Consider the following 57671-nt stretch of genomic DNA (forward strand, 5'->3'; position numbering starts at 1 on the left):
CCCGCGGTGCCCGCGGTGCCCGCAGCGCTGCTCGACCGTTCCGTGCGCGTGGTACCTGTAGTGCCGTCGGCGCCGTTCGTCCGTTCCGCGCCCGCCATGCCCGCCGTACCGGTCATGCCTTCGGGGCCGCTCGGCCGTTCCGCGCCCGCCATGCCTGCGGCGCCCGCCGGGCCCGGAGTGCCGGTTGTCCGTTCCGTGTCGGCCTTCGCCACCGCTTCGGCCCCCGTGTCCGCTGCCATCCGGCCCTCCTCGTCCGCAACCCGCACCCGCAAACCCGCACCCGCAACCCGTTGTCCGCCGTCAGGCTGTGCGTCGTCCCGCGCCCGCATGCCCGCCGCCGCGCGCCGCAGGCGGGCGGGGCCCGGGCCGCACGGATCCGCCCGGCGCGCCGCAGGCGATCCGCACGCTAGTGGGTATCTGCCCGCCCGCCGGGCACCCTCCGCACCCGCCGGCCCGTAAAGAATCTGACACTGCATCAGAAAATCTCTTCCCTCGCATGCCGGGCTGCGGCATCCTGCCGCCCATGGAGACGGAGCTGAGCAAGAAACTGGGAGTCGAGCACGCCATCTTCGGCTTCACGCCCTTCCCGGCGGTCGCCGCCGCCATCACCCGCGCGGGTGGCTTCGGCGTGCTCGGAGCGGTCCGCTACACCGCTCCCGACGACCTCAAACGCGACCTCGACTGGATGCAGGCGCACACCGACGGCAAGCCCTACGGCCTCGACGTCGTCATGCCCGCCAAGAAGGCCGTCGACGGCATCAGCGAAGCCGACATCGAGGCCATGATCCCGGCCGGGCACCGCGCCTTCGTCCGCGACACCCTCGCCAAGCACCACGTGCCCGAGCTCGCCGAAGGCGAGGCCTCCGGCTGGCGGATCACCGGCTGGATGGAGCAGGTCGCCCGCAACCAGCTCGACGTCGCCTTCGACTACCCCATCAAACTCCTGGCGAACGCCCTCGGTTCCCCGCCCGCCGACGTCATCGCCCGCGCCCACGACCACGGCGTCCTCGTCGCCGCCCTCGCCGGCAGCGCCAAGCACGCCCGCCGCCACGCGGAAGCCGGCATCGACATCGTCGTCGCCCAGGGTTACGAGGCCGGCGGTCACACCGGCGACATCGCCACCATGGTCCTCGTCCCGGAGATCGCCGAAGCCGTCGCCCCGCTCCCGGTCCTCGCGGCCGGCGGCATCGGCAGCGGCGAGCAGATCGCCGCCGGACTGGCCCTCGGCGCCCAGGGCGCCTGGCTCGGCTCCCTCTGGCTCACCACCACCGAGGCCGACCTCCATTCGCGCGCCCTCACCGAGAAGCTGCTCGCCGCGGGCTCCGGCGACACCGTCCGCTCCCGCGCCCTCACCGGCAAGCCCGCCCGCCAGCTGCGCACCGAGTGGACCGACGCCTGGGACGACCCGGAGGGGCCGGGCGCGCTCCCCATGCCCCTCCAGGGCCTGCTCGTCGCGGAGGCCGTCTCCCGGATCCAGAAGTACGAGGTCCACCCGCTGCTCGGCACCCCCGTCGGCCAGATCGTCGGCCGGATGAACAGCGAACGCAGCGTCCAAGCCGTCTTCGACGACCTCACCAGCGGCTTCGAGCGCGCCATCGACCGCATCAACCGCATCGCCGGCCGGGCCTGAGAGGTGTGATCAGCATGAGTGACCAGCCCGAATGGGGGTCCCCCCGGACGAAGTCTGGGGGAGGTTTCTGGGCCCAGGCGGCCGCCGACCCCGAGCGCACCGTCCTCGTCACCCCCGAGGGCGAGGAGTGGAGCGCCGGCCGGCTGCACGCCGACGTCAACCGCCTCGTCCACGGCCTGCGCGCCGCCGGTCTACGGCAGGGGGACGTCTTCGCCGTCGTCCTCCCGAACGGCGTGGAGTTCCTCACCGCCTACCTCGCCGCCTCCCAGGCCGGCTTCTACCTCGTCCCCGTCAACCACCACCTCGTCGGCCCCGAGATCGCCTGGATCGTCTCCGACTCCGAGGCCAAGGTGCTCATCGCCCACGAACGGTTCGCCAACGCCGCCACCGCCGCGGCCGACGAGGCCGCCCTTCCCGCGAGCCACCGCTACGCCGTCGGAGCAGTCCCGGGCTTCCGCCCGTACGGGGACCTCCTCGCCGGCCGGCCCGGCACGGTCCCCGGGGAGCGCACCCTCGGCTGGGTCATGAACTACACCTCCGGCACCACCGGGCGCCCGCGCGGGATCCGCCGACCGCTGCCCGGCAAGCTCCCCGAGGAGACGTATCTCGGCGGCTTCCTCGGCATCTTCGGCATCCGCCCCTTCGAGGGGAACGTCCACCTGGTCTGCTCGCCGCTCTACCACACGGCCGTCCTCCAGTTCGCGGGCGCCGCCCTGCACATCGGGCACCCCCTGGTCCTGATGGACAAGTGGACCCCGCAGGAGATGCTGCGCCTGATCGAGGGGCACTCCTGCACCCACACCCACATGGTCCCCACGCAGTTCCACCGGCTCCTCGCCCTCCCGCAGGAGACGAAGGACGCGTACGACGTCTCCTCGATGCGGCACGCCATCCACGGCGCCGCGCCCTGCCCCGACCACGTCAAACGGGCGATGATCGACTGGTGGGGCGGCTGCGTGGAGGAGTACTACGCGGCGAGCGAGGGCGGCGGGGCCTTCGCGACCGCCGAGGACTGGCTGAAGAAGCCGGGAACCGTCGGCAAGGCCTGGCCGATCAGCGAACTCGCCATCTTCGACGACGACGGCAACCGGCTGCCGCCCGGGGAACTGGGCACCGTCTACATCAAGATGAACACCGGCGGCTTCAGCTACCACAAGGACGAGGGCAAGACGAAGAAGAACCGCATCGGCGACTTCTTCACCGTCGGCGACCTCGGCCTGATGGACGAGGAGGGATACCTCTTCCTCCGCGACCGCAAGATCGACATGATCATCTCCGGCGGGGTCAACATCTACCCGGCCGAGATCGAGTCGGCCCTGCTCACCCACCCGGCCGTGGCGGACGCCGCCGCCTTCGGCATTCCGCACGCCGACTGGGGCGAGGAGGTCAAGGCGGTCGTCGAGCCGGCCGAGGGCTTCGCCGCGGGCGACGCGCTCGCCGCGGAGATCCTGCACCACTGCGAACGGCAGCTCGCCGGCTACAAGCGCCCCAAGACGGTCGACTTCATCGAGACGATGCCGCGCGACCCGAACGGCAAGCTCTACAAGCGGAGGCTGCGCGACCCGTACTGGGAGGGCCACGACCGCGCCATGTGAGCGGGCGTCACGAAGGCGTGCCCGCCACGCCCGGCGCGTGCGTGAGAAGGGCCACGTCAGGGCGGTGAGGGCGAGGCTCGGGCCGCATCGGAGGGACACTTCTGGCAAGTTGGCTGATATGAGTACGGCTACCCGCAGATCAGCCCTGACCGACTGGACCCTCGTCGTCCCCCTGGTGGCGCTCGTCGCGCTCGTCCTGAGCTGGGGACGCGACCTGCCCGCGCTCGGGGTGGTGCTGGTCGCGCTGTGCCTCGCGGGGGCGGTGCTGGCGGCCGTCCACCACGCCGAGGTCGTCGCCCACCGGGTCGGGGAGCCCTTCGGCTCCCTCGTGCTCGCCGTCGCGGTCACCGTCATCGAAGTCGCCCTCATCGTCACCCTGATGGCCGATGGCGGGGGCAAGACCGCCTCGCTCGCCCGGGACACGGTCTTCGCCGCCGTCATGATCACCTGTAACGGCATCGTCGGTCTGTCCCTGTTCGTCAGGGCCCTGCGCAACCGGGTCGCGGTCTTCAACCCCGAGGGCTCCGGCGCGGCCCTCGCCACCGTCGCGACCCTCGCCGTCCTCAGCCTGGTGCTGCCCACCTTCACCACGAGCAAGCCCGGCCCGGAGTTCTCCAGCGCCCAGCTGACCTTCGCCGCCGTCGCCTCGCTCGCCCTGTACGGCCTGTTCGTCGCCGTCCAGACCGTCCGCCACCGGGACTACTTCCTGCCGGTGGAGACCGAGCCGCCGGCCGACAGGCCCGACGGCCCCGGTGACGACGAGGACCACGCCGCCCCGCCCGCCGCCCGCGCCGCCCTGATCAGCGCCGGCCTGCTGCTCGTCGCGCTCGTCGCGGTGGTCGGCGATGCCAAGGCCGTCTCCCCGACCATCGAGAAGGGCGTCGCCGACGCCGGCCTGCCCAACGCCGTCGTCGGTGTGATCATCGCCCTGCTCGTCCTGCTGCCCGAGACCCTGGCCGCCGTCCGCGCCGCCCGCCGCGGCCGGGTCCAGACCAGCCTCAACCTGGCCTACGGCTCCGCCATCGCCAGCATCGGCCTGACCATTCCCGCCATCGCCCTGGCCTCGATCTGGCTCTCCGGCCCGCTCCTGCTGGGCCTCGGTCCGGTCCACATGGTGCTGCTCGCCCTGACCGTCGTCGTCAGCGCCCTCACCATCGCCCCCGGCCGCGCCACGCTGCTCCAGGGCGGCGTGCACATCGTGCTGCTGGCCGCGTACCTCTTCCTGGCCGTCAGCCCCTGAGGGCCGGCGGCCAGGAGGAGGAGGAGGAGGAGGTCAGCGCCGCTCGCGGGCCCAGACCACCGTCAGCTGCGGCGAGGCGAGGATGTCCCGCTCGCAGAAGCGCGCCGTGACCCAGCGTTCCCGGGAGAACAGCCGCGTCTGGTCCGCGGAGTGCGGCGAGCCCGGGTTCGAGGACTGGCCGTACGTCAGCAGCGTGCGCGCCACCGGGCAGGGGCCGCGGTCCCAGCCGACCGCCTGGATGTGGCTGGAGCCGTGCGCGACCTCCGCGTAGCCGCCGGCCGCCGCGTTCCACGGAGCCTCGATCTTGTTCCAGACGCCGAGCGCCTCCGTACCGCCGCCCACCGGCAGCTTCTCCCCGCCCCGCACCACGAACTGGTGCTCGCCCAGCGGGGCGTCCAGCGCGATCCCGGCCGCCCTCAGCTCGGCCACCGCGTCGGCGAGCGCCCGTCCGAAGCCGGGCGCCGCCTGGTTGAGCGTACGAGGAGTGCGTACGGGATCGGCCGCCGAGAACGGCACCAGCCACAGGTCCTTGGCCGCGGTGGAAGCCGTCAGCCGACGCCAGAACCGGTCGAAGAGCAGGGCGCCGCGGCTGGCGCTGTCGGCCGTACGGTCCCAGCGCGCCAGGACCGGGCAGGCGGCCGAGACGTCGACCGCGCTCCCGTCGCTGCCCGTCGCCGTACCGCCGGGCAGCGCCGCGCAGGCCTTCGCCGCGTCCGCCGCCGCCAGATCACCGGCCGGGACCCGGTTGGCGAACTGCTGCTCCTCCAGGTCGGCCACCGTCAGCCGGCCCTTCGCGGCCATCGCCGACACGTCCTCGACCGCGCCGCGGGTGCGCAGCGAACGCGGGGTGGCGACACTGCCCCAGACCCGCTCGTAGCCGGTCAGCGGACGGTCGGCATGGGCCAGCCAGGCGCTGTCGTTGGAGTTCTCGGCGTACGGGGCGTCGCGCAGCGTCGGTGCCTTCCCCGGGCCGAAGACGCCCGGCTGCACCGCGTCCGGATCCGAGCCGAGCGCGCAGTCCGTCCGCGAGCCGTCCAGCACGGCCAGTCCCGAGGCCGGGTACGTGGCCCGGCCCAGCGGGGTGGAACAGCGGGCCGCGAGCTCGTCGGTGATCCGCGGGAGCACCTGGGACTGCGTGAAGAGGGTCCCGCCCGCGGAGTCGGCGGCCACCGTGTTGACCCAGGGCAGGCCCTGGGTGCGGGCCAGGGCGTCCTGGATCCCGGAGACCGAGCGCGCCCGGCCCATGGCGAGGGCGGTGTCGGAGCCGCGCAGGTTCGCGGCGTTGGGGTCGTTCAGCGCGTACGCCGTGGCGGCCGTCCAGGGCAGCGGCAGGCCCGGGCCGAGGTTCGAGACCACCGGTCCGTAGCGCGTCCACCACTGGGTCCGGGTGACCGGATCGCCGCCGGACACCGGGACGGTGACGGTCCGCCGGGTCATCCTCTCCGGTGTGCCGTCGACCAGGTAGGCGGTCGCGTCGGCCGGGTCGAGCGTGAGCTGGTGCAGGCTGACGGGGGTGCCCGTGGCCACCGTGTGGCTCCAGGCGACCTTCTCGTTGAAACCGATGTTGACCACGGCGGTGCCGAGGAGGGAGCCGCCCGAGACGTTCAGCTTGCCGGGGATGGTCTGCTGCGACTGCCAGAAGCGGCGCCCGCCCTGCCACGGGTAGTGCGGGTTCCCGAGGAGCAGCCCGCTGCCGTTCGCCGTGGTGGAACCGGCGAAGGCGACCGCGTTGGAGCCCATGTCGTACCGGCTGGTGTCGAAGAACGCCCGCGCGGCCTCGGCCGCCGTCGCCGGATCGGGCGCGGAGGCCGGGCCGAGGGCCATCGCCGACGAGCCCGGCGCAGTGGCGGCGGGTGGCCGGCCGGCGGGCGGTTGGGCCGCGGGTGGCCGGCCGGCGGGCGGTTGGGCGGTCGTGATGCCGTCGATGCCGCGCCCCTGGCCGCCGAGGACGGAGACCGCGAAGCCGCGGGCGGCCACGTCGGTGGCGGTGACCGGGCGGACCCAACGGGCGCCCGCGCAGGCGGGGTCGTCGATCCTGTTCTGGGCGAGCCAGGCGTTGTACCCGGCGGCCCAGCCGCGCATCAGCTCCTTGAGGTCCTTGGTGGGGCCGGCCGGGGCGGGGGTCGCCAGCAGCTTCTCCACCGTGCCGGACTCGCGGACGCCCTTGAAGTACAGGTCGCTGGAGAGGTTCCGGGTGGCGGAGGAGAGGGATCCGTCGGGTGCGGCGTCGGGCCCGAACCAGCGCGAACGCTCACCGGCGACGGTCACGAACCCGTCGGCGAGGACACAGACCTGGTCGGCCGCCTGGGCCCAGCCGGTGCCGAAGCCGAGCTGGGCGTAGTCGCGGGCGAGGATGTGCGGGATGCCGTTCTCGGTGTACCGGATGACGGCGGACAGTCCGCCGCCGGCCGGTATCCGGTCACCGGGCGCCGCGGAGGCCTGCGGCGCCGCGGCCGTCGCGGCGAGCAGCGCGGCGCCGGTGAGGGCGACACGGCGGAGAATCGGACGGGTGCTGAGGTGCAAGGTGCCTCCCAAGTAGCCTGCGAGTGGGCATGGTTGCCGGCGGGACAGGCGGTGCGTCCGTGCCCCCCACACTCATGCAGGCAGTCCGATGATCTGTCAACATCCCGTTTGGTATCCCGGTCATTGACCTTCGGCGTGCGGGAGGACGAGGATCACGCCATGAGGGCAGAGCGAGCGGTGCGGGAAGAGCGAGCGGTGCGGGACGAGACGGTCGACGGGCTGGTGCGCGCCAGCGCGCTACGGGTCCCCGACCGCCTCGCCGTCCGCTACCGGGACCGCAGCTGGACGTACGCGGAACTGGACGCGGCCGTCACCACCGGCGCCGCCGTCCTGCGGGAGCGGTACGGCCTGGCCGCGGGCGAGCGCGTCGCCACCTTCGCCCACAACTGCGACGCCTACCTCCTCGCCTTCCTGGCCTGCGCCCGGGCCGGACTCACGCACGTCCCGGTGAACCAGAACCTCACGGGCGAGGACCTCGCGCACATCCTGGACAACTCCGGGAGTGCCCTGGTCCTCGCCGATCCGGACCTGGCGGGGCGGGTCCCCGACGGGTATCCCGTACGGGCGCTGCGTGACGCTCCCGGCTCGTTCCTCGCGGAACTGGCCGAGCCGTCGGCCGTCGCACCCGCGGACGCGGAGGAGTACGCGAGGGTGGACGCGGACCCGGGTCGGGTGGCGCAGCTGCTCTACACCTCGGGGACCACCGCCCTGCCCAAGGGCGCGATGATGACCCACCGGGCCCTCGCCCACGAGTACGAGAGCGCGATCGAGGCACTGGACCTGGCAGAGGAGGACCGGCCGGTGCACTCGCTGCCGCTGTACCACTCGGCGCAGATGCACGTCTTCCTGCTGCCGTACCTCGCGGTGGGCGCGCGCAACACCATCCTGGACGCGCCGGTCGCGGAGCAGGTCTTCGACCTCGTGGAGGCGGGGGAGGCGGACAGCCTCTTCGCCCCGCCGACCGTGTGGATCGGCCTGGCCAACCACCCGCAGTTCGCGGCGCGCGAGCTGGGCGCGCTGCGCAAGGCGTACTACGGGGCCTCGATCATGCCGGTCCCGGTCCTGGAGCGGCTGCGGGCTCGGCTGCCCGGCCTCGGCTTCTACAACTGCTTCGGGCAGAGCGAGATCGGGCCGCTGGCCACCGTGCTCGGGCCGGACGAGCACGAGGGGCGGATGGACTCCTGCGGGCGGCCGGTCCGCCACGTCGAGGCGAAGGTCGTCGACGAGGACGGCAAGGACGTGCCGGACGGCACGGCGGGCGAGGTGGTCTACCGCTCGCCGCAGCTGTGCCTCGGCTACTGGGACGACCCGGCGGCCACGGAGAAGGCCTTCCGGGACGGCTGGTTCCGCTCGGGCGACCTCGCGGTGCGCGACGCGCAGGGTTACTTCACCGTCGTGGACCGGGTGAAGGACGTCATCAACTCGGGCGGGGTGCTCGTCGCCTCACGCCAGGTGGAGGACGTGCTCTACACCCATCCGGGAGTGGCCGAGGCGGCCGTGGTCGGGCTGCCGGACGAACGCTGGATCGAGGCGGTCACGGCGGTGGTGGTCCCGCGCGGGGAGGTGACGGAGGCGGAGCTGATGACGTACGCGCGGGAGAAGCTCGCCCACTTCAAGGCCCCGAAGCGGATCCTCTTCGTGGACGCCCTTCCGCGCAACGCCAGCGGCAAGATCCTCAAGCGCGAACTCCGCGACCGCTTCGGAGCCCCCTCGCCCACCTAGCGCCAGAGCACGCCACGTGCGCCCTGTGCACGACCTCGCGGGGCTGCGGCACTAGTGCGCGACCGCTTCGGAGCCCCCTCGCCCACCTAGCGCCAGAGCACGCCACGTGCGCCCTGTGCACGACCTCGCGGGGCTGCGGCACTAGTGGGGGTGCGGGGTGTGAGGGGGGAGTGCCTCCGGGGGGAGGAGTCCGCTCTTGCGGAGGCGGCGGAGGGTGAGGTGTTCGTGGACGAGGCGGCCGACGAGGGCGCCGCCGTAGACCACGAAGCCGACGCCGACCAGCCAGGACTGGACGACCAGCAGGGTCCCGAAGGGGCCGTACGTCACCGCGTTGGACGCGATGAGAGGGGAGAACACCAGCTGTGAGAAGACCCGCAGCCCCAGCAGGCCGAGGCTGGTCGCCACCGCTCCCGGCACCAGGGCGCGCCAGCGGACCCGGCCGCCGAGCAACAGGCGCTGGGAGCCGATGAAGAACAGGCACGTGCCGAGGAGGTCGCCCACCGTACCGAGGATCGCGCCGATGCCGTCGTTCGAGGGTGCGGGGATCTCCACGAGCAGGGCGAGGTAGCAGACCAGCAGGGCGAGCCAGACGACGTGCCGCCACATGGTGTGCCAGCGGGCCGTCGGCAGGTCCCACACCTTCTCGTAGCCGGTCTGTACGGCCGAACCGAAGGTCAGGCCGAACACGGCGAGAGCGGCCAGACCGAACGCGGTGGTCCGCTCCAGCGCCAGGTCCGCGGCGCCGAACAGCATCTCGACCCGGGCCCGTGAGGACTGCGCCACCCCGAGGGCCTGGCCCAGCCACCGGCCGAAGCCGGAACCGCTGCCCGGTGCGGCGGCCGCCACGACCACCAGCAGCGGCACCAGGGTGAGGAACCCGAGGGCCGCGAAACCCATCGCCCGGTGCATCAGCTCCATCTCCCGGCCCCGGCTCCAGGCCAGCCCGATGTGGGAGCCCTGAAGCCGGTCGTGCAGCTGCCGGAAGAACGAGGTCACAGGTCATGCACTACCCGCGAGGGCGATCCGGCTCCCGGGAACGGCCCCGAATTGGGCCCGAAGAGGTGGTTTCAGCCGCCCGGCCGCGTGTCCGTCACCTCCCCCGCACCGCGGAGGTCCACCAGCCGCTTGATCTTCCCGACCGAGCGCTCCAGGGTCTCCGGATCGACCACCTCGACCCGGACGGAGACCCCGACCCCCTCCTTCACGGCCCGGACCACCTGGGCCGCCGCGGCCTCCCGCCCCTCCGCGTCCGTCTCCCGACGCGCCTCCACCCGTACGGTCAGGGCGTCCATCCGGCCCTCCCGGGTCAGACGCAGCTGGAAGTGCGGAGCCAGTCCGGCGGTCCGCAGGAGTACCTCCTCGATCTGGGTCGGGAACAGGTTCACCCCGCGCAGGATGATCATGTCGTCGCTGCGGCCCGTGATCTTCTCCATCCGACGGAACGCCGGCCGGGCCGTGCCGGGCAGCAGCCGCGTCAGATCGCGCGTGCGGTAACGGATGACGGGCATGGCCTCCTTGGTGAGCGAGGTGAACACCAGCTCGCCCTGCTCGCCCTCCGGCAGGACCGCGCCCGTCAGCGGATCGACCACCTCCGGGAAGAAGTGGTCCTCCCAGATGTGCAGGCCGTCCTTGTGCGACGCGAATTCCTGCGCCACGCCCGGCCCCATGACCTCGGACAGGCCGTAGATGTCGACCGCGTCCATGCCCAGCCGCTCCTCGATCTCCCGGCGCATCTCCTCGGTCCACGGCTCCGCTCCGAAGATGCCGGTGCGGAGCGAGGTGGCGCGGGGATCGATGCCCTGGCGCTCCATCTCGTCGAGCAGGGTCAGCATGTAGGACGGCGTCACCATGATGACCTCCGGCCGGAAGTCCTCGATGAGCCGGACCTGGCGGTCGGTCATCCCGCCCGAGGCGGGCACGACCGCACAGCCGAGGCGCTCCGCACCGTAGTGCGCGCCGAGACCGCCCGTGAAGAGCCCGTAGCCGTAGGCGATGTGGACGATCTGGCCGGGCCGGCCGCCCGCCGCACGTATGGACCGGGCGACGACATCCGCCCAGGTGGAAAGATCTCCGTCGGTGTACCCCACGACCGTGGGCCGCCCGGTGGTGCCGCTGGACGCGTGGATGCGCCGTACCTCGGACCGCGGCACCGCGAACATCCCGAAGGGGTACTGGTCGCGCAGGTCCGCCTTGGTGGTGAAGGGGAACAGTGCGAGATCGGCGAGCGAGCGGCAGTCGTCCGGATGGACGCCCGCCTTGTCGAAGGCCTGCCGGTAGAACGGCACGTTCTCGTAGGAGCGGTGCAGGGTCGCGCGCAGCCGGGTCAGCTGGAGGGCGGCCAGCTCGTCGCGACCGATCCGCTCGCCTTCGTCCTGGAGATCCGCGTGCACCGCCATGCCGTCACCTCATCCTGAGTCAACCGAACGATCATTCGGTAGATTGCCAGGAACGGGCAGGTCAAATCAATGACTCGAACGAGTGATCGTCTGTTCTGATGGCTCCCATGCCTACCTTCACCACCTACGACGGAACCGAACTCGCCTATCACCTGCAAGGCGAGGGCGAACCGCTGATCTGCCTACCGGGCGGGGCGATGCGGGCCTCCGCGTACCTCGGCGACCTCGGCGGACTGGCCGCCGGCCGCCGTCTCATCCTGCTCGACCTGCGCGGTACGGGCGACTCCGCGATACCGGCGGACGAGTCGACCTACCGCGTCGACCACCAGGTCGCCGACGTCGAGGCCCTCCGGACGCACCTCGGCCTGGAGCGCGTGGACCTCCTCGCGCACTCGGCCGGCGGCAACCTCGCCATGCTCTACGCGGCCGCGCACCCGCGGCGGCTGGGCCGGACCGTCCTGGTCACCCCCACCGCGTGGGCGGTGGACATCCCGGTCACTCCGGAGCAGCGGCTGGAGGGGGCCCGGCTGCGCGCGGGGACCGAGCCGTACGACACGGCCATCGAGGCCTACGAGCGCATCCTCGGGGGCGAAAGCCGCGGCGAGGCGGACTGGGACCTGGCCGCGCCGCTGTTCTACGGGCGCTGGGACGAGACGGCCCGGGCGCACTGCGCGGCGAACGGACTGCAGCAGAACGAGAAGGCCGCCGAGGCCTACGCGGGACCCGGCGCGTTCAACCCGCCCGCCACCCGGGAAGGCCTGCGGCGCGTCACGGGAGAGGTGCTGGTGCTGGCCGGGGAGCTGGACGGCAACCCCCGTCCGGCGCTGGCGGCCCGGCTCGCCGCGTTGTTCCCCGCGGGATCGCTCGACGTCCAGGCCGGGGCCGGGCACTTCCCGTGGCTCGACGACGCGGCCTGGTTCGCGGCGCGGGTGGAGCGTTTCCTGTCCGCGGGGGCCTGACCGGCCCGGCCGCCCCGTCCCCCATTCCGGCGGGGCTCTTCGCGTGTCGACGGGGGCGGGCAGGGAGGGTGGGGCGGACCGGGATCATCGGACCGGGTCCGCCCGCGCACCCTTATTTCACCGTGTCGGCCTCCGTCGCCACCGTCTTCGCCCAGCGGTAGTCCGCCTTGCCGCTCGGGGAGCGCTGGATGGCGGGGGCGATGACCAGCTGGCGGGGGATCTTGTAGCCCGCCAGGCGGGTGCGGCAGTGGCTCTGGATCTCGTCCAGGGTCGGCGCCGGGGAACCGGGGCGGACCTGGACCACCGCGGCCACGTGGCTGCCCCACGTCGGGTCCGGGACGCCCGCGACCAGGGCGTCGTACACGTCGGGGTGGGACTTCAGGGCCTGCTCCACCTCCTCCGGGTACACCTTCTCGCCGCCCGTGTTGATGCACTGGGAGCCGCGCCCGAGCACCGTGACGATGCCCTGCTCGTCGACCGTCGCCATGTCGCCGAGCAGCACCCAGCGCTCCGCGCCCTTCTGGAAGAAGGTCTCGGCGGTCTTGGCCGGGTCGTTGTAGTAGCCGAGCGGTACGTGCCCGCGCTGCGCGAGCCGCCCCGGCTCGCCCACCGCGACCGGCTCGTGCGTCACCGGGTCCACCACCTGCGTACGGTCGTTGACCACCAGCCGGAAGCCCTTCTCCGGGCCGGAGTCGTCCGCCGCCCGGCCGTTGGAGCCGGACTCGGACGACCCGAAGTTGTTCAGGAGCAGTACGTTCGGCACCAGCCGCTGGAACTCGGCGCGCACCGTCTCCGACATGATCGCGCCGGACGAGGACACGCTGAACAGCGAGGACAGGTCCGTGCCCCGGAGCGGGCCCTTCAGGGCGTCGATGAGCGGCCTGAGCATCGCGTCGCCGACCAGCGACACGCTCGACACCTTCTCCTTCTCGATCGTGCGGAGCACCTCCTCCGGCGCGTACTTGCGGTGGATGACCACCCGCTGGCCGTAGTTGAAGGCGATGAACGAGGTCAGCGTGGACGTGCCGTGCATCAGCGGGGGAGCGGGGAAGAAGGTGAGCCCGGCGCCCTTCGACGCGACGCGTTCGGCCAGCTCCTCCGGCCTCTTCACCGGCTCGCCCGACGGTTCACCGCCGAAGAGTCCCGCGAAGAAGAGGTCCTCGGCCCGCCACATGACGCCCTTGGGCATGCCGGTGGTGCCGCCCGTGTAGATGATGAAGAGGTCGTCGGGGGAGCGCGGCGGGAAGCCGCGCCCGGGCGAGCCGGCCGCCTCCGCGTCCGCGTACGCGATCGGGGTGATCGAGGGCTCCGGGGCGCCTTCGGGGGCCTCGCCGACACGGATCAGGTGCCGGAGCCGTGGCGTCTGCGGCAGCGCCGCCGCGACCCGCTCGGTGAACTCCCCCTCGAAGACGAGTGCGGCGAGATCGGCGTCGTTGTAGAGGTAGACCAGCTCCTCCTCCACGTAACGGTAGTTGACGTTCACCGGGACCAGCCGGGCCTTCAGGCAGGCCAGCACGGTCTGGAGGTACTCGATCCCGTTGTAGAGGTGCAGCCCCAAGTGCTCGCCGGGCTTCAGCCCGCTGTCGAGCAGGTGGTGCGCGATCCGGTTGGCCGCCGCGTCCAGCTCCGCGTACGTGAGGCGGCGCTCGGCGCCGGTCCCGGGGTGGTCCACGTAGACGAGGGCCTCACGGTCCGGGACCACGTCCACGACCGACTCGAACAGGTCGGCAAGGTTGTACTCCACCGTTCCTCCTGACCCCGAATGTTCACGACGTTCCCGACGACTGGCCCCGTGGCCGGCCTGCTCGGCGGTCATTAGAGCGCCGGAGCCGGCAACTGGGAAGGGCACCGCCCAAGAAATCTGACTGAGTGTCAGCAAACTATTGAACTGCACCCTCCCCTACTGCAACCTGTTCTAGGTCTTGAGACGGGAGGACGGCAATGGGTGGGACGGAACACCTGAGCGTGGAACGGCACGGCGCCACGCTGGTGCTCACCATGAACAGGCCCGAGGCGAAGAACGCGCTCTCGCTGCCGCTGCTGGTGGGGCTGTACGACGGCTGGCTGGAGGCGGACGCCGACGACACGATCCGCTCGGTCGTCCTGACCGGAGCCGGCGGGGACTTCTGCGCCGGCATGGACCTGAAGGCGCTGGCCGGGAAGGGGATGGCGGGCGACCAGTACCGGGACCGCCTCAAGGCCGATCCCGACCTGCACTGGAAGGCGATGCTCCGTCACCACCGCCCGCGCAAGCCGGTGATCGCGGCGGTGGAGGGGTACTGCGTGGCCGGCGGGACCGAGATCCTCCAGGGCACGGACATCCGGGTGGCGGGCGAGGGAGCCACCTTCGGGCTCTTCGAGGTCAAGCGGGGGCTGTTCCCGATCGGCGGCTCCACGGTGCGGCTGCCGCGCCAGATCCCGCGTACGCACGCCCTGGAGATGCTGCTGACCGGGCGCCCGTACTCCGCGCAGGAGGCGGCGCAGATCGGGCTCGTGGGGCGGGTCGTGCCGGACGGCACGGCGCTGGAGGCCGCGCTGGAGACCGCGGAGCGGATCAACGCGTGCGGCCCGCTGGCGGTGGAGGCGGTCAAGGCGTCGGTCTACGAGACCGCCGAGCTGACGGAGAGGGAGGGGTTGGCCTCGGAGTTGCTGCGGGGGTGGCCGATCTTCGACACCGCGGACGCGAAGGAGGGGGCGCGGGCCTTCGCGGAGAAGCGGCCCGCGGTGTACCGGCGGGAGTAGCCGCCGCGTCGTCGCCGCCGGGGGCGCTGCCCCCGCGCGCGCCGGGAGACTGCCCCCGTGCCCCCACGCCTCGAACGCCGGCGGGGCCGAAAGACCCGGGGCTCCGCCCCGGACCCCGCGCCTCGAAAGCCGGCGGGGCCGGACCTGTGCCCGGCCACCCCCCACTCGGACACCAACACATCGGAGAGCCACCATGACAGCTGCCTCCCCACCGGAGGTGCTCCGCGCGCCTCTCGTCGTCGAGTTCCCCTTCACCCGGTCCCTCGGACCCGTGCAGAGCGCCTTCCTCACCGGCCTGCGCGAAGGCGTCGTCCTCGGCGTGCGGACCTCCGCCGGAAAGGTGATGGTGCCGCCCGTCGAATACGACCCCGTCACCGCCGAGGAGATCCGCGAACTCGTCGAGGTCGCCGCCACCGGCACCGTCACCACCTGGGCCTGGAACGACCGGCCCCGCCGCGACCAGCCCCTGGACACCCCCTTCGCCTGGGTGCTGGTCAAGCTCGACGGCGCGGACACCGCCCTGCTCCACGCCCTCGACGCGCCCGCCCCCGAGGCCGTGCGCACCGGCATGCGGGTACGGGTCCGCTGGGCCGCCGAGCGCACCGGGGCCATCACCGACATCGCCTGCTTCGAACCGTACGAGGGCCCGGCGGGCGGCGGGGCCGCCCCGCACGACGGGGAGTTCGCCGACGCCGTCACCGGCATCGTCGCGCAGGCCCGACTGGACTACGTCTACAGCCCCGGCCGCGCCCAGACCGCGTACATCAACGCCCTCTCCGAGCAGAAGACCGTCGGCGAGCGGTGCCCCTCCTGCCACAAGGTGTACGTCCCCCCGCGCGGCGCCTGCCCCACCTGCGGGGTGGCCACCACCGACCACGTGGAGGTCGGCCCGGCGGGCACGGTCACCACCTACTGCATCGTCAACATCAAGGCCAGGAACCTCGACATCGAGGTCCCGTACGTCTACGCCCACATCGCCCTCGACGGCGCGGGCCTCGCCCTCCACGGCCGGATCGGCGGCATCCCGTACGACCAGGTGCGCATGGGCCTGCGGGTCGAGCCCGTGTGGACCGACGGCGGCCGCTACCCCGACCACTACCGCCCCACCGGCGAGCCGGACGCGGACTACGACGCGTACAAGGAGCTCATCTGATGGCCCGATACGCCCGTGAGGTCGCGGTGGTCGCCTTCGCGCAGAGCGACCACCTGCGCCGCACCGACGAACTCAGCGAAGTCGAGATGGTCATGCCGGTCCTCCACCAGGTGCTGGCCGCGACCGGCCTGAAGGCGGGGGAGATCGGCTTCACCTGCTCCGGCTCCAGCGACTACCTGGCCGGCCGGGCCTTCTCCTTCACCATGACCCTCGACGGGGTCGGCGCCTGGCCGCCGATCTCCGAGTCGCACGTCGAGATGGACGGCGCCTGGGCCCTCTACGAGGCCTGGGTCAAGATCCAGACCGGCGAGGCCGACACCGCGCTCGTCTACTCCTACGGAAAGTCCTCGCCCGGGTCCGTGCGCGATGTGCTGACCCGCCAGCTGGACCCGTACTACCTCGCTCCGCTCTGGCCCGACTCGGTGGCCCTCGCCGCCCTCCAGGCCCAGGCCCTCATCGACGCGGGCGAGACCGACGAGCCCGCCCTGGCCGCGATCGGAGCGCGCAGCCGGACCGCCGCCGAGACCAACCCGCACGCCCAGCTGCGCGGTCCGGTGCCGCAGGGCGACTACCAGGTGCGGCCGCTGCGCACCGGGGACTGCCCGCCCATCGGCGACGGCGTGGCCGCCGTGGTCCTCGCGGCCGGCGACCTCGCCCGCCAACTGTGCGCACGCCCGGCCTGGATCACCGGGATCGACCACCGGATCGAGGCCCACGGCCTGGGGCTGCGCGACCTCACCGACTCCCCGTCCACCCGGATCGCCGCCGAACACGCGGGCGTCTTCGAGGCACCCGTGGACACGGCGGAACTGCACGCCCCGTTCTCCTCCCAGGAGGTCGTGCTCCGCAAGGCGCTCGGGCTCGGGGACGGCGTCACCGTCAACCCCTCCGGAGGCGCGCTCGCCGCCAACCCGATCATGGCCGCCGGCCTGATCCGCATCGGCGAGGCGGCCGCCCGCATCCACCGCGGCGAGTCCGACCGGGCCGTCGCCCACGCCACCTCCGGCCCCTGCCTCCAGCAGAACCTGGTCGCCGTCCTGGAAGGGGACCGAGCATGAGCACCACGGGCAAGGAGCCGGTGGCCGTCGTCGGGATCGGCCAGACCAAGCACGTGGCCGCCCGCCACGACGTCTCCATCGCCGGACTGGTCCGCGAGGCGGCGGCGCGCGCCCTCGCCGACGCCGAGCTGACCTGGGCGGACATCGACGCGGTCGTCATCGGCAAGGCCCCCGACTTCTTCGAGGGGGTGATGATGCCGGAGCTGTACCTGGCGGACGCCCTCGGCGCGGTCGGCAAGCCGATGCTGCGCGTGCACACGGCCGGTTCGGTCGGCGGGTCCACCGCCCTGGTCGCATCCAACCTCGTCGCGGCGCGCGTCCACCGGACCGTGCTCACCCTCGCCTTCGAGAAGCAGTCCGAGTCGAACGCCATGTGGGGGCTCTCCCTCCCCGTCCCCTTCCAGCAGCCGCTGCTGGCCGGCGCGGGCGGGTTCTTCGCCCCGCACGTGCGCGCGTACATGCGGCGCACCGGCGCGCCCGACACGGTGGGCTCGCTCGTCGCCTACAAGGACCGGCGCAACGCGCTGAAGAACCCGTACGCGCACCTGCACGAGCACGACATCACCCTGGAGAAGGTCCAGGCCTCGCCGATGCTGTGGGACCCGATCCGGTACTCCGAGACCTGCCCCTCCTCGGACGGGGCCTGCGCGATGATCCTCACCGACAGGGCGGGCGCGGCCCGTTCGCCGAAGCCGGCCGCCTGGGTGCACGGCGGGGCGATGCGCAGCGAGCCCACCCTCTTCGCCGGCAAGGACTTCGTCTCGCCGCAGGCCGGCAAGGACTGCGCGGCCGACGTCTACCGGCAGGCGGGGATCACCGATCCGCGCCGGGAGGTCGACGCGGTGGAGATGTACGTGCCGTTCTCCTGGTACGAGCCGATGTGGCTGGAGAACCTCGGCTTCGCGGCGGAGGGCGAGGGCTGGAAGCTCACCGAGGCGGGAGTCACCGAACTCGACGGGGACCTCCCGGTGAACCCGTCCGGCGGCGTGCTCTCCACGAACCCCATCGGCGCCTCCGGCATGATCCGCTTCGCCGAAGCGGCCCTCCAAGTGCGCGGCCAGGCCGGGGAACACCAGGTTCCGGGCGCCCGGCGGGCCATGGGCCACGCGTACGGCGGCGGCTCCCAGTTCTTTGCGATGTGGCTGGTGGGGGCCGAGGAGCCCACCACCTGACGGCGGTCGGGCCGGCGGCGGAGGGGCCGGCCGGGGTACGGGACAGGCCACGGTGACTCACCGTGGCCTGTGCGCCACGCGCTGCGGTGGTTAACCTTGCCCCCGGACGACGTACCGGGAGGAGCACGCACGTGGCCGAGAGCATGATTTCGCAACCCCTCGCCGGCTGGGGCAAGCCGGACCTCGATCTCACCGAGGCCGACTGGCAGTCGAGCAGCCGGGGGGCGGGTGACGTCCAGATCGCCTTCGTGGAGGGCTTCATCGCGATGCGCAACAGCGAGCGGCCGGAGAGCCCCTCGCTGATCTTCACGCCGGACGAGTGGCACAAGTTCGTGCTGAACGCCCGGGGCGGCGAGTTCGACCTGACCTAGGCCGAGCTCGTACGTGCGGCACCACCGGGCGCGGAGCCGCCGCCCCGGTGGCCGCCCCACGTGCGGAGCAGCTCCGCGATCTCAGCCCTCCGCGGCAGCGACGCACCCCCGGCCGACGGCTCCCCATCGGGCATATCGGGAGGATGCGAAGGTTGGGGGCATGAGTGGAGAGAACGATCTGCGCAAGCTCCTGAGCGGCATGCGGCCCGAGTTGAACGAGGGGCGGTACGTGTTCTGCACCGTGCCCGAGGGCGCCGTGCCCTCCGGTACCGCGCCCGTCGCCACCGTGCGGGAACCCGAAGGGCTCACCCTGGTCCTGCGCCAGGAGGACGCCGACGCCGCCGGACTCGCCTACGACTACACCGCTGGCTGGATCACCCTGCGCATCCACTCCGCCCTCGACGCCGTCGGCCTCACCGCGGCCTTCGCCGCCGAACTCGGCGCACACGGCCTGAGCTGCAACGTCATCGCCGGCTACCACCACGACCACCTTTTCGTGGCCGAGGACCGGGCCGCCGAGGCGGTGGCCGTCCTGGAGGCGCTCGCGGCGCGTTCGGCACGGGACTGACGGGCCCAGGAAGGCCGCCGGAAGGTCGCCGGAAGGTCGCTTGTAAAGAAGATCGGATTCTTTCCGTACTGTGGGGCACCCCGTGCCGTGCGCGGGCGTACGCTGATCTCCTGAACAGGCCTGGGGGTACCAGCCATGACGGAGCGTCGGACCCGCAGGCGGCGTGCGATGGTCGAGCGCGAGGCCGAACTCGCGACCGTCGACGAGGCCCTTGACCAGCTCACCGGTCCCGGGCCGGACGCCGGAGGCGCGCTGCTCGCCTTCTCCGGCCCGGCCGGACTCGGCAAGACCACCCTGCTCGCCGAACTGTGCCGCCGCGCCCACGCCCGCTCCTGCACCGTCCTCGCCGCCCGCGGCGGGGAGCAGGAGCAGGGCCAGCCCTTCCATGTCGCCCGCCAGCTGATCCAGCCCCAGCTGGCCGGGACCTCCGAGCAGGAACTGCGCGCGGCCCTCGGGAGCTGGTACTCCATCGTCGGGCCGGCCCTCGGGCTGTGCGCCCCCGAACAGGGCGCCCCGCCCGACCCGCAGGGCCTGCGCGACGGGCTCGACTGGGTCCTCACCCACCTCGTCGTCAAGCGCGCCCCCGTCACCCTCGTCCTCGACGACGCCCACTGGGCCGACCCCGAGTCCCTCGGCTGGCTCGCCGCCTTCGCCCCGCGCGCCGAACACCTCCCGCTGCTCCTCGTCGTCGCCTACCGGCCCGACGAACTCCCCGCGGACGCCGAGGCCTTCCGCACGCTCCCGGGCCGAGCGGGACAGCGCCCACTGCCCCTCGCGCCGCTCACCCCGGCCGCCGTCGCCGCCCTCGTCCGCGAATGGCTCGGCGACCACGCCGACGACGCCTTCTGCCAGGAGGCCTGGGCCGTCACCTCCGGCAACCCCTTCGAGGCCGTCGAACTCGCCGCCAAGGTCCGAGAGAAGGGCCTGCCCCCGGTCGAGGCGACCGCCCCGCTGCTGAGCGACCTCGTCGCCGCCCAGCGCGGCAGCGGACTCGCCGCCCGCCTCGAACGCCTCGGCCCCTCCACCGTCCGCTTCGCCTGGGCCTGCGCCGTCCTCGGCACCGCGATCCCGCAGGACATCGCCGCCCGGGTGGCCGCCCTCGGCACCGAGGAGGCCGTGGACGCCACCCGGCGGCTGCGCGACGCGCGCGTCCTGTCCGCCGCCACGGAAGAGCCCGACGCGGGGCTGGAGTTCGTCCACCCGCTCATCGCCACCGGCATCTACCGGGCCATCCCCGACGCACTGCGCGTCGCCCTGCACGGCAAGGCCGCCGCGGCCGTCGTCGACGCCGGACTCGGCGCCTCCGCCGCCGCCCGCCACCTGCTGGAGACCCACCCGGAGAACGACCCGTGGGTGGTGCGGATCCTGCGCGAGGCGGCCGGCGAGAACCTCCGCGCGGGTGCCCCCGAGGCCGCCCGCCGCCAGCTCGCCCGGGCGCTGCGCGAGCCCCCGGACTTCGACGAGCGCGCGGCCGTGCTCTACGAACTGGGCTGTGCCTCCCTGCTCACCGAGCCCGCCACCACCGTCAACCACCTGCGCGCCGCACTCGCCGAGCCCTTCGACGACCCGGCGCTGCGCCAGGGCATCGTCATCCGGCTGGCCCAGGTGCTCGCGCACAGCGACCGTCTGGCCGAGGCCTCCGAGTCCCTGGCGCGGGAGATCCCGAACACCCAGGACGTTCGCGCCCGACTGCGCCTGCAGTCGGAGCAGTTCATGTGGGACGCCTTCAACGCCGCCGAGACCGACTCCCCGGCCCGCTCGCGGCGCCTGGCCCGGCTCGCCGACAGGCTGACCGGCCGCGACCTCACCGAGCGGTACGTCATCGGGCTGCGCGCCTGGGACGCCTGCCTGCGGGGAGAGCCGGTGGACGTGGTGCTGCACCACGCCGGACGGGTGCTGGAGCGGCCCTTCAGCTGGGCCCACGAGGACCGCGGCTTCGAGGTCCCGGTCCTCGTCGCGATGGCCCACATGTACGCCGACCGGCCGGGACGGGCCGAGGAGCTGTTCGAGGCGGGTACCGCCGAGTTCGAGCGGCAGGGCTGGCGCGGGGCGCACCTGTCCTTCGCCTACAGCCTGCGCGGCTACATCCGCTACCGGCGCGGGCGGCTCGTCGAGGCGGAGGAGCTGGCGGGGGCCGGGCTGCGGCTGGCCGAACGCGTGGGCCGGCGCACCCCCGTGCACTGGTACGCCATAGCCATCCTGCTCACCACGCTGCTCGCGCGGGGACGGGTCGACGAGGCCTGGGAGCTGGCACGGGAGCACGAGTACGGCAGGCCCTTCCCGGCGGCCGTGGTCTTCCCCGACTCCCAGACCGTCTACGCCGAACTGCTGCTGGCCCGCGGGCAGGTACGGGCGGCCGTCGCCGAGCTGGAGGAGGTCGACCGGCGGCTGACCCCGCGCGGCATCCAGAACCCGGCGTGGTGCCCGTGGCAGCTGCACCTGGCCCGGGCCGTCGCGGCGGACGATCCGCACCGGGCGCGCGCCCTGGCCGGCGACGCCGTCCGGCGGGCCCGTACCTTCGGCGCCCCTTCGGGCATCGGCCAGGCGCTGCGGGTGGCGGCCGAGGTCGCGGCCCCGGAGGACCGGGTCGGGCTGCTGGAAGAGGCGGTCGGCCTGCTCGCGCAGTCACCGGCGGGCTACGAACTGGCCCGCGCCCTGGCCGCGCTCGGCGCCGAACTGCGGGACGCGGACCTGCTGGCGCGGGCGGTGGTGACGGCCCGGGAGTGCGGGGCCGACGGGCTGGTGGCCCGGGCGACCGACGTCCTGCTCTGGCTGGGCGGCACGCTGCCGTGCGGGCCGGAGGCCAGGGACGCGGGGGGCGGGCTCACGCAGGAGGAGCTCCGGGCGGCGCGGTGGGCGGCGGGCCGGTCCGCCGCCCAGGACGGTCCCGGCCGCAGTCCCGGACCAGGCCCGCAATGGGCCCTGTCCGCGGCCTGCCGCAAGCTCGGCACCGACCTGGTGGGCCTGCCGGCCGCCCTGGAGGCCTACGCACCGTAGACCTCCAGGGCGTACGTCAGCGCGTAGGTTCGTGGCGTACACGCCGAACAGGTCGACGATCAGGTCAGCCGGTCCCCAGCACCAGGTTGGAGACGGTCTCGCCCTTCGTCCAGTTCAGGTGGGAGGAGTTCGGCGGGGTCGGCCGGATGCGCAGGGTGATCCTGCCGTCCGGGCCCACCGGCACGATCAGCGAGTGGGCGACCGCCTGGCCGGCCGTGAAGTTCACGTTCGACGTGATCGGCGCCTGCTGCCCGCCGGGGAAGACTGGTGGTCGGAGTCCCCGGGGGCGGTGATCGTGACGTTGAGGGCGACGGCCGTGATGCCCGTGGCCGGCAGCCCGGCTCAACATCACCGCGACTGGCGCGCCGCCTGGGCACGTCGCCGCCTTTGCGTCCGGCACCGAGCAGCCGACCACGTCCAACGGCCACTGCGGTCACCCCCTCGGGGATGCCGCTGTTGCCGCCGACCTTCGCCCGGGTGGTTCCGTATGGGGGGCGACGGGCTTCTCGCTCGCGACCCACGTGGAGAGAGCCATGCTGCGCGCACCGGCGCCGGTGGTGACCAGGCCGACGTAGTCGTCTGAAGCCGCGGCCGGCGTGCCCCCGGCGGCCGACGCGGGGGCGAGGGTCGGTCTTCCTCTGTTGTTGAACCTGTTCAGATAGTCTTGATCAGATGACAGGGTCGTCCGATGCGCCTCGCTCGGCCTCGTACCCGCCGCTGGGTGTGTCGCGCCGAGCAGGCCTCGGGCTGCCGGCTGCGCATGCGGGTGATCGAGCCGACCGTGGGTCCGAGGTCCTGCCCGAGCCCGGGTCCACCACCTCGGCCTCCGGCTCCACCGCCCCGGCGGACTTCGAGGCGCCGCGGCGTGCGCGAGACCCGGACGGCGCCGGGATCAGGGCCCCGGGCCGGAAAACCCGTGCGGCCACGTACCATGGCGGCATGTCCTTCCTCCGCCGCCACCGCGCCGCCACACCCGCCGGCCCGGACTTCGACGTCCTGGCCATGGACCCGGGGGACTGGCCGGGCAATCTCGGGGCCGGGCTGCTGCCCGCGCCCGACGGCAGCTGCCAGGGTGTCTTCCTCCGCTACGACCTGTTCGGCGGACGCGGCCCCGCGATGATCATCGGAAACCTCCCCGAGGGTTCCCCGGCCCGGGACCTCTCCGACGGTGAGGTCCCCTTCGAGGTGGCCCAGCTCCTCGACGCCCTGGAGAACGACGAGGACGTCGAGGTCACCGGCGTCGAGGACTGCCCCGTCATGCAGGGCGACAACCTCCTCATCGTCCGGAAGGTCAAGCTGTCGGAGTCCCGCATCTCCTGCGTCCAGTTCGACCGCAGCGACAACGTGCTGGTGACCATCGCCAGCTGGGACCGCCCGATCACCGACGACCTCTACGCCCTCCTGAAGCCGCTCCCCGCCGAGCTCTTCCAGCAGGGCTGATCCACAGGAGTCACGCGTCCGCGATGTCGTTCGCCGCCACGTAGCCGAACGTCATCGCGGGCCCGATCGTCGAACCGGCCCCCGCGTAGCTGTGGCCCATCACCGCCGCGCTCGCGTTGCCCGCCGCGTACAGGCCCCGGATCACCGAGCCGTCCGGCCGCAGCGCCCGGGCGCGCGCGTCCGTGACGATGCCGCCCTTCGTCCCGAGGTCCCCGGGCACGATCTTGAACGCGTAGAACGGCGGGGCCCAGATCGGCGCCAGGCACGAGTTGGGGTGCACGTTCGGGTCCGTGTAGTAGTGGTCGTACGCCGTGTCGCCCCGGTGGAAGTCGGCGTCGGTACCGCTCCACGCCTGCGCGTTGAACCGGTTGAGGGTCGCCCGCAGCGCCCCCGCCGGAACCCCGATCTGGCCGGCCAGCGCGTCCCACGTCCACGCCTTCTTCGCCGCGCCCGCCTGGTACCACGCATCGGGGAAGACGAGCGTCGGCAGGATGTCCTTGAACAGGTACTTGTTGCGGTAGTTCTGATCCACGATCAGCCACGCCGGTATGTGCGAACCGGTGGCGCCCCGGTCCTTCTCGTACATCACGTGCACCACATCGCTGTACGGCGCCGCCTCGTTGACGAACCGCGCCCCGTTCGCGTTCACGATCAGCCCGCCCGGCAGGGTCCGTTCGGCGAGGCAGAAGTACGGCTCCCCGGGCAGCGGGATCGACGGCCCCCACCACGCGTCCTCCATCAGGGCCAGCGCCGCCCCGGCCCGCTGACCCGCCCGGATCCCGTCGCCGGTGTTCTCCTTCGCGCCCACCGACCACTGCGTGCCGATCGGCTGCTGCTGGTACTGCGCCCGCATCGCCGCGTTGTGCTCGAAGCCGCCCGAGCCGACGACCACCCCGCGCCGGGCCCGTACGGTCCCCCGTACGCCCTCCTTCTCCACCACCACGCCGGTGACCGCGCCACCCTCCTGGACCAGGTCGACCAGCGGGCTGTTCAGCCACACCGGTACCCCGGCCCGCTGGAGCCCCGCGCGCAGCCCGGCCGCCAGGGACTGGCCCATCGTCAGCGGCTTCTCCCCGTGCAGCGCCGCCTTCGTGCCGCGCGCCAGGCACTCGGTGGACACCGCGAGGCCCTTGGCGCTCACCGCCGCGAGGTTCAGCCACTTGTAGTCCTGGCTGAACACCACCATTCCGGCGGGGACGGGCATGTACGCCGGATTCAGCCGGGCCAGCTCGGCGCCGAGGATGTTGCCGTCGAGCTGGCCCGGCTCGATGGACCGGCCGTTGGGCAGTCCTCCCGGCAGGTCGGGGTAGTAGTCGCTGTACCCCTCCATGAACCGGAACGTGAGCGGGCTGTTGGCCATCACGAAGTCCAGCATCCGCGGACCGTTGGAGAGGAAGGCGGCCTGGCGGTCGGCCGGCACGTCCGGTCCGACCACGGCCGCCAGGTACGTCGCCGCCTTCTGCGGGGTGTCGGGCACGCCGGCGCCCAGGATCACGGAGTTGTTCGGCAGCCAGATGCCGGCCCCGGAACGGGCGGCGGAACCGCCGAAGGTGGGGGCCTTCTCGACGACCAGCACGCTCAGCCCCCGCTTGGCGGCGGTGAGCGCGGCGGTCATCCCGGCGGCCCCGGACCCGACCACGACGACGTCGAACTCGCCGAGCGGGGAGCCGTCCTGGGCGGCGGCCCGTGCGACGGCCGACGGGAGCACGGTGGCGGCGAGCACCCCGGCCCCCGAACCGGCGAGGACCGTACGTCTCGACGGGAGGGTTCCGGGGGAGGTGCGTGAAGCGCTTGCGGACATGGGCAGGCTCCAGCGGTGTGGGGAGGACGGGAGTGGCGCCAGTATTTCTGATGCCAAGTCAGAAAAGGTCTTCGGGGGATCATGTGATGTCAAGGCATCCGGCGCACGGGCCCACTCCCGAGCCCTCAGCCCTCCGCCGCCGCCCGGGCGTCCAGTTCCCTCACGTGCCGCTTGAGGGCCACGGTGCGGTAGCTCTCCTCCACCCACTCGCACAGCACCTGCACGGAGGGCGCCCCCTTCTCCGCCAGCGGCACGGACACCCAGCCGGAGCGCCCCAGGCCGTATGCGGTGGGCTCCGCGCCCGGCGCGGTCATCGCGTGCCCGTGCAGCGCCTCGTCCTTGAGCTTGACGGACAGGCCGGGCTGCCCCGGCCCGTCGGTGTTGCCCAGGAAGACGAAGATCTTCTTGTTCACCTTCACCACGCAGTCCTCGGGACCCCAGGGATGGTCCTCCACGGCCTCCGGGAGGCCGAGGGCGAACTCCCGCACCGCCTCCCACTTGCGCACTCCGGACTTCATCAGCGCCTCCCGTCGATCGTCTCCCCACGCTAACGGAGCCCGACGGGACATCCGGGCACGATCGCACCGCGCGGCCGAGGAACCGCCCGCGCCGCCCCCGGGCGCTGCGCACCCGCGAACGAGCGAAGTCCCGTGGCGGTGGGGGCCACGGGACTTCGCGTACGAGGGGCGCCTCGGCCGAGCGGATCAGCGCGTGCCGACCGCCGCACGGACCGCCCTGCGCGCCATCCCGGCGTCGTCGTGCAGGCGGCGGAGCAGCAGCCGCTGCTCCTCGCCGGAGGACAGCGAGCCCGCCGGCAGCGGCTGCGTCGGGGCGGTCGCCAGCATCGAGCGCTGGACCGCCGTCTCGGACATCCGGATCTCCCGGGTCAGCACCAGCATCAGATTGACCAGGAAGGCGTCCCGTGCGGCCGGGCCCGCCGACTGGGCGAGCCGGCTGATCTGGGCGCGGGCGGCCGGGGCGTCGCCCAGGACCGTCCACAGCGTGGCCAGGTCGTAGCCCGGCAGGTACCAGCCCGCGTGTTCCCAGTCGAGCAGCACCGGCCCGGCCGGGGACAGCAGCAGGTTCGACAGCAGCGCGTCACCGTGGTTGAACTGCAGCGCCGTGCCCGACAGCTTCACGCCGTGCAGCAGCTTCTGCAGGTCGCCGAGGTCCCGGTCGGTCAGCAGCCCCAACTCGTAGTCGCGGGCGATCCGCCGCGCGTAGTTCATCGGGGTGCCGAACAGGTCGGCCGGCGGCCGCCACTGGTTGACCCGGCACACCGCGCCCAGGGCCGCCCGCAGGTCCACCCGCGGCGGCGGCTCCACCGGGTGCCGCTGCAGGGCCGCGACCCGGCCCGCCATCCGCTCGACCACCAGCGTGCAGTTCTCCGGGTCGGCGGCGATCAGCCGCGGCACCCGGACCGGCGGGCGGTGCCGGACGAAGGCCCGGTACGCCGCTATTTCGTGCCGGTAGCGCTCACGCCATTCCGGCGAGTGGTCCAGTAAAACCTTCGCGACGGCGGTCATCCGCCCTGTGGTGCCCACCAGGAGGACCGAGCGGCCGCTGCGCCGCAGCACCTGCACCGGCGTGAACTCCGGACAGATCCGCTGCACCGAGGCGAGCGCGGTGCGCAGTTGCGCCCCCTGCGGCCCCGAGAGGTCGATTCTGCCGCTGACGGGCTGTGACCCGGTACCCGGCATGCGCCGCGCCCGGACGGTGCCCTGCACCGGTGCCGACGGGCGGCCGGGTTCGAGGTAGGGGCCGCCGCCCGCCGGGAGCGTGCGGTGCGGCCGGACCGGTGCGGACACGGAGGACGTTGCTGCGTACATGGTGATACGGATCCCTTCGTGCGCCGACGAGTTGCGTACGCCGCCCCGCCGGATCCCGTGCTTCACCCTGGGGAGTTCCGCCGGTGACCGGGTCGGGGAGGCGCATTCCTACCTGACACCCGGCGCGAGGTGGCGAACCATCGGGCGTGCCCTGGCGAAGCCTGGCGAATAGTCGCTGGGCACCTGACGGGGGGCTACTGTCAACTCAGCCGAGAACCTGGGGGCTTGACGTGAGCAAAGGTCCAAACACCCGCTTGAACGACCTGTTCGGCCTGGCCGGCTGGTCGAAGGGCGAACTGGCGAGGATGGTCAATCGGCAGGCGGCGGCCATGGGCCACCCCCAGCTGGCCACCGACACCTCGCGGGTGCGGCGCTGGATCGACATGGGGGAGACCCCGCGCGAACCGGTGCCCACGGTACTGGCAGCACTGTTCACCGAGCGGCTCGGTCGTGTCGTGACCATCGAGGACCTCGGGTTCGTACGGCAGCGGCGCACCTCCAGACGGCAGCCGGAAGGGGCTCGTGAGAACCCCGACGGGATGCCTTGGGCGCCCGAACGCACAGCCGCGGTCCTCACCGAATTCACGGGAATGGACCTCATGCTCAACCGTCGCGGTCTGATGGGCGCGGGCGCCGTGCTCACCGCCGGCTCCGCCCTCAGCAACGCCATGTACGACTGGCTGCACACCGACCCCGCCCACGCGAAGGAGGCGCGGCACTTCGGGGAGGCCTTCCAGGCCGATCCCGCGGGATACGACCGCTACGAGGCGGCCCCGATCGGCTCCCAGGAGATCGAGGCCCTGGAGCGTTCCGTCGATGTGTTCCGCGCCTGGGACGCCTCCAGAGGGGGCGGTCTCCAGCGCAAGGCCGTCGTCGGCCAGCTCAACGAGGTCGGCGGGATGCTCGCCTACCACCACCCCGACCACCTCCAGCGGCGGCTCTGGGGGGTGGCGGCCAATCTGGCGGTGCTCGCGGGCTGGATGTCCCACGACGTGGGCCTGGAGCCGACGGCGCAGAAGTACTTCGTCATCGCGGCGCACGCGGCCCGCGAGGGGGGCGACCGGCCGCGCGCCGGCGAGGCGCTGTCCCGCGCCGCCCGTCAGATGGTCCACCTGGGCAAGCCGAACGAGGCCCTGGACCTGATGAAGCTCGCCCAGTCGGGTTCGGGCGAGCAGACCCTGCCGCGCACCCGCGCCATGCTGCACACCATCGAGGCCTGGGCGCAGGCCGCCATGGGCAAGGGCCAGGCCATGCGGCGCACCCTGGGCGAGGCGGAGGAGCTGTTCGTCTCCGACAAGGGCGACGTGCCGCCGCCGAGCTGGATGCAGCACTTCGACGAGGCCGACCTGCACGGCATGCAGGCCCTCGCCTACCGCACCCTCGCCGACCACGACGCCTCGGCGGCGCCGATCGCCGCCCGCCACGCCCGCGAGGCCCTGCGCCTGCGTGGTGAGGGCTACCAGCGCTCGCAGATCTTCGACTACATCTCCATGGCCTCCGCCTGCTTCATCGCCGACGAGCCGGAACAGGCCGACCGCTACGCGCGCCTCGCCCTGGTCTCGATGAACGAGACCTCCTCGCACCGGACCTGGGACCGGCTGCGCGAGATGTACCGGCTCACCGCCCAGTACTCCGGCCACGCGCGCATCGAGGACCTGCGCCAGGAGATCAAGTTGGCCCTCCCGGACAGCCCGGCGCCGCGCGCCACGGGGGTGTAGTCCCACGCCGACCGCCGCCCGCGACGAGTGCCACCCACACCGTGTACGGAGACGAGAAAGGCCGCGCCTTCCGGCGCGGCCCTGAAGCCCTTGCTGTCGGAGCCCGTCACCCGCCCACGCGGGCCACGAGCACGCAGGCGTCGTCCTCCCGCTCGCTCTCGCCGAACTCCTCGATGACGATCCGTACGCAGTCCTGCGCCGACCTCGCCGCCGAGAACCGCGGCGCGAGCGCCAGCAGCCGCTCGGTGCCGTCGGCCCGGCTGAACTCGATGCTGCGCGGGGTCAGTCCGTCCGTGTGCAGCACCAACAGGTCGCCGACTTCGAGCCGTTCCTCGGCCTGTCCGTACGAGGCTCCGGAGGTCGCGCCCAGCAGGACGCCCTCCGGCGGCAGCAGGGACCGGCCCGACCCGCGGCGGAACAGCAGCGGTGCCGGGTGGCCCGCCTGTGCCCAGGACAGCACCCGGCGCGCGGGATCGTAGCGGCAGCAGACGGCGGAGCCGAGCGCCGGTTGCACGGAGGTCTCCAGGAGTTGGTTGAGCCAGCCCATCAGCGGGCCGGGCTCGATCCCCGCCATGGCCATCCCGCGCAGGGCGCCCAGCATCATCGCCATGCCCGAGGTGGCGGTCACCCCGTGTCCGGTGAGGTCACCGACCGTCAGCATCGAGCGGCCGTCGGGGAGTTCGAGCGCGTCGTACCAGTCGCCGCCGATCAGCGCGCTGGTCGCCGACGGCAGGTAGTGGGCGGCCACGTCCAGCGTGCCCGCGTTGCTGTGCGGGAACCGCAGGGAGCCGCGCCACGGGGGGAGCACGGCTTCCTGCAGCTCGACCGCCAGCCGGTGCTCGGTCTGCGCGATCTCCCGCTGGCGCTGCAGCGAGTCACGGGACTCGCGCACCGCGCGCTGGCTCCGGCGCAGTTCACTCACGTCCCGCAGCACGGCCCACATGGAGGCCGTGCAGCCGTCGGAGTCGAGTACCGGCTCGCCCCTCATGTGCAGCGTCCGGACGCGGCCGTCGGCCCGGACGATGCGGAACTCGCCGTCGATCGGCTTGCCGTCCACCAGGCAGGCGGTGACCCACGCGGTGAGCAGCGGCTGGTCCTCGGAGAACAGGGTGGAGCCCAGTTCGTCGAGGGGGAGCGCGCCGGCCTCGGGCGAGCGCCCGAAGATCTGGAACAGCTCGTCGGACCAGCTGACTTCGTCCGTCAGCAGGTTCCACTCGGCGCTGCCGACGCGGGTCTGGGCCTCGGGTCCGGCCTCGGGCGCCGCCTGGGGGAGCTCGACGGTCTCGGGCGCCGGAGGCAGGCCCTCCTTGAGCTGGTCGAGGTGCTCGCGGAGGTCGTCGAGGTGGTGGACGGCGAGATCGCACAACGCGCGCTGCCAGCGGCCCTGGGCGTCGTCGTCGTCCACCACGGTGTCGCGGCGGACCGCGTCCACCTCTCCCCGCAGCCGCCGGGTCTGAGAGATCAGCGCGTCCACCGACCCCGGCTCTGGCGGCTGCGCGGAACGGTCCGCGAACAGGTGGGACGGCATGAGAACTCCGATACAGGCGCGGCACGGCCAAGTCTGAAGGAAGGACCGGTAACGACTGTTGCACAGGGCGCGACGGCGTGTAAGGCGTTTGGCAACATCCGCAACGTTCTTGCTTGTGGCATATGCCTGCGGCCTTCCGGGGGCTCGTTCGTGTGCGAACGAATCCGGTCAGCGCCCTTCGGCGGGGCGGGACCGGCACCTGCCGGAGGGCCGGAGCGGAGGTGTCGGCGGCGGCCGGAAACCGGCCCTCCGGCGGCCACCGCTCGATCGTACGGCCGAGGTGTACGAGCCCGTGCCCGCCGCCGTACTCGTACCGGGTCCGGATCAACGAGCCTCACCGGGATACCCCCGAAGGGATGACCCCCTGCCGCGAGTCGATGCGGAGCGCAGGCTTCCCACCGCATCGGCGGGTCGCTACTCTACGTGCCGGTAACGAACCGGGGGAGGTCCGCGCGGGCGGGCCCGCGCAGCGTGGGGACAGCGAACATGAGCGGGTACGACCACGCCGCCGGGCAGAGCCGCCGGTCCTTCCTCACCTACCTCGTGGCCGCGCCGACCCTCGCCCTCGTCACCCGCGCCGGCGCCGACGCGCTCGCCCCGCAGCCCGCCCACGCCGTGGTGCCGTCCCTGCCCGCCATCGCCGACGTGATCGACCTCGGCGACCTGTTCATCCTGGCCGGGGCCCCCACCTCCGCCCTGCTGGCGCTCGCGGTGGAGGCGGACGGCACCGTCCGCTTCCGGCTGCCCCGCGAGGAGGTCGGCCAGGGCCTCACCACCGCGGTGGCCATGCTGGTCGCCGAGGAACTCGACGCGCCCCTGGCCGACGTACGCGTGGAACTGGACGACGCCCGGCCCGAGCTGCTCTTCAACCAGCTCACCGGATCCTCCAACTCGATCCGCTCCCTCTACGGGCCGGTCCGCCAGTGCGCCGCCACCGCCCGGGCCCGCCTCGTCGCGGCCGCCGCCGACCGCTGGAACCTCTCCGCGGGGTCACTGACCACCGCGAACGGCGCCGTCCGCGCCCCCGACGGCCGCACCGCCGCCTACGGTTCCCTCGCCGCGGCCGCCGCCGACCCCCGCCTGGTCGTCCTCGGCGCCACCCCCAAGAAGACGGCGCAGCACACGCTCGTCGGCAGGCCCACCCGCCGCGTCGACGCCCGGGCCATGGTCACCGGCGCCCAGCAGTACACCCTCGACCTCGACGTGCCCGGCGCCAAGCCCTGCGTGGTGCGCCGCCCGCCCACACTCGGCGGCACCGTCCGCGCCGTCGCCAACCTCGCCGCCGTCCGGGCCATGCCCGGCGTCCTGCACGTGGTGACCGTCCCCACCGGGGTCGCCGTCGTCGCCGAGACCTTCGGGCAGGCCATCACCGCCAAGTCCGCCCTCCAGGTCACCTGGGGACCCGGTCCCGCCGACCAGCTGTCCGACACCCAGATCCGGGCCAAGCTGCGCGCCGCCACCCCGCCCCTGCTGGTGCCCCCGCTGCTGACCCCGTACGTGGACGCCGAGTTCGACTTCGCCTTCGTCAGCCACGCCCCTATGGAGACCAACTCCGCCATCGCCGACGTCCGCGACGACCGCGCCGAGATCTGGTCGGGCCTCAAGTCCCCGATCGTGGCGCGCGAGAGCATCGCCGCCGACCTCGGCCTGCCCCTGGACAAGGTGAAGGTGCACGTGGTCCAGGCCGGCGGCTCCTTCGGCCGGCGGCTCTTTTTCGACGCGGCCCTGGAAGCCGCCCGCGTCTCCAAGGCCTGCCGCCGCCCGGTCAGGCTGATGTGGACCCGCGTGGACGACACCCGGCACGGCCGGATGCGCCCCGCCACCCACCACAAGATCCGCGCCACCCACCTGCTGGGCGAGGTCCTCAGCTTCGAGCACCGGGTCGCCGCCGCCGAGACCGACTTCCGGCACGGGCTCGGCGAGATCATCACCGCCACCGCGGCGAGCCTGCCCCTGGGGATCGGCAACGCCACCCTCGCCCAGACCCTGTTCCTGACCACGGTGAAGTCCCCGTACCACTTCGGCCTCACCACCCAGGCGCTCACCGAGGTGCCCACCGGCATCCCCACCGGCTCCTGGCGCTCGGTCTACTCCGCCAACACCCGGGGCGCGGAGGAGATCGTCGTCGACGAACTGGCGGCGCGCACCGGCAGGGACCCGTACCGCTTCCGCCGCACCTTCCTGAAGACCGACGCCCAGCGCGCCGTACTCGACAAGGTCGCCACGGAAGGGGAGTGGGGGCGGCCGATGGCGGCGGGCTGCGCGCAGGGCATCGCCTTCCACGAGGAATACAAGTCCCGCACCGCGTGCCTCGTCGAGATCGACACCCGGGACCCGGAACACGTCCGGGTCACCAAGGCGGTCATCGCCGTGGACGTGGGCCTGCCGGTCAACCCGCGCGGGCTGGAGGCCCAGATGATCGGCGGTCTGACCGACGCCATCTCCACCACCCTGCGCGCCGGGCTGCACCTGGACAAGGGACTGCCGCTGGAAGGCAGTTACAGCCAGTTCCACTGGGCGCGGCAGCGGGACACCCCGCGTGAGGTACGGGTCTTCGTGCTGCCCGCGACCGGCGAGGAGCCGGGCGGGGCGGGCGAGCTCGGCGTGCCCGCCGCGGTCGGCGCGATCGCCAACGCCTGGGCCCGGGCCACCGGTGCCAAGCCGCGCAGCTTCCCCCTCGACTTCGACGTCGACTTCACCCCCTATCCCCGCTAGCCCCCGCCGGCCCCCCTCGCCGGTCCCGGATCCAGGAGTACGCCGTGCCCTCGCACACCTTCACCGTCAACGGGCAGAGCGTCACCGTGGACGCCCCCGACGATCTGCCCCTGCTGTGGGTGCTCCGCGACATGCTGGGAGTACGCGGCCCCAAGTACGGATGCGGTGTGGACGTCTGCAAGGCCTGCACCAGCCACCTCGACGGCGCCGAGGTCCGCCCGTGCGTGGTGCCCGTCTCCGCGTGCGCGGGCAAGTCGGTGACCACCATCGAGGGACTGGCGAACGGGGACGAACTGCACCCCGTCCAGGAGGCCTGGCTCGAACAGGACGTCGCCCAGTGCGGTTTCTGCCAGCCCGGCCAGATCATGGCCGCCGTCGCCCTGCTCAAGCGCACCGCCGAGCCCACGGACGAGGACATCGACGCCATCGCCAACATCTGCCGGTGCGGTACCTACTTCCGTATCCGCGAGGCCATCCGCAGCGCGGCCGCCAGGATGTGAGCGGCGGCGGACCCCGGTCTTCCCCCGTGGATGCCGGGATCCGGCCGCTCCTGGCCAAACCTACGCGTCCCGGCGGACGTTGCCAGGGTTCGCCCTGCCCAGTGAGCGGGCGAGACGGGTATCACAGCGCACAGTGAGCGGCGGGTGGTTGAATGCGCCGGTGCCCCGGCCCGACGACGTCCTCAAACTGCACCGGCTCGCCCACGCCGGAGGATCCGCCGCGCTGCTGGACTGGCTCTCCGCCCGCCTCGGCGGCTGGACCGGGGTCGTGGACGCCGGGCGGGGCCCCGGACCGGAGGCCGCCGTGCGGGGCGCCGCCGAGCTGAGCGCCCGCGGCGTACGGTCGGCCGTCCTGCACGCCCCCGGCTCCGCCACGCTGCTCTTCGCCCTGGACGGCGGGCGCGCGCTGGCCGCCGTACTGGACCGGCCGCACCCTCCCGAAGCCGCCACCCTGCTCGCGGACGCCGCCGTACCGCTGGCGCTCGTCCTGCGCGCCGAGGAGGCCGCGCGGCGGGAGGAGCGGGCCGCGCTCGCCGAGTCGCGGGCCCGCGAGGCGGTGCTGCACCTGCTGATGAACGGGCGGCTGTCCACCGCCCACCAGATCGCCGAGACGCTGGGACCCTCGCTGCCCGAGCCGATGCGGATGTACCTCGTCGAATGCCGCGCCGGCCGGCGCGCCGAAGTGGCGCGACGGTGCGAGGAGTTGACGGAGGGCCGCGCCTGGATCGTGCGCTGCCCCGTCTACGTACGCCACCTCATCGTGCTCGTCCCGGCCGGCCCGGCCGCATTGCCCGCCGGCCACGACCCCCTCGCCGAGGCGCTGCTGGCGGTGGCCCCGGACTGCACGGTCGGGGTCAGCGGGGAGCTGCGCCTGCGCGAGGCCCCGGCCGCCTACCAGCAGGCCTTCCACGCCCTGGCCGTGGCCCGGGAGCGGGGCGAGCGGCACGCCCGCTTCGGCCCCGGGCCCGAGCTGGTGCTCGCCGCGCACGAGGCCGGGGCCGGCTGGGCGCAGGCCCTGCTCGCGCCCCTGCACGCGTACGAGCCCCGGCGTCCCCAGGATCCCGGCGGACAGGAACTGCGCGCCACCGCCCACGCCTGGCTGAACTTCACCGCGCACGCCACGCGGCTGCTGAGGATCCACCGGAACACCCTCGCGGCCAGGCTCCGGCTGGTCGAGGCGCTGCTCGGGCTGGACCTCGCGCGCCTCGGCGACCAGGCGGCGCTCTCCCTGGCGCTGCGGCTGACCCCCGCGGCGTGGCGCGGGAACGCGACGGCCGCGGCGGCCGCCCCCGATCTTGACGCGGTGCTGCGCGATCCCCGCGTGACCGCATGGGCCGGCGCCCAGCTGGGCCCGCTGAGTGGCCCGGACGCCCCGCCGGGCGCCCGGGCCACGGTCCGCGCCTGGCTGGCGCACGACGCGCAACTCGCGGCGACCGCCACGGCGCTGGGCGTCTCCGTCCCGGGCGCCCGCAAGCGACTGGCCCGTATCGAGGTGCTGCTGGAGCGTTCCCTGCTCCAGTCCCCGAGCGCCCGCCACGACCTGTGGCTGGCTCACCGGGCGGAGGAGCTCGCTGGGTGACACAAGCCGCAAAAGGGATGAGTGGCGAAAAGAATCGACGATCATGCCCCAATGAGGCGAATCAATGCGAAACGCGTGCTCGTCGGTGAACCGCTCGACACCGCGCGCCTGGGCGAGACCCTGCTGCCCAAACGGCTCGCCCTGCCGATCTTCTGCAGCGACCCGCTCTCCTCCGTGGCGTACGCCACCGAGGAGATCCTGCTGATCCTGGCCCTCGGCGGCGTCGCACTGCTCCACCTCACCTGGTACGCGGCGGCCGCCATCGTCTTCCTGCTCCTGGTGGTCGTCGCCTCGTACCGGCAGACCTGCCACGCCTATCCCGGCGGGGGCGGCGCGTACGTCGTCAGCGCGGAGAACCTCGGCCAGAGCGCCGCGCTCACCGCCGCGAGCGCCCTGCTCGTCGACTACGTGATGACCGTCGCGGTCTCCGTCGTCTCCGGCGTCTCCGCCATCACCTCCGCGATTCCCTCGCTGAACGACCACGAAGTGGCCCTGTCCGTCGCCTTCGTGGTGCTGCTCACCCTGATGAACCTTCGCGGCGTACGGGAGTCGGGCCGGGTCTTCGCCATCCCCACCTACGGCTTCGTCCTCGTCATCTACCTGATGTTCGCCGTCGCCGCCGTACGCCTGGGGACCGGCGAGACCATCCGCGCCGAGTCCGCCCACCTGCCGATCACCGCCGAAGGTACCTACACCGGCATCGCCCTGGTCTTCCTCGCCATGCGCGCCTTCGCCTCCGGCTGCACCGCGCTCACCGGCGTCGAGGCGATCAGCAACGGCGTACCCGCCTTCCGCAAGCCCAAGGCGAAGAACGCGGCGACCACGCTCGCCGTCATGGGCGCGCTCTCGGCCACGATGTTCACGGGCATCACGGCCCTGGCCATGTCGTACCAGGTACACGTCGCGGCGGACCCCACCGAACTGGGCCTGCCGCCCGGCACCGCGACCTCCACCGCCCTCGCCCAGATCGGCCGCGCCACCTTCGGCGACTGGCACTTCCTCTTCTACCTGCTCCAGGCCGTCACCGCCGGCGTCCTGATCCTCGCGGCGAACACCGCCTTCAACGGCTTCCCGATGCTCGCCTCGATCCTGGCCCGGGACCGGTACGCGCCCCGCCAGCTCGCCAACCGCGGCGACCGGCTCGTCTACTCGAACGGCGTCGTCCTCCTCGCCCTCGCCGCGATCGCCCTCATCGTCGCCTTCGACGCCCAGCTGACCCGCCTCATCCAGCTCTACATCATCGGCGTCTTCGTCTCCTTCACCCTCTCCCAGGCCGGCATGGTCCGGCACTGGGGCAAGGAGCTCGCCTCACCCGCCACCCCGCGCGAAGAGCGCGTCCACATCCACCGCAGGCGCGCCATCAACGCGGTCGGCGCCTCCCTGACCGCGCTGGTCCTGGTCATCGTCCTGCTCACCAAGTTCACGCACGGGGCCTGGCTCGTCGTCATCGCCATGCCGCTGCTCTTCCTCGGCATGAAGGGCGTCCGCCGCCACTACGAGCAGGTCGCCCGGCAGGTCGCCGTGGCCCCCCACGTCAGACCGCGCAAGCCGGCCCGCCACCACGTCCTCGTGCTCGTCGCCGCCGTGCAGGCCCCGACGCTCAAGGCCATCGGCTACGCGCAGGGGCTGCGCCCCGACACCCTGACGGCGGTCACCGTCGCCGCGGACGAGGAGGAGGCGGCCCGGCTGCGGGAGGCCTGGGCCGCGCACGATCCGGGGCTCCCGCTGAAGATCCTGCACTCGCCCTACCGCGAGGTGGTGGGCCCGATCATGACCCACGTCCAGGAACTGGCCGCGGACGACGGCACGGACGTGCTGTCCGTGGTGATCCCGGAGTACGTCGTCGGACACTGGTGGGAACAGCCCCTGCACAACCAGAACGCCCTGCGGTTGAAGGCGCGGCTGCTGTTCACGCCGGGCGTCGCGGTGATCGACGTGCCGTACCTGCTGGAGTCGGCGAAGTCCGCCCGGCCCGCGGCGCAGGAGGGGTAGGCGCCTCCCCGGCGGCCGGCCGGACCGCGGTGGGCGGCCGGCCCGCCGTGCGCGGGGCCGCCGCCTGCGGGCCCGCCGCGTGCGCGCCCGCCGCGTGCGCGCCCGCGGCGTGCTGGACCACCGCCGCGTGCGCCAGCGCCAGTTCCACCACGTGCCGCGGGTCGGCGAGGGAGCGGCCGGTGAGCTGCTCCAGGCGGCGCAGTCGGTTGGAGACGGTGTTGCGGTGGCAGTACAGCCGCTGCGCCGCGTACGTGGTCGAGCCCTGGCAGGCGAGCCAGGTCCCGAGGGTGGTCAGCAGGGTCCGCCGGTCCTCGGCCGGCAGCGCGAGCACCGGGCCCAGCACCACCTGCCGCAGCCGGCCCGCGAGTTCGGCCTGGCCGGCGACCAGCGCGGCCGGCAGCCGTTCGTCCAGCAGCGCCGTGCGCGGACCGCCGGACTCGGGAGCCGTGCGCAGCGCCAGGACCGCCAGCCGGTGCGCTCCCGCCAGTTCCGCCGCCGCCCCGACGACCGGGCTGACCCCGGCGCGCAGCCCGAGCGGCGCGAGCACCTCCCGTACGGACTCCAGGGGATGGTGGCCCAGCTCCACCAGGCCGATCTCCCCGTCGCCGCGGATCCGCCACAGCACGCGCGGCGCGGAGCCCCCGGCCTTGGCGGCGGCCGGGCCTACGGAAGGGCTCTCTCCGCCGGAACCCACCACGACCACCGCGAAGCGGCCCCGCTCCGGCAGGCCCAGCCGCGCCGCGGCCTCCGATGCCGTCGGCCCCCCGTCGGGCGCCGCCCCGTCGAGCAGCACGTCCAGCAGGGCGGCCCGGCGCTCCCGCTCGCGGTCGGCGCGCACGGCCTCGGTGCGGTGGTACGACTCGGTGAGGGCGTCCGTCATCTGGTCCAGGACGTCCCATAACGCGGGCGCGCCCGGCAGCAGCCGGGGCAGCGCCGCCCGGTCGTGCGCCGCCACGGCCTCGGTGAGGGTCTGCCAGAGCAGCCGGCCGCCGCGGCGGTGGATGCGCAGCAGGGAGGCGAGCGGCAGCCCCTGCTCGGCCCGCAGCGCACCGGTGGCCCGGGCGTCGGCCAGGTCGGCGGGCAGCCCCCGCGACCTGCGGACCAGGCCCTCGACGGCCTGGCGGAGGTGGTGGTGGATCCGCTCGCGCAGCTCGGCCCGGCCGAGCAGGGCGGCGTAGGCGGGATCCTCGGTCAGCGTCCGGTCGGCGAGCCGGTCCGCCGCGACGGCGAGCCGGCGGGACAGGTCCTCGCGTATCTCCTCGATGATCCGCTCCATGACGGGCAGCCTGACACGGGGGAGGGGACGGTGGGGAGGGCCCGGCGACGGCACATCCGCTACCGTGTGCGAATCACTGCACTTGCAGTGATCACCGATGTGCCTCACGCGATGTGCCGCACCCACCCCCAGGGACCGCCCATGCGCCAGAATCCGCAGCGCCGCGCCGCACTGCTCGACGCCGCCATCGAAGTCCTGGCGCGCGAGGGCTCGCGCGGCCTGACGCTGCGCGCGGTCGACGCCGAGGCCGGGGTGCCCACGGGAACCGCCTCGAACTACTTCGCCAACCGGGCCCAGTTGCTCGTGCAGATCCTGCACCGCACCCGGGAACGGCTGACCCCGGAGCCGCAGGACCTGGCCGGCCCGCCGGACACCAAGGTGCTGCTGGCCCGGCTGCTGGAGCGGATGCGGCGCGAGCGCAGCGTGCACATCGCGATGCTGGAGCTGCGGCTGGAGGGCACCCGGCGCCCCGAACTCCAGGCGGAACTGGCCGGCTTCCAGGGTGCGGAGCTGGAGGCGAACATCGCCTGGCACCTGGGGGTGGGCCTGCCGGGGGACCGGCAGGGCGTGGTCCTGCTGTACCTCGCGATGCTGGGCCTGATCGTGGACGACCTGACCGCGCCCGCGATGCTGGAGGCCCACCCGGTGGAGGGGCTCATCGAGACGATGGTCGAGCGTCTCCTCCCGCAGGGGTCCGCGGACTGACTATCGTGCCGGTGAGCGAGCACCGGCAGCGCGGGGGAGACCGTGGGGAGTGCAGGGATGGCGCACATGACCGAGGGCGGAGCCGGGGCGGTCGGCGGGATCCAGTGGCTGGCCGACTGGGACGGCTGGTTCGTCGGCCTGACCTTCGCCCGGGGCATAGGGCCCGACGAACTCGCCGCGCGGCTCGGCGCGCTCCCCGGGGTCCGGCCCGGGCCGCTGGGCGCGCTGGACGCCTGGAGCATGGTCACGGAGACGGTCGACGGGGACGGCGTGGCCCGCGTCGGCCGGTGGGGCGACTGGTCCTTCGCCGTGGAGCACGGCCTGCCGGCCGGCGCGGAACGCCTCGCCGAGGTCTCCCGCGGGGGCGTCGAGGCCGTCCACCTCGATCCGCAGCCCGACCACCCGCCCAAGCAGTTCGCGTACGCCCGCGACGGCGAGCTGGTGTGCTGCTTCGGTCTCGGCGAGGAGTGCTGGCGGGGCGGCCATCAGCCGGACTTCCTGCTTCCGGAGCTGATCGCGGCCAAGATACTGGCCCCCGACGGCGGGTGCGTGCGCCCCGACGAGGAACCGTACGAGGAACGCGACCGCCACACCCTCGCCGTCCTGGAACACCGCTTCGCGCTGTCGCTGCCGCGCCGGCTGATCGAGGACACCCCGCTCCCGGCGTACGTGACGTGCACGCGCTAGCGGAACCCCGTGAATACCGGGCCGAACCGGCGCCGACCGGGAGGTATCCGGTGATCTTATGCTCAGGTTTACGCGAGTCAGCTGGTGTTGCGGCCGGTGAACGACTTTGATGGGCTTGCCAGGCCTCGTACCGAGCAGGGGGACTCATCATGAGTACCGACCACACTCAGAAGGACAGCGCACCCACTCTGATCGGTTCCGTGCAGCGCGCACTGCGCCTCGTGGAAGCGATGTACGCCGAAGGCGGGGCGACGGCCAAACGGCTCGCCCGGGTCACCGGGATCCCCCTGCCCACCGTTTACCACCTGCTCCGCACCCTCAGCCACGAGGGCTACGTCCAGCGCGAGGGCGGCTCTTTCCGCCTCGCGGACGATCTTCCGCTCGCTTCGTGATCAAATAGCGACGCGTTCCGGCCAAGGTCGCGCGTGCTTCATGGCATGTTCCAGCGGAAAATGCCAGAACGCCCTTTCGTACTGTGGAAGTTGAGTAAGTTCCCTCCTGTCGCGCCGTACGACCGTGCAAACAGCACGTCCGGCCGGGAGGGGAGCCCGCGTGCCCGGGATCGACGAATGCCTGCTCGAAGCCATGGCCCTGCCTGGTGCGCGGGGGGCCGCGCTGGTCGACTGGAGCAGCGGACTGGCCCTCGGCACCGCCGGGGAGTCGCCCGTGGGCGACCACGAGACCACCGCCGCCGAGACCGCCGAGCTGGCCCGGGCGGCCGCCGAGTACGAGTCCTTCGCCTCCGCGGCGCCGGGCGATGACACGGCGGGACCGCCCGTCGAGGACCTGATCGTCACGACCCGCACCGGCTACCACGTCCTGCGCTTCGTCGACACGAGCTTCGACAGCAGCGTCTTCCTGCACCTGTGGCTCGACCGCACCGAGGGCAACCTCGCGCTGGCCCGCCACAGACTCAGGGCCCTGGCCGAAGGGCTGGTGCTCAGATGACCACCCCGGCCCCGGCCGCGAACGGCTTCGCCGCCGTCTCCCCGCTCCTCACCCGGCTCGCCGCGGAGCGCGCCACCGGCGCCCTGCTCCGCGACCGCGGCACCCTCTTCCTGGAGGACGGCCGCATCGTGCACGCCGAGAGTCCGGCCACCCCCGGCCTCGACGTCCTGCTCACCACCGGCGGCGGCCTCGCCCCCGAGCGCTGGCGCGAGGCGGTCGACCGGGCCGGCGCCCGCCGCCAGGTCGCCCGCTTCCTCGTGGACAGCGGCGGGCTCGCCGGCGGGGAGCTGGAGATCTGCCACCTCGCCGCCATCTTCGACGCCGCGTTCTTCGCGCTGTCCCCGGGCAGCGGGCCCTCCCGGTTCCGCCGCGGCGCCACCCACTGGATCGGCTCGGTTCGCTCCGTGCCGGCCGCCGCCGTCGAACGCGAGACGCGCCGCCGCCGGGAGCTGCTCGACGCGGTCTGGCCCTACCCGCTGCTGGACACCGCCCCCGTGGTGCCCCGGGCGGCCGCGCCCGGACAGACGGTCAGCTCCCGGCAGCGGATCCTGCTGCGCGCGGCCGACGGCGTGCGCACCCCCGCGGACCTCGCGTGGGTGCTGGGGCGGCCCGCCTTCCACACGCTGCTCGACGTACGGCGCCTCGCGGCGGCCGGACTGGTCGAAACCCCGCACACACCGGCTCCGCCGCCGGTCGCGGTACCCCTGCCCGACTGGATGACCCAGGCCCAATCCCCGGACGTGGCGCTGCTCCGCCGGTTACGCGACGCACTGGAGGCAAGCCTGTGAGGCTCCCGCTGCGACCGGCCCTGCGCGCCGACCGCTCCGAGCGGAGGCAGCCCGAAAGGAGAAAGGCCGACATGAGTACGGTGCCCCCCGAGGCGGAGGCCGAGATACTCGCCGAGCTCCGCAGGCTGCGGGCCCGGGTACCCCAGCTCACCGGTGCGCTCGCCGCGAGCGCCGACGGCTTCGTCCTCGCCCAGGACAGCGCCGCCGCCGAGGCCGAATCCGTCGCGGCCCTGACAGCGGCCGCCCTCGGGGTGGCCCAGCGGCTGAGCGACTGCACCGGGCAGGGCGCGTTCCGCGAACTGCTGGTGCGCGGCGAGGACGGATACGTGGCCACCTACGCGGCGGGCACGGCGGCCGTCCTGACCCTGACCGCGGAGCCCCGCGTCAACGTCGGGCGCCTCCACCTGGAGGCGCGCCGCTCCAGCCTCCGGATAGCCGAGCTGATCGACCACACCCTCGGCCGGCGCGGCGCCGGCGTCCCGCCCCTGCCGCCGCTGCCCCCGGCGCTCCCCACCTGACCGAACCGGAACCTGCACCACCACGGCGCACGACCAGCCGAACCCCAGACGCACGACCAGACGAACGACACGGCACACGACACAACGAACGAGGAAAGAGGAACCCCTCATGGCAAACGTCGAGACCACCCTCAAGGAAGCCACCACCACCATCGAAGGCGCGCTCGGCGCGGCCCTGGTGGACTACGGCAGCGGCATGGCCCTCGGGACCGTCGGAGGCGGAAAGGACCTCGACCTCGCGGTCGCCGCCGCCGGCAACACCGACGTGGTCCGGGCCAAGGTCCGCACGATGGAGATGCTCGGCCTCAAGGACGAGATCGAGGACATCCTGATCACCCTCGGCAGCCAGTACCACCTGATCCGTCTGCTGAAGGGCCGCGGCACCTCGGGCTTCTTCCTCTACCTCGCCCTCGACAAGAAGCGCGCCAACCTCGCGATGGCCCGCCACCAGCTCAAGGCCATCGAAGCCGGCCTGGAGGTCTGACCAGGAACCGAGACGTCGAGGTGGCGGGCGGCTTAATCTTTGCCGTCCGCCCCGGCGATCAGCCGTGGTATGCCCGATAAGGGAGGAGTTCATGATTCTGCTACCTAGTAGGATGCTGTGAGCAGCTGATCATCGATAAAGCACAAAACGCTGGAGAACCCGCCACCCATGCCCCCGCGCCTGAGCATCGTCGTCCCCGTCTACAACGTCGAGCTCTACCTCGACGAGTGCCTGGAATCCATCGCCGCTCAGACGTTCGGCGACTTCGAGGCGATCCTCGTGGACGACGGGTCCACGGACACCAGCGCCGTCATAGCCAAGGCCTTCGCGGCCCGGGACAAGCGGTTCCGCGTCGTGATGCAGGAGAACGCGGGCCTCGGCGCCGCGCGCAACGTCGGCGCCCGTCACGCCCACCCGGACAGCGAGTACCTGGCGTTCGTCGACAGTGACGACACCATGCCGGACTACGCCTACCAGCGCATGATCGACGCCCTCGACGAGACGGGCTCGGACTTCGCCGGAGGCAACGTCAAGCGCTTCCGCTCCGTCGGCATGCAGCAGTCCTGGGGCCACCGGGCCGCGTTCGCCAAGACCCAGCTGAAGACCCACATCTCCAAGTTCCCGGCGCTGGTCACCGACCGCACCGCGTGGAACAAGGTCTACCGGCGCACCTTCTGGGACGAGCACGGCTTCCAGTACCCGGAGGGCATCCTCTACGAGGACGCCCCGGTCAGCATCCCCGCGCACTACTTCGCGTCCAGCGTCGACATCATCAGCGACTGCGTCTACCACTGGCGCGTCCGCGAGACCGGCGAGCGCTCGATCACCCAGCGCTCCACCGACCCGATCTCCCTGATCGACCGCGTGAAGTCCGTCCGCCTGGTCCGCGAGTCCCTCAAGGCCAAGCAGGGCGCCAAGTACGTCCGTTACCTGCGCGACTACGACTACAACGTGCTGAGCGAGGAACTCCCGCTCATCTACAAGTACGTCGCCGAGGGCGGCGCCGACTTCCGCGCCGCCTTCGTCAAGGAGGTCGGCGGCCTCGTCCGCGAGATCGGCACCGGCCCCTGGCCCGACCTGACCGTCGCCGACCGCCTCAAGGCCTACCTGGCCGGCGAAGGCCGCGTCGAGGACTTCATCGCGCTCCTGCACCACCAGCGCGACTACCACTACAGCGTGCCGGTCAAGGGCCTCGCCCGCCCGCAGGCGGACTACCCCTTCCTGCAGGGCCGCCCGCCGGTCCCCGCCAAGGTCCTGACCCTCGGCCCGCGCGAGCGCCGCGTCGTCAGCCGCCTGGAGCAGGCGGCCTGGGCCGACGGCAAGCTGCTGCTGCGCGGCTACGCCCTCCCCGGCCACCTCGGCGCGGAGAGCCGCCTCGGCTCGCGCAAGATGCTGGTCTTCCGCGAGGGGGGCAAGCGCCGCCGCTCCGTCGTCAGCACCCGTACGGTCGCCTCCCCGATGGCCACCGTCAAGGCCCCGCACCTCGCCCTGCGGCACGCCGACTGGGCCGGCTTCACCGCCGCCGTCGACCCCTCGATCTTCCAGTCGGGCGGCAAGTGGCGCGAGGGAATATGGACCACCTCCATCGCCGTCACCGGAGCCGGCGGCCTGCACCGCGCCCGCCTGCGCGGCGGCGAGCACGACACGGGCCAGAACCCGCCCCCGTACTGGGTGACCCCCGACGTCCGGATCGTCCCGGCCGTCTCCGGTGCCCTCACCATCCAGGTGGAGATCGCCCGCGCCCGCGCCCTGGACGTCCACCCCGCCGGTGACGACGCCGTCGAGATCACCGGTGAGCTGTCCGCCGAAGCCGGCGCCGCGTCCGCACTGCGGGCCGTCCACGTCACCACCGGCACCGTCCTCAGCTTCCCGCTGGAGACCGCCGCGGCCCGCTCCGGCCGCGTCCCGTTCACCGCGCGCGTCCCGCTGGCCGAGCTGGCCGCCGTACCGGACGCCGAGGTCGAGCCCGGCGAGTGGGCCCCCGAGCCCTGGAGCCTCTCCGTCCTCGGCGCCGACGGCACCGAGCACCGCCTGGTCCACGACGAGCGCGGCGGCTTCAACGGCCTCGTCCTGCCGCTGCCCGGCGAGGACGGCGACCGCGCCCTCTTCGCCAAGCGCGGCACCACCGGACACCTGACCCTCTCCGTGCAGCCCTCCCCGCCGCTCGTCGACGAGGTCACGGCCGAGGACGGCACCGTGACCCTGCGGGGTCGGTTCGTGGCGCCCGCCGACGAGCCGTACGAGCTCGTGCTGCACAACGCGCACGGCGTGGAGTTCAGCTACCCGGTCACCCGCGCCGGGGACACCTTCGAGACCACCTTCCAGCCGGTGCTTCCCGAGGCGTACGCCGGCCGGACCACGATCCCCGAGGGCCGCTGGTGGCCCACCCTGCGCCCGGCCGCCCAGGGCGGAACCACCGCGGGCCTGCTCGGCGTCGACCGCGGCGCCCCCGTGCAGATGGGGCCGGGCCTGCTCTTCGCCGGCCCGCACCCCTTCAGCACGCAGGGCCGCCGGATGCGGATCGAGACCCGCTTCCACGACCGCATGGTGCTGGTGGCCGACCCGCTGCTGAGCCCCCACGACCGCTCGAACTTCGCCCAGCGCGTCGCCCGGTTCGAGACCTACCCGGCGCAGCGCGCCCTGCCGGTCAAGGACATCGTGGTCTACGACACCTTCCAGGGGCACGGCGCCGGCGACTCGCCGCGCGCCATCCACGAGGAGCTCGTGCGCCGCGGGGAGAAGCTGGACCACGTCTGGCTGGTCCGCGACGGCCGCGCCGAGGTTCCGTCCACCGCCCGCGCCGTGCAGTACGGCAGCGTGGAGTGGTGGGAGGTGCTGGCCCGCGCCCGCTACGTCGTGACCAACGACAACGTGCCGCGGCTCTTCCAGCGCCGCCCCGGCCAGGTCGTCGTCCAGACCTGGCACGGCACGCCGATCAAGCAGATCGGGCACGACTTCGTGCACGACTACTACACGAGCCCGGAGATCCTGGAGGGGCTGGAGCACGACAGTGCCCAGTGGTCCCTGCTGGCCTCCCCGAGCTCCTACGCCACCCCGATCCTCAAGCGCGCCCTCGGCTACGACGGCGAGGTCATCGAGGCCGGCAGCCCGCGCACGGACGCGCTCGTACGGCCCGACGCCGAGCGGATCGCGGACGTCCGGCGGCGGCTGGGCCTGCCCGAGGGCAAGAAGGTCGTCCTCTACATGCCGACGTGGCGGGAGAACTGCGAGGGCTGGTCGGGCGGTTACAAGCTCGACCTGCGGATCGACCTGGAGGCGGCCCGCCGTGAGCTGGGTGAGGACCACGTGCTGCTGGTCCGCGGCCACCACCACGTCACCGAGCAGGTCCGCGACGGCGTCCGCGACGGCTTCGTCGTCGACGTGTCCCGCTGGCCCGACGCCGCCGACCTGCTGCTGGTCGCCGACGTGCTGATCTCGGACTACTCCTCCGCGATCTTCGACTTCGCGCTCACCGACAAGCCGATCCTGCTCTTCACGTACGACCTGGCGCACTACCGCGGCACGCTGCGCGGCTTCAACTTCGACCTGGAGGAGAAGGCGCCCGGCCCGCTGCTGGCGGACTCGGCGAGCCTGATCGAGGCCGTGCGCAACGCCGACGAGGTCGGGGCGCGGTACGCCGAGGCGCGGGCCGCGTTCCGCGCGGAGTTCTGCGACCTGGACGAGGGCAACGCCGCCGAGCGCGTCGTCGACCGCATGCTCGCCATGGGTGCGGCGCCCGCGAAGTAGGCCGTACGGGCGACTTCCCGGCTGAACGCGGACCGGCCCCGGGCCCACCGATGAATTTCGGGCCCGGGGCCGGTCTGTATGTGAGGAACGGTATCCACCGTGCACACACCGGCCTGGAGGCAGCGATGAGCGGCAACGGTTTCACCACGTGTCTGTGGTTCGACGGCGATGCGGAAGCGGCCGCCGAGTACTACGTGTCCGTGTTCAAGGACGGCAGGCTCGGCCGGATCGCCCGTTACACGAAGGCGAACCCCGATGAGGCGGGCTCGGTCATGACCGTCGAGTTCGAGATCAACGGGCAGCGGTTCGTCGGTCTCAACGGCGGACCGCAGTTCCCCTTCACCGAGGCGATCTCCTTCATGATCGACTGCGCCGACGAGGCCGAGGCGGACTACTACTACGACACGCTCACCAAGGACGGCGGGCAGGAATCCGCCTGCGGCTGGGTCAAGGACAGGTTCGGGGTGTCCTGGCAGGTCATCCCGCCCGGTGTCGTCGACCTGGTCAGCGACCCGGACCCGGAGCGCGCCGCCCGGGCCATGGCCGCCATGATGCAGATGAAGAAGCTGGACGTGGCGCAGATGCGTCGGGCGGCCGACGCCGGCTGAGCGTGCCGTCCCCCGTGCACGGTGCCCGGCCCGGTCCGGTCCGGCGCTGTCGGGCCGGGCCGGGCCACCGCGGTCCGGGTCGGCGAGGAGTCGACCGAACGTCCAGCGGGTGGGCGAGGTGGATCAGCCCGACGCGATCCGGGCCAGCAGCGCGGGCAGGGCGGTCCCGATCGGCTCGCGGATCACCTCGTCGGCCAGCGGGTCGTACGGGGTCTCCTCGGCGTTCACGATGATCAGTCGGGCCCCGGCCTCGGCGGCCATCCCGGCCAGTGACGCGGCCGGCTGCACCTGGAGGGTGGACCCGACGGCGATGAAGACCTGGCACCCCTTGGCCACGGCCATCGCCTGCCCCAGCACCTCGGGGTCGAGCCGCTGCCCGAACATCACGGTCGCCGCCTTCAGGATCCCGCCGCACGTCCGGCAGGCGGGATCCGGTTCCCCGGCGGCGACCCGGGCCAGCGCCTCGTCCATGCCCGAGCGGGCGTGACAGGCCGTGCACACCACCGACCGGGCGGTGCCGTGCAGCTCGAAGACCTTGCGCGCGGGCATCCCGGCGAGCTGGTGCAGCCCGTCCACGTTCTGGGTGACGACCCGGACCGGGGTGCCGCCGCGTTCCAGTGCGGCCACGGCCAGGTGCGCGGCGTTCGGCCGCGCCCCGAGGGCGGCGAGCTCGGCCCGCATCAGCCAGGACCGGCGCCGGATCTCCGGATCGGCCATGTAGTACTCGTACGTCACGAGCTTCTCGGCGTCCGGCTCCCGGCGCCACAGGCCCTGTGGCCCCCGGTAGTCCGGAATCCCGGAGTCCGTGGACATCCCGGCCCCACTGAACACTGCGACGAGCGGCTTCCCCATGCACCGACCCTACGTACCGGCGCCGAGGGCTCGCGACCGCATTTCCGCGAACCGGGCCGCGAGCCGCCCGCGAGCATGCCGGAGGGTCGTTTCTGCGGTGAATCCCGCCCCCCACAGGAGTGAGATCCGCGCGGCTCCCTCCCCGTGCACCGGCCAGCCGGGTACAAGACCGGACATGATGCTCAAGCCGCACAGCCTTGGTGCCCTGCTGCTGACCCTGCTCGCGCTGCCGGCACTGTCGTCCGTCCCCGCCCACGCGGCGCCGGTCGCGCACGTCGCAGCCGTCGCACCCGTCGCCAGTGCGGAGGGGCATACCGCCGATCAGATCGGCCGCTTCCTCGCCGCCTTCTACGGCGATCACGGCCCCTCCCCGCAAGACCGCGAGCAGTACGTCTCGCAGGTCCTCAAGGACAGACAGCTGGTGAGCGCGGACGCGGACGTCCTCCTCTGCGCCCAGAACGCACCGCAGAAGATCGGCATCGGCCCGGTCACCGTCGCCCAGGCGGCCGGTGTCGGCTGGGCCACCGTCACCACCCACTGGGCCGGCGGGGTCACCGATACCTTCACCGCGTACGTCCGCCTCGACTCCAGGCCCATCCGGCTGGACGACGTCATCTGCGCCGGCTGACGTCCGTACGGTGAGCCGCGCGGCCCTCCATAGGATGAGCGCATGCCGACGACGACCGCGACCGCCACCGTCCTCCACTGCTGCGACCCGATGAACGAGCGCCGGGCCGACGCCCACTTCACCGCGGAGGCCCGGCAGCTGCGCGCCGTCGGTGGCACGGTCCTGCTCGTGGACCACGACGCGCTGCTCGCCGGGGACTGCGAGCGGGCGGTGGCGCGGGTGCCCGAGGGGGCGGGGGCCCTCTGGTACCGGGGCTGGATGGTCCCCGCGCAGCGGTACGCCGAACTGGACGCGGCCCTGCGTCGGCGCGGCGCCGAGCTCGTCGTCACCCCCGAGGCGTACCGCAGGGCGCACGAACTCCCCGGCTGGTACCCGGCCTTCATCGGCCTCACCCCCGTCAGCGGCTGGCTGCCGACCGCCCCCGGCGAGGTCCCGGACATGGGGCGGCTCGCGGCCCTCGCCGCGGGCCTGCCGCCGGGCGCCGCCGTCGTCAAGGACTACGTGAAGTCCCGCAAGCACGAGTGGGACGAGGCGTGTTACGTGCCCGACCTCGGCGACCCGGCGGCGCTGCACCGTGTGGTCGCACGCTTCGTCGCCCTCCAGGACGAGTTCCTCGCGGGCGGGGTGGTGCTGAGGGCCTTCGAGACCTTCGTCGCGCCGCGTGCGGCGGCCGCGGAGGTGCGGGTGTGGTGGCGGGACGGGGCGCCCCGGCTGGTCACCGCACACCCCGACAGCCCGGTCGCCGAGGTGGCGGAGATCCCCGAGGCGGACCTCGAACCGGTCCGGGCGGCCGTCGGGGCACTGGACTGCCCCTTCGTGACCACTGATCTCGCGCTGCGCGCGGACGGGGTCTGGCGGGTCGTCGAAGTGGGGGACGGGCAGGTCAGCGATCTCCATCCGGAGGTCGATCCGGCCCTGCTCGTACGGCTCTTGACGGCCGATCAGGCGCTCCTGTGCCCACCGTCCGCATCTGGTACAACACCGGCATGACGGGATTCGAGATCACCGGCGCGAGCACCGCCGACATGGAACTGATGCGCGGCTGGGCCGATGAGGAGGGCTGGAACCCGGGGGACTCGGACCGGTTCGCCTTCGCGGTCGCCGACCCGGAGGGCTTCCTCGTCGGCCGGCTCGACGGCGAGCCGGTGGCCTGCATCTCCGCCGTCCGGTACGGCGCCGGCTTCGGTTTCATCGGCTTCTACATCGCCCGCCCCGCCTACCGCGGCCAGGGCTACGGCATCCGGCTGTGGGACGCGGGGATGGAGCGCCTCGCCGGCCGGCTCGTCGGACTGGACGGCGTCGTCGCCCAGCAGGACAACTACCGCAAGTCCGGCTTCCGCCACGCCTGGAACAACGTCCGCTACGAGGGCGTCCCCGAGGGGGCCGGTGGCGGCGACGGCGTCACCGGGGCGGGCGCCGGGGCCGGGATCACGATCGTGGACGCGGCCTCGCTGCCCTTCGGTCTGCTCGCCGCCTACGACCGGCGGTTCTTCCCGGAACCGCGCGCCGCCTTCTTGTCCGCCTGGACCGGGCTGCCCGGGCGGACGGCGCTCGCCGCCGTGCGTGACGGCCGGATCGAGGGCCTCGGCGTGATCCGCCCGTGCAGCGCCGCCCACCGGATCGGCCCGTTGTACGCGGCCGACCCGGCGGTGGCGGCAGCGCTGCTGCGGCGGCTCGCCCGGCACGCGCCCGGTGGTCTGGTCTCCGTGGACGTGCCGGACGCGAACGGCCGGGCCGCGGCGCTCGTCGCGGGGCTGGGCCTGGTCCCGGTCTTCGAGACCGCCCGGATGTACACCGGTCCGGCCCCCGACCTCGCACTGGGCGAGCTGTTCGGGGTGACCAGCCTCGAACTGGGCTGAGCGGAAGGGCGGTCAGTCCCGGCGCCCCTGAGTCACGTACGGCGCCCGGGGGCCGGACGGCGGTCGCACGGCGCCGCCCGGCCCTTCGCGCCGTGCGCGATCAGAAGTCGAACAGCACGCCGGTGGTGTTCCGGAAGCCGCACGGATTGGCGAAGGTGTACGTGTAGTTGAGCCGGCGGCCCTGCCACACCCCGTCGGCCGTCACCGTCATCGGGTTCCACTCCCTGGTACACACCGCGTCGGCGGCCGGGGCCGTGAGCGCGTCGAGGCGCGAACCGTTCGCGCGTAACTCGGCGCAGGCGGCGACCGGGTTCGGGTGCGTCCCGCCCGGCGTCGGCGAGCAGACGAGAGTCACCGCACGCAGCACCGTGCCGCTTCCGGCGTCCTGACCGGCCGTCACGCCGAGCACGAGCGCGGACGGCGCGTACAGGCTCTCCGTGCCGGTCGGCGCGGCCCCGGCCGTACCCGGCCAGGCCAGTGCGGTGAGCGCGGTGAGCGCCATGGCGGCGGAACCGAGCCCGAGACCCCTTGCGATGGACCGCATTGCGAACACTCCCTTGGGTTGGTGTTTCGGATAGCGGACAGAGTCTTGCCCACGCGGGCCGCGAACGCCCGTTCGCACCGCCATTTTTCGTCACCCATCGTGTACGGATGAGTGCAGCCCGCAGCCGTGCGAACGAGCTGACCTGTGCGGAAGCGACCCGCCGAATCGGCCGAACACCGACACGAAATCCCCCCGAAACCTTTGAATTTCCGGTGGGGACGACCCCTCACGGGGCCTGGAACCCCTCCGGGGGTAGGGCGGGCCCCACCCCCGGAACACCCTCCAGGCCCGCTGTGCCGAGCCGTCCGGAACGGTTGGGTCGAGGCATGGAAAACGACGCGATCCAACTCAGGGACGTCAGCCGGGTCCACGGCACCGGCGACCGGGCGGTCACCGCCCTCGACCAGGTCTCCCTCGCCTTCCCCCGAGGCACCTTCACCGCCGTCATGGGCCCCTCCGGCTCCGGCAAGTCCACCCTGTTGCAGTGCGCCGCCGGACTCGACCGCCCCACCTCCGGCATCGTCACCGTCGGCGGCACGGAACTCGGCGGCCTGAGCGAGACCCGGCTGACCCTGCTGCGCCGCGACCGCATCGGCTTCGTCTTCCAGGCCTTCAACCTGCTGCCCGCCCTGACCGCCGAGCAGAACGTGGCCCTGCCGCTGCGCCTCGCCGGCCGCCGCCCCGCCAAGGCCGAGGTCCGTGAGGTGCTGGCCCGGGTGGGCCTGGCCGACCGCGCCCGGCACCGGCCGGCGCAGATGTCCGGCGGCCAGCAGCAGCGCGTGGCCCTGGCCCGCGCCCTGATCACCCGCCCCGACGTGCTCTTCGGCGACGAACCCACCGGCGCCCTCGACTCGCAGACCGGCCGCGAGGTGCTCACCCTGCTCCGGGCCATGGTCGACACCGTTCGCCAGACGGTCGTCATGGTCACCCACGACCCGGTGGCCGCCGCCTACGCGGACCGCGTCGTCTTCCTCACCGACGGCCGCCTCGACGGCGAACTGACCGGCGCGAGCGCCCCGGACATCGCCGCCCACATGACGAACCTGGAGGCCGCACCGTGCTGAGCATCGCCCTGCGCACCGCGCGCACCCGCTGGGTCACCTTCGCCGGCAGCTTCCTCGCCCTGGCCCTCGGCGTCGGCCTGATCGCCACCATGGGCCTCGCGCTCGCCGCCACGCTGAACGCCCCGCCGCGCGAACCCGAACGATTCGCCCAGGCCCCCGTCGTGGTCAAGGGCAACGACGTCCTCCGCGTCCCCGGCCCGAACGGAGAGCGCACCAGCGCCCTCGCCCACCCCAAGGCCGTCGCACCCGACCTGGCACGACGGCTGGCCGCCCTCGGCCGCACCACGGAGGACCGGTCCTTCCCCGTCCGCGCCGAAGGCGCACCAGGGCAACTGGTCGGCCATCCCTGGTCGGTCGCCGCCTTCGCCCCGTACGCCCTCGACGCGGGCCGCGCCCCGCAGTCCGACGAGGAGGTCGTCACCACCGGCTGGGCCCGGCCCGGCACCCGGCTGACCACCGACCGCGGACCCGCCACCGTCGTCGGCACCGTCGCCGCCCCCGGCGGCGGACACGGCTTCGAGACCGCCGTGTTCTGGAGCGACGCACGCGCCGCCCGCCTGTCACCCGCCATCGACCAGCTCGTCGTCGCCGCCGACCCGGCCGCCGTACGGGCCGCCGTGGGCCAGGACCCCGACGTACGCGTCCTGACCGGCCGGGACCGCCGCCACGCCGACCCCGACCCGGAGCGCGACAGCGAGGCACTGCTCGCCGTGAACGCCCTGCTCGGCACCGCCGGCGGCGTCACCGGTTTCGTCTCCGTGTTCGTCGTCGCCTCCACCTTCGCCTTCGCGGTCGCCCAGCGCCGCAAGGAGTTCGCCTGCTGCGCACCGCCGGCGCCACCCCGGGCCAAGTCCGCCGCACGGTGCTCGCGGAGGCCCTGATCCTCGGCGTACCGGCCTCCGCCGCGGGCTGCCTGCTGGGGGAGTACGGGGCGCCCGTACTCGCCCGGTGGCTGGCGGACGAGGGCATCGCACCGCACTGGTTCGCCATCGCGGACGCCGACTGGCCCCTCCACGCGGCCTTCTGGACCGGACTGCTCGTCGCCCTCGCCGGAGCCGTCGCCGCCTCCTGGCGGGCGGGGCGGGTCGGACCCACCGAGGCGCTGCGCGAAGCCGCCGTCGAGACGAGGACCATGACCCCGGGCCGCTGGATCCTCGGCTCCGCCCTGCTGCTGGCCGGCGTCGCCACCCTCGCGCACGCCCTGCTCACCGACCCGTCGGACCTGCTCCACCGCAAGACGTACACCAGTCGTCCCATGCTGTTCATCGTCGCCTTCGCGCTGGCGGCCCCGGTGCTCGTCCGGCCACTGGTCCGGCTGATCGCCTGGCTCCCGGCCCAACTGCCGGGCCCCGGCGGGATGCTGATCCGGGAGAACGCGGCCGCGGCCGTCCGCCGCACGGCGGCCGTCGCCGCCCCCGTCCTCGTCACCGTGGCCCTCGCCGGATCCCTGCTCGGCGCCACCGCCACCCTGGGCGAGGCCAAGGCCACCGAGACGCGACAGCAGACCACCGCCGACTTCGTCATCACGGGCGGGGCGGGCGGCTTCGAGCGGGCGGCCGTCGACCGGATCCGGTCCGTGCCCGGCACCGAAATCTGCGCCGGAGCCGCGACCGAACTCCACGTCCTGGAGGACGGCGTGGCGCTGATCCGCTCCGACGCCCGCGCCGCCGACCCGAAGGCCCTCGCCCGCACCGCCGCACCGCCCCTCGTCGCGGGCAGCCTCGCCGACCTCGACGACGATTCCGTCGTCGTCACGCAGGAGTGGGAGCGGCACACGGTGGGAGCGGCCGTCGAGGTGTGGCTGGGCGACGGCACCCGCAAGACCCTGCGGATCGCCGCCGTGATGCGCACCGGCACCGGGGACAACGGGGCCTACGTCACCCCGGCCAACGCACCCGGAGCGCCGGTGGACCGGATCGACGTACGCCTCGCCCCGGGAGCGGACCCCACGGCGGTGGCCTCCGCCCTGGCCGCGGCCGCCCGGCAGGCCGGGGGCCGGATCCTGACCAGGGACCAGTGGCTGGCGGAGCGTCACCCCAGGGACAAGCGCACCACCCGGCTGGGCTTCCTGCTGGTCCTCGGCATCGCGCTGCTGTACACCGGCATCGCGCTCGTCAACACCCTCGTGATGGCCACCGCGGACCGGTCCCGCGAGCTCGCGCTGCTGCGCCTCGCCGGCGCCACCCGGGGGCAGGTGCTGCGGATGGTGGCGGGGGAGTCCCTGCTGGTCGTCCTCGTCGGCGCGGTGGCCGGCTCCCTGGTCGCCGTCCTCAACCTGGCCGGCATCAGCTGGGCCCTGGGCCTGCTGCACGTCCGGAGCGCCGTCGTGGTCCCGTGGGACGTCCTCGGCGCGACGGTCGGGGCCTGCGCCGTCCTGGCGGTGGCGGCGGCCGTCACCCCGGCCGCGTCGGCCCTGCGACGCCGCCCGGCCGAACGGGCCGGCGGGCACGACTGAGGGGTGCCCCGCCGTTCGGCAGGACACCCCTCGGAACGCCTCGACGAGCAGCCGTCGGACGGAAGGCGCCGGTTCAGGAAGCGGAGTGGACCGAGCCGGTGCTCGTGCCGCTGGAGTCGCCCACGAAGCAGGTGACCTCGCGGTCGCCGAACGCCCAGGTGCTGGGCTGCGGGTAGTAGTAGAAGACGCTCAGCTTGTCCGAGACCTTGGCGTCCTTGCCCACGTAGTCGGTCAGCGCCGTACCGGAGCACTTCTCCTCGGCGGTCGAGACGACCTTGTCCTTGCCCGGGTACGCACCGTCGTCCAGGTTGAAGACGGCGTACGCCTCACCCTCGTGCGGCTGGTCGCAGGGGACGATCTTCACCGTGTAGCCGGCCTGGCCGCCGTCCTCGTCCTCGTACTCCGCCAGATCGCCGCCGGTGTTGAAGCAGTCGCCCTTGCGGATGTCCTGCACCTTGCTGGAGCCCGACCCGGTGACCTGGCCACCCGTGTCGCGCTTCGGCGCGGGGCCGGTGTCCAGCGCCGAAGCCAGCCCGAAGACCAGCACCAGAACGGCGCCCACGATGCTCACGCAGTGGATGACGATGGCCGCGATGGCCAGACCCTTCCCCTTCTCACCCCGGGTGCGGATCTGGGAGAGGGCGATGACGCCGAGGATCAGCGGGACCAGCGGCAGCGCGCAGACCAGCGACATGACGAACGCGACGATGGCCAGCGCGTTGGTCTTCTGCGACATCGGCGGCTGCCCCTGCCAGCCCTGCGGGCCGCCGTACGGCCCCGGTTGCCCCGGCTGTCCGTACGGTCCGGACTGCGGGTACGGCTGAGGGGACGACGGTGGCTGCGGCGGTATGGACATGCGTGTGGAGCTCCTTGCTCAGAGGGTGAGACGCAACCAACAGCCAGGCGGTGACATCGCGTCCGGCGACGGGCGGCAATGATCGGACCACACCGACCCATACCTGCCCATGGTCTTATGTCGCGCCTACGCTACCCCTCGGAGACGGCGGGAGTTGCCGTGGGGTCGGGATGACGGACCGGCAGTGGCGTACGGTCGGGCTCAGTTCTGCGACTGGAGCGCCTTCGTGAGGAGTCCGCCGCCCACGATCAGGGCCACACCGAGCCACCACACGTTGCCGTCGAAGACGAGGACCGCGATCCCGATCGGCACCAACAGCCCTGCCAGGGGCAGCAGCAGCCCGGCGAGGCGGAGCGGTTCGGGCGCCTGGCCGGCCGCCTCGCGGGCGGCGCGGGCCCGGACCACGTCGGGGTACCAGACGGTGAAGCGGAGCGCCGCGACGATCGCCAGGATCTGGATGATCCAGCCGGTCCAGATGTTGTTCGGGTTGTGCAGGACAAGGTCCCCGTACGCGCCCGCGACGGCCGCCACCAGGAAGGCGAGCCCCCACGCCGCCGTGATGACGTAGTTGGTGCGGACGAAACCGGGCGTGTGCCACAGCGAGGGATCGACCTGCTCGCGGGCGTACTGGAGGGTGAAGGGCATCCTCACGGCCATGGAGCCGAAGGCGATGACGGCGAGGGTGATGTTCGCGACCTCGCCCGCGTACGTCTCCAGCCAGCGCAGCGTGCCCTCGCTCGCCAGGGCGCCGACGACGGCCATCGCGGCGAAGAACACCACGTCGGCCACTTCCAGCAGCTTCCAGGAACTGCCCCGGTTGACGACGCGGCTCAGGACGACCAGGGCGACGGCCGCCGCGAGGGCGATCCCGACCGAGATCTCGAAGCGTCCCGGTCCGACCAACAGGGAGAAGAGAATCCAGGGAGCCATCCCGACGATCGGGTTCTCCAGGATTCGGGACAGCGGGCCGCTGCCCGTGCCGTAAGCCTCGGTTCGCACCCCTCCATCGTGCGCGGCCGCCGGGCGACCGGCCATTCGGGGACCGGACCGCCGATCCGGGACCCGTACGACCGGCCCCGACCGGCCCGGCGGCAGGATCCGGAAGAGGCGGCCTAGCCCGCCGCGCTCAGGCGCGGGGCGTACAGGTCCAGCAGCCGCGTGCGGGTCTGCTGGAGCCGCATCGCGAGCACGCGCCCGACCCAGTGCCCGATCGCGGACCCGAAGGCGGGATCGGCGTCCATCAGCATCCGTACGGCCGCCGCGTCGAACTCGTACGCGCGCACCGGCGTCATCGCCTGCGCGCCGAGCTGCCACACGTACGGCGGGAACAACCAGGACCAGCCCACCAGCTCACCGGGGCCGAGGTTCTCCACCGCCGCGGGCCGGCGGCCGGCGACGGGGACCTCCAGGGTCACGGTCCCGGAGCGCACGATCCAGAAGGACTCCGCGCGGTTTCCCTCGTCGAAGATCCGCGCGTTCTCCGGGAAATTGACCTCGTAAGCCTGCGACATGAGACGTCCACGATGCTCCGTCGACAGGACGGCAGCGATGCGGATGGGGGAAGGTGTGCTCACGACGGCCTCCGATCACGACCCCCCGGCGACGCTCCTGCTCTCCCAGTGTCGCCGACACCCGCCGGATCCCGGCCGGCCCGGACCGTCTTTCTTCCGGACCGCCGAGGAACCCGCTCCCGCGGCCCCCACCGCCCGGCGGCCGGCCGTTCCCCTTGAGGCCCTAGGTCGTCTCTTCCGGATCTTGCCTCGCCCGCGCCGCCCGGCACCGCACCTCGCCGCGTTGGCGGAGCACCCCAGTACGTCCAGTACAAGGGCGCCCCGCCAACACGCCGATGCACGGCACCGGACGACGCGGGCTTGACCGGCAAGATCCGAAAGAGACGACCTAGTCGTCGGCGTTCGCCTCCAGGCAGGCCAGCTCCATCGCGTCCAGCACCGCCTCGTGGCTGCGCCCGCTGAGCTCGGCGACGTTCTCGATCTGCGCCGTCGCCCAGGCCGCCAGCGTCATCACCAGCACCCGGAGCCCGTCCGTGCCGTGCTCGGCCAGGACGGCGTCGGCGACGACCATGGCGTCCTCGGGGACCTGCTCGGGCGGCTCCAGGCCCGCGAGGCCGCGGAGCATGGTGAGGGTGCGGCGGGAGATCTCCGGGGTCAGCCCCGCCAGCCGCATGTCTTTTTCTTCGTCCATCCGCCCCACCTCCGGTGCCGTGCCCATCACCTCAGGGCACGGTAGAGGCGCGCGGGCCCGCGCGGGGCCGTTTGTGCAGGGTGACCCAGCGTGACCCCCGGCCGGGCGGCCGCTCAGCACTCGCGCCGCGGCCCGGCCTTCCCCGGGCGCCCCGCCAGGGCGATGGCGAGGGCGAGGAGGACCAGTACCGCCGCGACCGCGAACGTGACCCGCATGCCGCCG

General features: G+C 73.2%; 48 protein-coding genes and 2 pseudogenes (1 of these 50 cut by a window edge). 32 read left to right on the plus strand and 18 right to left on the minus strand.

Annotation, left to right across the window (positions count from 1 at the left end):
- Positions 1-239: pseudogene (locus tag ACFYP3_RS02380) on the minus strand (transcriptional regulator); the annotation flags it as partial.
- Between the two features lie 284 nt (positions 240-523).
- Here ACFYP3_RS02380 and ACFYP3_RS02385 point away from each other — a divergent pair.
- From ACFYP3_RS02385 to ACFYP3_RS02395, 3 genes are all read left to right on the plus strand, one after another.
- Positions 524-1630, plus strand: a complete 1107-nt coding sequence (locus ACFYP3_RS02385) for a nitronate monooxygenase family protein (protein ID WP_030714355.1) — start codon at positions 524-526, stop codon at positions 1628-1630.
- Positions 1631-1644: 14 nt separating this feature from the next.
- A complete protein-coding gene (locus tag ACFYP3_RS02390; protein ID WP_388825441.1) occupies positions 1645-3225 on the plus strand; it encodes an acyl-CoA synthetase in 1581 nt (526 codons plus the stop codon).
- 118 nt (positions 3226-3343) lie between these two features.
- Positions 3344-4465 carry a calcium:proton antiporter gene (locus ACFYP3_RS02395; protein ID WP_388825444.1) on the plus strand — a complete coding sequence of 374 codons (1122 nt, stop codon included), beginning with the start codon at positions 3344-3346 and terminating at the stop codon, positions 4463-4465.
- Between the two features lie 33 nt (positions 4466-4498).
- On the opposite strand, the gene ACFYP3_RS02400 is transcribed toward ACFYP3_RS02395, so the two are convergent.
- Positions 4499-6988 (minus strand): penicillin acylase family protein, encoded by a 2490-nt coding sequence (locus tag ACFYP3_RS02400; RefSeq protein ID WP_388825448.1) that lies wholly within the window; start codon positions 6986-6988, stop codon positions 4499-4501.
- Between the two features lie 159 nt (positions 6989-7147).
- Here ACFYP3_RS02400 and ACFYP3_RS02405 point away from each other — a divergent pair, with 159 nt between their 5' ends.
- Entirely contained in the window at positions 7148-8710 is a 1563-nt protein-coding gene (locus ACFYP3_RS02405) for a fatty acyl-CoA synthetase (protein ID WP_388825451.1), read from the plus strand.
- 141 nt (positions 8711-8851) lie between these two features.
- Here ACFYP3_RS02405 and ACFYP3_RS02410 read toward each other — a convergent pair whose 3' ends face one another.
- Positions 8852-9706, minus strand: a complete 855-nt coding sequence (locus ACFYP3_RS02410; protein ID WP_388825454.1) for a YhjD/YihY/BrkB family envelope integrity protein — start codon at positions 9704-9706, stop codon at positions 8852-8854.
- Between the two features lie 71 nt (positions 9707-9777).
- Positions 9778-11106 carry a phenylacetate--CoA ligase PaaK gene (paaK, locus tag ACFYP3_RS02415; RefSeq protein WP_388825457.1) on the minus strand — a complete coding sequence of 443 codons (1329 nt, stop codon included), beginning with the start codon at positions 11104-11106 and terminating at the stop codon, positions 9778-9780.
- A gap of 107 nt (positions 11107-11213) precedes the next feature.
- On the opposite strand from paaK, the gene ACFYP3_RS02420 reads away from it, so the two are divergent.
- Positions 11214-12065 (plus strand): alpha/beta fold hydrolase, encoded by an 852-nt coding sequence (locus ACFYP3_RS02420; RefSeq protein WP_388825460.1) that lies wholly within the window; start codon positions 11214-11216, stop codon positions 12063-12065.
- A 112-nt stretch (positions 12066-12177) separates the two neighbouring features.
- On the opposite strand, the gene ACFYP3_RS02425 is transcribed toward ACFYP3_RS02420, so the two are convergent.
- Complete coding sequence (locus tag ACFYP3_RS02425) at positions 12178-13809, minus strand: acyl-CoA synthetase (protein ID WP_388825463.1); 1632 nt, start codon at positions 13807-13809, stop codon at positions 12178-12180.
- 197 nt (positions 13810-14006) lie between these two features.
- Between ACFYP3_RS02425 and ACFYP3_RS02430 the strand changes: the two genes are divergently transcribed.
- The 7 genes from ACFYP3_RS02430 (at position 14007) to ACFYP3_RS02460 (ending at position 22126) form a co-directional block, all read left to right on the plus strand.
- Complete coding sequence (locus ACFYP3_RS02430; protein WP_388825466.1) at positions 14007-14807, plus strand: crotonase/enoyl-CoA hydratase family protein; 801 nt, start codon at positions 14007-14009, stop codon at positions 14805-14807.
- Positions 14808-15000: 193 nt separating this feature from the next.
- Positions 15001-15960, plus strand: a complete 960-nt coding sequence (locus ACFYP3_RS02435; RefSeq protein WP_388825469.1) for a Zn-ribbon domain-containing OB-fold protein — start codon at positions 15001-15003, stop codon at positions 15958-15960.
- Entirely contained in the window at positions 15960-17018 is a 1059-nt protein-coding gene (locus ACFYP3_RS02440; protein ID WP_388825472.1) for a thiolase domain-containing protein, read from the plus strand. Before ACFYP3_RS02435 ends, ACFYP3_RS02440 begins: the two co-directional genes overlap by 1 nt.
- Positions 17015-18190 (plus strand): thiolase domain-containing protein, encoded by a 1176-nt coding sequence (locus tag ACFYP3_RS02445; protein ID WP_388825474.1) that lies wholly within the window; start codon positions 17015-17017, stop codon positions 18188-18190. Before ACFYP3_RS02440 ends, ACFYP3_RS02445 begins: the two co-directional genes overlap by 4 nt.
- Positions 18191-18321: 131 nt before the next feature.
- Entirely contained in the window at positions 18322-18561 is a 240-nt protein-coding gene (locus ACFYP3_RS02450) for a DUF397 domain-containing protein (RefSeq protein ID WP_030714395.1), read from the plus strand.
- Between the two features lie 160 nt (positions 18562-18721).
- A complete protein-coding gene (locus tag ACFYP3_RS02455; protein WP_388825477.1) occupies positions 18722-19129 on the plus strand; it encodes an ACT domain-containing protein in 408 nt (135 codons plus the stop codon).
- A gap of 135 nt (positions 19130-19264) precedes the next feature.
- On the plus strand, positions 19265-22126 hold the full coding sequence (locus ACFYP3_RS02460; protein WP_388825480.1) for an ATP-binding protein: 2862 nt from the start codon (positions 19265-19267) through the stop codon (positions 22124-22126).
- A 64-nt stretch (positions 22127-22190) separates the two neighbouring features.
- Here the strand turns inward: ACFYP3_RS02460 and ACFYP3_RS02465 are convergent, their stop codons facing one another.
- Positions 22191-22352, minus strand: a complete 162-nt coding sequence (locus ACFYP3_RS02465; protein WP_388825483.1) for a hypothetical protein — start codon at positions 22350-22352, stop codon at positions 22191-22193.
- Positions 22353-23065: 713 nt separating this feature from the next.
- Here ACFYP3_RS02465 and ACFYP3_RS02470 point away from each other — a divergent pair.
- The gene (locus ACFYP3_RS02470) at positions 23066-23566 is read left to right on the plus strand and encodes a hypothetical protein (protein WP_319723853.1); all 501 of its coding nucleotides are present in this window, start codon (positions 23066-23068) and stop codon (positions 23564-23566) included.
- 10 nt (positions 23567-23576) lie between these two features.
- Here the strand turns inward: ACFYP3_RS02470 and kstD are convergent, their stop codons facing one another.
- From kstD to ACFYP3_RS02485, 3 genes are all read right to left on the minus strand, one after another.
- Entirely contained in the window at positions 23577-25367 is a 1791-nt protein-coding gene (kstD, locus tag ACFYP3_RS02475) for a 3-oxosteroid 1-dehydrogenase (protein ID WP_388825486.1), read from the minus strand.
- Positions 25368-25492: 125 nt separating this feature from the next.
- Complete coding sequence (locus ACFYP3_RS02480) at positions 25493-25885, minus strand: MmcQ/YjbR family DNA-binding protein (RefSeq protein ID WP_388825489.1); 393 nt, start codon at positions 25883-25885, stop codon at positions 25493-25495.
- Positions 25886-26071: 186 nt separating this feature from the next.
- Positions 26072-27196 (minus strand): aminoglycoside phosphotransferase family protein, encoded by a 1125-nt coding sequence (locus tag ACFYP3_RS02485; RefSeq protein ID WP_388825492.1) that lies wholly within the window; start codon positions 27194-27196, stop codon positions 26072-26074.
- 230 nt (positions 27197-27426) lie between these two features.
- On the opposite strand from ACFYP3_RS02485, the gene ACFYP3_RS02490 reads away from it, so the two are divergent.
- Entirely contained in the window at positions 27427-28914 is a 1488-nt protein-coding gene (locus tag ACFYP3_RS02490; RefSeq protein ID WP_388825495.1) for a hypothetical protein, read from the plus strand.
- Between the two features lie 106 nt (positions 28915-29020).
- On the opposite strand, the gene ACFYP3_RS02495 is transcribed toward ACFYP3_RS02490, so the two are convergent.
- Complete coding sequence (locus ACFYP3_RS02495; protein ID WP_388825498.1) at positions 29021-30442, minus strand: PP2C family protein-serine/threonine phosphatase; 1422 nt, start codon at positions 30440-30442, stop codon at positions 29021-29023.
- A 486-nt stretch (positions 30443-30928) separates the two neighbouring features.
- Here ACFYP3_RS02495 and ACFYP3_RS02500 point away from each other — a divergent pair, with 486 nt between their 5' ends.
- The 4 genes from ACFYP3_RS02500 to ACFYP3_RS02515 all read left to right on the plus strand — a co-directional run bounded on the left by ACFYP3_RS02500 (position 30929) and on the right by ACFYP3_RS02515 (position 37228).
- A complete protein-coding gene (locus ACFYP3_RS02500) occupies positions 30929-33157 on the plus strand; it encodes a molybdopterin cofactor-binding domain-containing protein (RefSeq protein WP_388825501.1) in 2229 nt (742 codons plus the stop codon).
- A 44-nt stretch (positions 33158-33201) separates the two neighbouring features.
- Positions 33202-33657 (plus strand): (2Fe-2S)-binding protein, encoded by a 456-nt coding sequence (locus ACFYP3_RS02505; protein ID WP_388825504.1) that lies wholly within the window; start codon positions 33202-33204, stop codon positions 33655-33657.
- A gap of 160 nt (positions 33658-33817) precedes the next feature.
- Complete coding sequence (locus ACFYP3_RS02510; protein WP_388825507.1) at positions 33818-35236, plus strand: PucR family transcriptional regulator; 1419 nt, start codon at positions 33818-33820, stop codon at positions 35234-35236.
- 51 nt (positions 35237-35287) lie between these two features.
- Entirely contained in the window at positions 35288-37228 is a 1941-nt protein-coding gene (locus tag ACFYP3_RS02515; protein ID WP_388825510.1) for an APC family permease, read from the plus strand.
- Here ACFYP3_RS02515 and ACFYP3_RS02520 read toward each other — a convergent pair.
- Entirely contained in the window at positions 37146-38504 is a 1359-nt protein-coding gene (locus ACFYP3_RS02520) for a helix-turn-helix domain-containing protein (RefSeq protein WP_388825513.1), read from the minus strand. The two genes, ACFYP3_RS02515 and ACFYP3_RS02520, sit on opposite strands and share 83 nt — an antisense overlap.
- Positions 38505-38645: 141 nt before the next feature.
- Here ACFYP3_RS02520 and ACFYP3_RS02525 point away from each other — a divergent pair, with 141 nt between their 5' ends.
- From ACFYP3_RS02525 to ACFYP3_RS02565, 9 genes are all read left to right on the plus strand, one after another.
- Complete coding sequence (locus ACFYP3_RS02525) at positions 38646-39209, plus strand: TetR/AcrR family transcriptional regulator (protein ID WP_388825517.1); 564 nt, start codon at positions 38646-38648, stop codon at positions 39207-39209.
- 66 nt (positions 39210-39275) lie between these two features.
- A complete protein-coding gene (locus ACFYP3_RS02530) occupies positions 39276-39896 on the plus strand; it encodes a DUF6461 domain-containing protein (RefSeq protein WP_388825519.1) in 621 nt (206 codons plus the stop codon).
- A 149-nt stretch (positions 39897-40045) separates the two neighbouring features.
- Complete coding sequence (locus ACFYP3_RS02535; RefSeq protein WP_030714448.1) at positions 40046-40288, plus strand: helix-turn-helix domain-containing protein; 243 nt, start codon at positions 40046-40048, stop codon at positions 40286-40288.
- Between the two features lie 160 nt (positions 40289-40448).
- On the plus strand, positions 40449-40844 hold the full coding sequence (locus tag ACFYP3_RS02540) for a hypothetical protein (RefSeq protein WP_388825522.1): 396 nt from the start codon (positions 40449-40451) through the stop codon (positions 40842-40844).
- The gene (locus ACFYP3_RS02545) at positions 40841-41632 is read left to right on the plus strand and encodes a transcriptional regulator (RefSeq protein WP_388825525.1); all 792 of its coding nucleotides are present in this window, start codon (positions 40841-40843) and stop codon (positions 41630-41632) included. Before ACFYP3_RS02540 ends, ACFYP3_RS02545 begins: the two co-directional genes overlap by 4 nt.
- Positions 41633-41703: 71 nt before the next feature.
- Positions 41704-42150 carry a roadblock/LC7 domain-containing protein gene (locus ACFYP3_RS02550; protein WP_388825528.1) on the plus strand — a complete coding sequence of 149 codons (447 nt, stop codon included), beginning with the start codon at positions 41704-41706 and terminating at the stop codon, positions 42148-42150.
- Positions 42151-42259: 109 nt separating this feature from the next.
- On the plus strand, positions 42260-42634 hold the full coding sequence (locus ACFYP3_RS02555; RefSeq protein WP_388825532.1) for a hypothetical protein: 375 nt from the start codon (positions 42260-42262) through the stop codon (positions 42632-42634).
- A gap of 168 nt (positions 42635-42802) precedes the next feature.
- Entirely contained in the window at positions 42803-46381 is a 3579-nt protein-coding gene (locus ACFYP3_RS02560; RefSeq protein WP_388825535.1) for a CDP-glycerol glycerophosphotransferase family protein, read from the plus strand.
- A 125-nt stretch (positions 46382-46506) separates the two neighbouring features.
- Complete coding sequence (locus ACFYP3_RS02565) at positions 46507-46989, plus strand: VOC family protein (RefSeq protein ID WP_388825538.1); 483 nt, start codon at positions 46507-46509, stop codon at positions 46987-46989.
- Between the two features lie 123 nt (positions 46990-47112).
- On the opposite strand, the gene ACFYP3_RS02570 is transcribed toward ACFYP3_RS02565, so the two are convergent.
- Complete coding sequence (locus tag ACFYP3_RS02570) at positions 47113-47841, minus strand: NAD-dependent deacetylase (RefSeq protein ID WP_388825541.1); 729 nt, start codon at positions 47839-47841, stop codon at positions 47113-47115.
- 175 nt (positions 47842-48016) lie between these two features.
- Here ACFYP3_RS02570 and ACFYP3_RS02575 point away from each other — a divergent pair, with 175 nt between their 5' ends.
- The 3 genes from ACFYP3_RS02575 to ACFYP3_RS02585 are packed head-to-tail and all read left to right on the plus strand — an operon-like array spanning position 48017 to position 50328.
- Positions 48017-48469, plus strand: coding sequence for a hypothetical protein (locus ACFYP3_RS02575; protein ID WP_388825544.1), 453 nt, complete (start codon positions 48017-48019; stop codon positions 48467-48469).
- A 42-nt stretch (positions 48470-48511) separates the two neighbouring features.
- Positions 48512-49459, plus strand: coding sequence for an ATP-grasp domain-containing protein (locus ACFYP3_RS02580; protein WP_388825547.1), 948 nt, complete (start codon positions 48512-48514; stop codon positions 49457-49459).
- Positions 49456-50328: a GNAT family N-acetyltransferase gene (locus ACFYP3_RS02585; RefSeq protein WP_388825550.1), complete on the plus strand. Its 873-nt coding sequence runs from the start codon at positions 49456-49458 to the stop codon at positions 50326-50328. Before ACFYP3_RS02580 ends, ACFYP3_RS02585 begins: the two co-directional genes overlap by 4 nt.
- 100 nt (positions 50329-50428) lie before the next feature.
- On the opposite strand, the gene ACFYP3_RS02590 is transcribed toward ACFYP3_RS02585, so the two are convergent.
- Positions 50429-50872, minus strand: a complete 444-nt coding sequence (locus ACFYP3_RS02590; RefSeq protein WP_376610040.1) for a subtilase-type protease inhibitor — start codon at positions 50870-50872, stop codon at positions 50429-50431.
- A 326-nt stretch (positions 50873-51198) separates the two neighbouring features.
- Between ACFYP3_RS02590 and ACFYP3_RS02595 the strand changes: the two genes are divergently transcribed.
- Together ACFYP3_RS02595 and ACFYP3_RS02600 are read left to right on the plus strand one after the other, a co-directional pair.
- Positions 51199-51936, plus strand: a complete 738-nt coding sequence (locus ACFYP3_RS02595) for an ABC transporter ATP-binding protein (protein ID WP_388825553.1) — start codon at positions 51199-51201, stop codon at positions 51934-51936.
- Positions 51930-54391, plus strand: a pseudogene (locus ACFYP3_RS02600) (FtsX-like permease family protein). Before ACFYP3_RS02595 ends, ACFYP3_RS02600 begins: the two are co-directional and overlap by 7 nt.
- A 73-nt stretch (positions 54392-54464) precedes the next feature.
- On the opposite strand, the gene ACFYP3_RS02605 reads toward ACFYP3_RS02600, so the two are convergent.
- From ACFYP3_RS02605 to ACFYP3_RS02625, 5 genes are all read right to left on the minus strand, one after another.
- A complete protein-coding gene (locus ACFYP3_RS02605) occupies positions 54465-55247 on the minus strand; it encodes a DUF4190 domain-containing protein (RefSeq protein ID WP_388825556.1) in 783 nt (260 codons plus the stop codon).
- Positions 55248-55448: 201 nt separating this feature from the next.
- Complete coding sequence (locus tag ACFYP3_RS02610) at positions 55449-56246, minus strand: hypothetical protein (RefSeq protein WP_388825559.1); 798 nt, start codon at positions 56244-56246, stop codon at positions 55449-55451.
- 113 nt (positions 56247-56359) lie between these two features.
- On the minus strand, positions 56360-56821 hold the full coding sequence (locus ACFYP3_RS02615) for a Crp/Fnr family transcriptional regulator (protein ID WP_388825562.1): 462 nt from the start codon (positions 56819-56821) through the stop codon (positions 56360-56362).
- 325 nt (positions 56822-57146) lie between these two features.
- Positions 57147-57449 (minus strand): hypothetical protein, encoded by a 303-nt coding sequence (locus tag ACFYP3_RS02620; protein WP_388825565.1) that lies wholly within the window; start codon positions 57447-57449, stop codon positions 57147-57149.
- Positions 57450-57562: 113 nt separating this feature from the next.
- A protein-coding gene (locus tag ACFYP3_RS02625; protein WP_388825568.1) for an MFS transporter crosses the window boundary here: on the minus strand, positions 57563-57671 show its 3' end. Its footprint extends 1364 nt past the window's final position; 109 of the gene's 1473 nt are visible here — the last part of the coding sequence; the start codon falls outside the window, past its right edge; it ends in the stop codon at positions 57563-57565.

This window comes from Streptomyces sp. NPDC005533 (assembly GCF_042871845.1).
GTDB lineage: Bacteria > Actinomycetota > Actinomycetes > Streptomycetales > Streptomycetaceae > Streptomyces.

Bases quoted from the DNA above. Each gene is read 5' to 3' on its own strand.
- ACFYP3_RS02435 (WP_388825469.1), top strand. From the start codon at position 15,001: ATGACAGCTGCCTCCCCACCGGAGGTGCTCCGCGCGCCTCTCGTCGTC.
- ACFYP3_RS02605 (WP_388825556.1), bottom strand. From the start codon at position 55,247: ATGTCCATACCGCCGCAGCCACCGTCGTCCCCTCAGCCGTACCCGCAG.
- ACFYP3_RS02385 (WP_030714355.1), top strand. From the start codon at position 524: ATGGAGACGGAGCTGAGCAAGAAACTGGGAGTCGAGCACGCCATCTTC.
- ACFYP3_RS02550 (WP_388825528.1), top strand. From the start codon at position 41,704: ATGAGTACGGTGCCCCCCGAGGCGGAGGCCGAGATACTCGCCGAGCTC.
- ACFYP3_RS02515 (WP_388825510.1), top strand. From the start codon at position 35,288: ATGAGGCGAATCAATGCGAAACGCGTGCTCGTCGGTGAACCGCTCGAC.
- ACFYP3_RS02595 (WP_388825553.1), top strand. From the start codon at position 51,199: ATGGAAAACGACGCGATCCAACTCAGGGACGTCAGCCGGGTCCACGGC.
- ACFYP3_RS02445 (WP_388825474.1), top strand. From the start codon at position 17,015: ATGAGCACCACGGGCAAGGAGCCGGTGGCCGTCGTCGGGATCGGCCAG.
- ACFYP3_RS02565 (WP_388825538.1), top strand. From the start codon at position 46,507: ATGAGCGGCAACGGTTTCACCACGTGTCTGTGGTTCGACGGCGATGCG.
- ACFYP3_RS02560 (WP_388825535.1), top strand. From the start codon at position 42,803: ATGCCCCCGCGCCTGAGCATCGTCGTCCCCGTCTACAACGTCGAGCTC.
- ACFYP3_RS02500 (WP_388825501.1), top strand. From the start codon at position 30,929: ATGAGCGGGTACGACCACGCCGCCGGGCAGAGCCGCCGGTCCTTCCTC.
- ACFYP3_RS02440 (WP_388825472.1), top strand. From the start codon at position 15,960: ATGGCCCGATACGCCCGTGAGGTCGCGGTGGTCGCCTTCGCGCAGAGC.
- ACFYP3_RS02585 (WP_388825550.1), top strand. From the start codon at position 49,456: ATGACGGGATTCGAGATCACCGGCGCGAGCACCGCCGACATGGAACTG.
- ACFYP3_RS02520 (WP_388825513.1), bottom strand. From the start codon at position 38,504: ATGGAGCGGATCATCGAGGAGATACGCGAGGACCTGTCCCGCCGGCTC.
- ACFYP3_RS02455 (WP_388825477.1), top strand. From the start codon at position 18,722: ATGAGTGGAGAGAACGATCTGCGCAAGCTCCTGAGCGGCATGCGGCCC.
- ACFYP3_RS02460 (WP_388825480.1), top strand. From the start codon at position 19,265: ATGACGGAGCGTCGGACCCGCAGGCGGCGTGCGATGGTCGAGCGCGAG.
- ACFYP3_RS02570 (WP_388825541.1), bottom strand. From the start codon at position 47,841: ATGGGGAAGCCGCTCGTCGCAGTGTTCAGTGGGGCCGGGATGTCCACG.
- ACFYP3_RS02485 (WP_388825492.1), bottom strand. From the start codon at position 27,196: ATGTACGCAGCAACGTCCTCCGTGTCCGCACCGGTCCGGCCGCACCGC.
- ACFYP3_RS02530 (WP_388825519.1), top strand. From the start codon at position 39,276: ATGACCGAGGGCGGAGCCGGGGCGGTCGGCGGGATCCAGTGGCTGGCC.
- ACFYP3_RS02545 (WP_388825525.1), top strand. From the start codon at position 40,841: ATGACCACCCCGGCCCCGGCCGCGAACGGCTTCGCCGCCGTCTCCCCG.
- ACFYP3_RS02480 (WP_388825489.1), bottom strand. From the start codon at position 25,885: ATGAAGTCCGGAGTGCGCAAGTGGGAGGCGGTGCGGGAGTTCGCCCTC.
- ACFYP3_RS02535 (WP_030714448.1), top strand. From the start codon at position 40,046: ATGAGTACCGACCACACTCAGAAGGACAGCGCACCCACTCTGATCGGT.
- ACFYP3_RS02495 (WP_388825498.1), bottom strand. From the start codon at position 30,442: ATGCCGTCCCACCTGTTCGCGGACCGTTCCGCGCAGCCGCCAGAGCCG.
- ACFYP3_RS02580 (WP_388825547.1), top strand. From the start codon at position 48,512: ATGCCGACGACGACCGCGACCGCCACCGTCCTCCACTGCTGCGACCCG.
- ACFYP3_RS02395 (WP_388825444.1), top strand. From the start codon at position 3,344: ATGAGTACGGCTACCCGCAGATCAGCCCTGACCGACTGGACCCTCGTC.
- ACFYP3_RS02590 (WP_376610040.1), bottom strand. From the start codon at position 50,872: ATGCGGTCCATCGCAAGGGGTCTCGGGCTCGGTTCCGCCGCCATGGCG.
- ACFYP3_RS02620 (WP_388825565.1), bottom strand. From the start codon at position 57,449: ATGGACGAAGAAAAAGACATGCGGCTGGCGGGGCTGACCCCGGAGATC.
- ACFYP3_RS02575 (WP_388825544.1), top strand. From the start codon at position 48,017: ATGATGCTCAAGCCGCACAGCCTTGGTGCCCTGCTGCTGACCCTGCTC.
- ACFYP3_RS02405 (WP_388825451.1), top strand. From the start codon at position 7,148: ATGAGGGCAGAGCGAGCGGTGCGGGAAGAGCGAGCGGTGCGGGACGAG.
- paaK (WP_388825457.1), bottom strand. From the start codon at position 11,106: ATGGCGGTGCACGCGGATCTCCAGGACGAAGGCGAGCGGATCGGTCGC.
- kstD (WP_388825486.1), bottom strand. From the start codon at position 25,367: ATGTCCGCAAGCGCTTCACGCACCTCCCCCGGAACCCTCCCGTCGAGA.
- ACFYP3_RS02555 (WP_388825532.1), top strand. From the start codon at position 42,260: ATGGCAAACGTCGAGACCACCCTCAAGGAAGCCACCACCACCATCGAA.
- ACFYP3_RS02470 (WP_319723853.1), top strand. From the start codon at position 23,066: ATGTCCTTCCTCCGCCGCCACCGCGCCGCCACACCCGCCGGCCCGGAC.
- ACFYP3_RS02430 (WP_388825466.1), top strand. From the start codon at position 14,007: ATGGGTGGGACGGAACACCTGAGCGTGGAACGGCACGGCGCCACGCTG.
- ACFYP3_RS02420 (WP_388825460.1), top strand. From the start codon at position 11,214: ATGCCTACCTTCACCACCTACGACGGAACCGAACTCGCCTATCACCTG.
- ACFYP3_RS02390 (WP_388825441.1), top strand. From the start codon at position 1,645: ATGAGTGACCAGCCCGAATGGGGGTCCCCCCGGACGAAGTCTGGGGGA.
- ACFYP3_RS02525 (WP_388825517.1), top strand. From the start codon at position 38,646: ATGCGCCAGAATCCGCAGCGCCGCGCCGCACTGCTCGACGCCGCCATC.